Source organism: Rhizobium sp. IBUN, from assembly GCF_000510625.1.
In the GTDB taxonomy this organism is placed as follows: domain Bacteria; phylum Pseudomonadota; class Alphaproteobacteria; order Rhizobiales; family Rhizobiaceae; genus Rhizobium; species Rhizobium altiplani.
Window position 1 is genome coordinate 1 of record NZ_AZNV01000046.1, and the last position, 41,041, is coordinate 41,041.

Genomic DNA, 41,041 nt, shown 5'->3' on the forward strand with positions numbered 1-41,041 from the left:
AACACGACGGTCGTCAACACCAAGAACTCGCTCATCATGACCCATGGCGTACACCTCGCCGTCCAGGGCATGGACGACATCGCTGTCATCGCCAGCGAGGACGCCGTTTATGTCGGACGGCTGCAGGACAGCCAGGACGTCGGGAACCTCGTGAAGATGCTCGCCGCCGCCCCCANGACATCGCAACTGACCGAGACGCACCCGACTTCTTACCGGCCTTGGGGCGGCTACACATCGGTGCTGAACGGCGACCGCTTCCAGGTGAAGCGCATTTTCGTCACGCCGGGCAAGAAGCTGTCGCTGCAGAAGCATCATCACCGCTCCGAGCACTGGATCGTCGTCAAGGGCACGGCAGAAGTGACAATCGGCGAAAACGTGCAGATGCTCAGGGAAAACGANTCCGTCTACATCCCGCTCGGCGAAGTCCACCGTCTCGCCAATCCCGGCAAGATCATGCTCGAACTGATCGAAGTGCAGACCGGATCCTATCTCGGAGAGGACGATATCATCCGCATCGTCGACGAGTTCGGTCGCAGCTGATCGATAAAAGGACCATCGCAGTCTGAAAAAGAGGGCCAACGATAGAATGGACAATGGTCTGAGAGACAAACGAATTTTAGCCAAGGTGCGGATTCCGATTTTCCAAGGATTTGTTCGCCGGCTGCAACGTGAAAATCGCTTCTTCGAGGAAAACTCTGATCTCCGAGGTGACTGCAGTGATCGGAGATGCATGGTTGAAACACGCCCGTTGCGGCGCCTCAAAATCGGCCGGGTCGATGCCTGACGACAAGCACCTTAATCGTTTTTTCCGGCGGGAACTCGGCCTATATGCTGTCACACATCAAGATGCAGTGGTGGGCACTGCGCAGTGAAGTCGAAAGAAGCGAGTCGACTGGACACCGATATGCAGGTTTGGATCTGCTTAGAGGCATTGCCGCACTTGTCGTGGTTCTGAAACACTTCAAGACGCGCCTCGATCTCCCCTATCTGGCACCAAACGGATATCTCGCGGTCGACTTCTTCTTCGTCCTCAGTGGCTTTGTCATTGCGAGCGCCTATCAGGGACAGCTGAAAGATGGAACTCTATCGGCAACCGCATTTTTCCGAAAGCGATTGATCAGGCTGTTACCACTCGTCGTCATTGGCGCAATCGTTGCGGTGGCGTTGGAACTTGGTCGCCTGAACCTTGATCAAATGCAGCATTTGAAAGACGTTGCGATCGCATTCGTTTTTGGAATAGCGCTTCTTCCAATCCTGCAGACATCGGGGCTTCACACACCAACGCTCGAACAGTCGGTATTTCCGCTCAATACGCCGACATGGTCTCTGTTTTTCGAGATTTTCGCAAACATCGCTTTTGCTGTGTGCGCCCGGTTCAGACTGTTCTCGTGGACGCTCCTTGTTGTAATTTTTGCAAGTGGAGTATGGCTGCTCTTTGCGATCAAGAGTGCCGGAAGCGCAAACTTCGGGTTCAACCCGGCCGGATTCTGGCTCGGATTTCCTCGTGTGATCTGGTCGTTCTCGGTCGGCCTTTTGATTTACAAATATCGTTTCCATGCGCCGAAAGGAACATTCGTTCCAGCCTCCGTACTCTTGATTGCTGTTCTCATACTCCCAGACACGGGATTGCCAAAGGCGCTGACAGATACGATCGCCGTGATGATCATTATGCCCGTGGTCGTCTTTGCGTGCCTGAATGCGGATCTTGGGAGGACTGCGCGCAGGTGGGCGGTTTGGGGCGGGAACCTCTCCTACCCCCTTTATGCGCTTCATTATCCGCTTGTTCACGTTCTAAGTTTTGCCGCCAAAGGTTTGCATTTGTCTTGGGCACAGCAAGGTGGCGTAGTCATCGCTGGAACGGCCGTTATCACTGGCTTTTCTGCAGTCATATATGCGGTGGTGGACGTTCCGGCCCGTAGGAGACTGTCATTGCTCGCCAGGCGGGCTTAAAGGACGATGGCGCCTCGAAGCGATGCGGGTGAGGGCCACCGAAGTCATTGGTGCTATGATTGTGCGTGCTAGTTCCACGCCGAGCGGATGATCTGAGACAAATCATACTGCGGCGTCCAGCCGAGAATCTCTCACGTGCGCGAGTCGACCTCGCGACAGCCGACATATTCCACAGGAAACGGCCGCTCGGAGACGCGCTCGATGGTGCCCAGGTTGGAGCAACCGACTCTCCGCCGCGCAATAGATACTGGACGGCGCAGACATGGGCATCGGCGAGGTCGAGGATGTAATCGCGGACGCAGGTGCAATCACGCGCCTCGTAGTCGGTTCCGAACACCTTGAAGCCTTCGCGGCGGCCAACCATGGCACGCGCTCTTTTAGCATCATGACGACCTAAATAAGGAAACAAACGGAGAGCGTACAGGCAGGAACCGCAACGCCATCAGCTGGAATATGCCAAGAGGTCGCATGCGCATCTGGATCGACTCTGTTGCGTGATATCGATCGGCGGAGGGCGGCTGCTGTTCCAGCGTTCCAAACATTGCTGCCGAGTTCCATATGATTTAATTGATCACCATCGACCAGATGTAGAGGGTTACCATTCTCCTCCTAGGCACCCAGCAAGCGGTCTTGAGCAGCCCGTCTGGCGTGTCGCGGTGCACTGACGCGATCAAAGATCTGAAGGAGAAAGATCTTCAACGCTGTGATCTCGATTTCGATCGCGGCAGCCTGGGTCGGGTCCGCGGATGCCCATTGCCGGATTGTGGAGATCGACCTGCTGATTGTGCCCGGTTGGGTGAGGCATGCTGCATCAAACCGGCCACTATCCGTCACGTACCAAACAAATAGGCGAATGGCGACATAACCAGAATTGTAATACCCTTCGGCACACATTCTGGTGTGCTCCGCGTTAAGTGCTCGGCGCGTTTCGGAATTGAGCCGAGCGACATCCAAACCGAGCTCGTGAAGCTTGTCAGCGACACCGGATGCATTCAGGTCTGGTCGCAGTCGCGCAAATATCGGTCTCATCTCCATGACGGCACAATACCGGGATGTTGGCTAGTCGGGAACCGTGACTCTTTCATCCCTTTGGCTTATGCGGCATTGCAGCATGCGCGCTCAGTCGTGTCCGAAGCGATGGCGTATGAGTGAAAAACAAGCGGTTCAACTGCCCTGTCTTGCCTTCGTAATCGCGATCCTTCAACCAATGCCGATCGGCAGCAACTTCCCCTCTCTCTACTGCATTCGGGTCGACGCATGTTCGATCTCGACGACAATACCTTGCCTTAGGGCTTCATCTCTTATCTCCTCGATTGCTTGCTCGACTCGATAGACGACAATGTCGAATACAGGACCTTCCAGCGTGGCAATTTCCCTCGCAACGCGGAGAGCGAAGAGCAATTGAGCGATGCTGGCTTCGTCCATGGGCGCTCCTAACTGACGAAGAAACTTAGCGCCATTCAATCCGTGCTGCAATGCACAATATTGCTGGTATTCCTGGTGGACGCCAGCTGCTAGAGGTGCATCACCATCGCCTGGGCACGAGCCCAGCGCGCAGTCACCGACCCTGGTGTTGTTTACTCAATATTCGCCAAAGCGTGGAAACAGACTCAGGAGCTGTAGGTTCTCCTGTCGAAGGCGCGCGATAACTAAATGAATGGTCGACACTCATAGTGTTTTCTTTCATGGATCGCAACTTCGCGGCCGGAGAACAGACATCAACGTATCCCCACACGTCTTGTCAGAGAAAAGCAATTCGCGTATAACGGGTATCGTCGCTGCAGCTAGGCCGACCCGACCAAGACCGCTGGAGTGGCCGCTCCTCTGACTGTTAATCTTTGCGCTTTAGGGCCCGGATTCGCCGGATGCGATGGCCCGTTTGGATCACGGTTGGGAAGGAAGTCATTGAGGCGTTTGCGAGTATCCGCCGAAACCTAAAGACCGGGAGCCATGAAATGCGTATTGAACCGCAGGTGCGAATTTATACCTGCTTCTTCCTCTTTTCGGCATCAACCGGTGCCTTGCTCTCCCGCCTTCCCGATCTCCAGGATGCTCTCCAGGTCAACAAGTCGGAACTGGGGCTTACGCTTATCGGAGCTGCCATCGGTGCACTGATATCCCTAACATTCTTTTCGCCCCTGGTTACTCGATTGGGGGCCCGTACTACAGCGTTCATAACCGTGCTTGGGACGTCCGCGCTGATTGCCTCTGTCCCATGGATGACTAGCGCCGAAGTCGTTTTTGGGGTTTTGTTTTTCGAAGGATTGCTCGCAGGAGCCCTTGAAATAAATCTCAACGTCGAAATTGATCGTATCGAAGCGCAGCTCGGTCGCGGAGTTATGAACCGTGCCCATGGTTTTTGGAGTCTCGGATTTTTTGTCACCGCGCTCATTTCATCGCCGGTGCGGCAGGCCGACGTCTCGATGCAACTCCACCTGGCACTAACATTTGTTGCCGTAGTGTTCGTGGGCACTATCGCGATAAGTGGAATGCGTAGCGCACCGGCGCGGAACTCAAGCGAGCATGCGAACGCAGGCCATGTCGCACTGCCGACGCTCGGTCTCCTTCCGCTCTGCATCATTGGCATTGCTGCTTTTCTGGTGGAGGGTGCAGGCATAGATTGGTCAGCGATTTATATGCGCGATGTTTTCCGGGTTGAGCCATTTGTGGGTGGCCTCGGATTGACATCGTTCACACTGTTCATGGCGCTTACACGACTATTTGCGGATCGCTTTGTCGATCAATATGGCTCCCGGGCGGTCGCGGTTACTTTGCTGCTGATCTCAACGGCTGGGCTCACGGCGGTTTGGCTTGCTCCCCATCCCCAAGTCGCCCTGGTTGGCTTTGCATTAATGGGTAGCGGCTGCAGCGCCGTCTATCCGCTTGCCGTTTCGGCGGCCGCTCAGCGGACCGACCGGCCTGCGCATATGAATGTTGCAGCCCTAGGTCAGATGTCCTTCATCGTGTTTTTCCTCGCACCACCATTGCTCGGCTTTGTCGCTGAAAACGCAGGTATTCGAACCTCATACCTAGTCTGTATTCCGGTTATTGTCGCTGCACTCTTCTGCGTCAAGTCGCTCTCAACAAGACGAAGTGCCTTCGCATAGCGGCATGAGTCGAGGGCCCGACACGCGAGAGGATGATATTGAACTTGCAAGCGTCTTCAGCGCGACAGCCAAGCAATTTCTAGCCCTGTTTTGGCGGCGGGAACCCTGAAAATGCAGGACTTGGTCAAAAAGCCTTGGAATCAAGCCTTCCCTTTGTTGTCCGTGCACTGTTGGATTTCTTTGGGAAGCCTGTCGACTAAGCCGACGAGGTACGGCACGCTCACCGGTTGGTTCGAGCGAAGCCTTGTGATGCCATTCGGATCGACGAGAATAGCTTCGAATTCGTCGGGGGAAGGCCCTTCAAGATCATCGCGCACATCATCCGCCCCGATGTCCGCGCCGATGTCGAGACTGGCAAAAACCCCTCCGCCAGCAACGCGAAGGATAGTGACCGCTTGCTTTTCGAGTGCGCCTTGCTGGTTGACCAGGAGTTGCTCCTGCATCTCGGGGCGATCATCGGCCGCACCTTCGAATAGCACGAGGACCCATGACAGGTTGCGAAACTCCAAAAGACTGGGGCACGGATCGTCGGTCGCAAGTGACGCGCCTATGATCTCCTTGAAGAGTGATTTCAGCATGTGACCGGCCACTTCCATGAATTGGAAAGCTGCAGGATGGCTTTTCGCTAGTGAGAGACGCGGTCGGGCTTTCCCTTCCGCTTCGTCGAAGCAAACTCTTCCAGTTGTCGTTCGCTCATCGATTCGGCCATTTCCCGAGACGGGCCCTTGAGCCTGCTTTTCGGGGTTTGACCGCGCTTTGCCGAAAGGGCGGCGCCGGCCGCCTTCTGTTGCGCTTTGGATTTTGCGGGCATTTTGTTTTTCCTCATTGTGTAGACAAGGACTAACTAGACTGAAAAGCAAATGTTCCCCGATCAAGGGAGGTAAGCAAAAGTCCTTGCGTCAAGGACCGGAACGCTCCAATCGCCGTCGCGTGCAATGACACATAAAGTTCGCAGCCGTCATGCGCCATGCCTCTCCTCTGTCGAACCTCGCAGCGGCAGTCACTGCTGATGCTATTCGGCATTTTTAGCATCTGGCCCTGCTCGAAACGACGTTCCAGAATCAGGCAGGAGCGCCACCCTAAAGGGCCGAGCCAGGTGTCTGCTGGAAATCCCTTATTGCAACTGCGCATCAGGAACATTCGCGAGCGCGGCGGAGTTGGGTGGAGATCCACATTCAATCGGATCGATGACATGACCTATTCGACGCCTTCCTCATCACTAGTGCTTCCAAGCCAGCCCCTGCGCTCTCTTCCCCTTCATTTCTCTGCTGCCTGCCTTACGGGAGCACTTGCAACCGATATCGCCTATTGGCAAACCGCCGAGATGGTGTGGGCCAATTTTTCTGCTTGGCTGCTGACCGCTGGACTAGTCCTCGGCTTCATCGCCGCCATCGCCGTCCTCATTGATCTTACCACCGGACGCCTGCACCTTGACGGGGTCGGGTGGCTTTACATTCTCGGCAATCTCGCCGTTTTCGTCGTCGCGCTGTTCAATGCCTTCATCCATAGCCGCGATGCCTGGACTTCAGTCGTCCCGATCGGCCTGACTTTATCTGCCGTTGCCGTGATCCTCATGGTGATCAACGCAGTTATGGGTCGCCTCCTTCAGCGCCAGCGCTCCAAGGTTTATGTATCATGAACAGCCTTCGTCTCATCGGCAACCACGTCGCCATCGGCCTTGCGCTGCTATGCGGCTTCACCCTGACTGCCTGTAGCGATAACGAACCAGATCCCGGCAGCGAGATCGGCGCTAATCCCAAGCTACCCGGACAATCGCAATTTCTCATTCCGCCCATGCATGTCGCCTCCATTGTCGGCTGGAAGGACGGCACGACTCCGATCGTGCCGAAGGAGCTACAGATTAAGGCCTTTGCCACCGGCCTGAAGCATCCGCGATCCATCTACACCATGCCGAATGGCGATATCCTGGCTGTCCAGTCCGTCGCGCCACCCGAAGCCTCGGTCAAGCGTCCCAAGGACCTCGATGCCGATGGAGACGGCGTGGCCGAGGTCAAGGAGACCTTCCTCGAACATCTCAACTCACCCTTCGGAGTGGCGCTCGTCGACAATGACCTTTATGTCGCCGATACCGACGCGATCGTGCGCTATCCCTACCAGCCGGGGCAAACCAGGATCACCAATCCAGGCACCGTGCTGAGCGAGCTGCCGGGCGGACCGATCGATCATCACTGGACAAAGAGCCTCGTCGCCAGCGACGACGGTCGGCTGCTCTATGTCGGCGTCGGCTCCAACAGTAACATCACCGAGAACGGTATCGAGGCGGAGAAGAACCGCGCAGCGATCTGGGAGGTGGACCGGCAGACTGGAAGGCACCGCATCTTTGCCGATGGGCTTCGCAATCCAAACGGCTTGAGCTTCGAACCAAAGACACATGCGCTTTGGACGGTCGTCAACGAACGCGACGAACTCGGTCCGAACCTCGTTCCGGACTACATGACCTCGGTCAAGGACGGCGGTTTTTACGGATGGCCTTACAGCTATTTCGGCCAAAATGTCGATCCCCGCGTCATGCCGCAGCGGCCCGACCTCGTCGCGCGGGCAATCGTGCCTGACTATTCGCTCAGCTCGCATGTCGCCCCACTCGGCCTCGTCTTCTATAATGCAAGAGAACTGCCGGCGGCATACCAGGGCGGTGCCTTTGTCGGCGAGCATGGGAGCTGGAACCGCCATGAGTTCAACGGCTACAAAGTCGTTTTCATTCTCTTTAAGGACGGCCGCCCGAGCGGCAATCCGCAGGACGTGGTCACCGGATTTCTGCAGAACAAGGACGAGACCCATGGTCGCCCCGTCGGGCTTGCGGTCGACAAGGCGGGCGGCCTACTAATTGCCGACGACGTTGGCAACACGATCTGGCGCGTGACGGCCGCACCGGCAACCCAATGACCGAACCGCTAACGCCCCAATTTCATTCATCGGACAGACCGATAGGTCGCTGATTGTCCATGCGTAACCTTGCACGGCCGATGATTTGCCGGCGGCTTTGGTCGCCATATGCTCGGCGATTAAGGCGATGGTGGCGGAAAGCGTGGAGGAATCCATGAGACTGGAAAACGCTCTGCGTCGCGTAAGGTCGCAACGAGCGTTGGTGGTTCTGCATTACGCGCCCATCGTTGACACTGTGGAGGGTGAGCCGCGGGAGATCTATCCCTTCCTTGGATCCTCCCGGCTTGCGGAAACCATCGACCGCTTTCCCGTAACGCGGTTGTCCACGGTCACGCTCACCGAGGCACATATCACGGGAAGACACCGGGTGGGGCGCCGGTTTACAATGTTGCGGCCCATGTGGAAAAGCCGACGGGAAAACCTTATGCCTTGCTTGATCTTTGAGCCGGGCCTTTCGTACGAGCTTGCTAAGTGATTTGGAGATTGTCCAGCTTGCGATTGTAACAGCCTTTTCAATCCCGGCTCATTGGCGCGTTTTACGGCTTCCGCCGGGCTTCAGCCAGATGAGGTCAAGACGGCTGCGTCATCTTAAGTAACCATTTCCGAAGATGGCGAACTCTCAGCATATAAACTTTGACCAGACGCTTTCTCTGCTGTCCGTCAACGATCCCCTTGGCATATCGAAATTGACCGAAGAGTTTTGCGTTGAACCTGGCCAATTGCCCCGCGCCGTCCCACGCTTCGCGTTTGGCACCTGCGCGGACCGTCCAACACCTGGCAGGATATCTGGGGCGCTGTTTTCAACGACCGGCTGTCCAACAGCGGGAGACTGACACTGGGGTTAGTCGTACGGCGCCTCCTGTATGCCGATCTCATCATCAAGCTTTCTGAAAAAACTGAAGCGGCCGCATGGGGCGGCCGCTTACAGCTTGAGTTCGCCTAAAGGCTGGAACGATATCGTTGCCGTTCAGCGGCGATCTGCTCCGCAGTATAGGGATCGGCGGTTTCGTCGAAACGGGTCCAGCCCTGCTCAACATAACTCGCGCGGCGTGCTCCGATATCTACGGGACGCCACCGGTCAAGGATAGCCTGGGCCTCGGCGACACGTCCGTCCTCCACCCTCGCTGCGACGACCGATCCTCCCCGGCGGACGCCTTCCGCGTAAAGTTGGGCGTCTTCCTCAGGAACGCCTTCCTTGACCATGGCACCGACGATACCGCCGACCGCACCGCCGGCAACGGCGCCGGCCGCAACTCCGGCCGCGGTCGCAACCAGCCAACCGGCAGCAACTACCGGGCCTACCCCCGGAATTGCAAGCATGCCAAGACCGGTGAGGAGACCGCCGGCACCGCCGGCCAGTGCGCCAAGACCGGCACCTGTCCCCGCGCCTTCTGCGGCGCGATTGCCCTGGGCTTCGACATCGACACCATTCGCCTCGTTGGTGGCAATGCTGATGTCATCGGACGGGATGCCCGCGTCTTCCAACGCTTTAACGGCCGCGCGCGCGTCACCGTAGTTATCATATAATCCAGTAATCGTTCTCATACGACTGCTTCCTTGTTATTCGTGGTTACTTGGCCATGGTGACGTTGCCCTGAAAGTCCAGGGCGACATTCGCTTGTTTGCCGTCCTTGGTGGCGCTGGCCCGCCACACCCCCTGATCGTCAAGCTTGAGGCCGGTGACGCCGGTGTAGCCAGCTTCCTCGATCCTGGCCTTTGCCTGGCCTTCGGTGAAACTGTTCTTGCCTGCCACCGGAGCTCCCGGATTTTGCTCGGTTTTGACCGCGGGTGTTGTCTGGGACGTCTTCGGCGTTTCGCTTTGGGCAAGCGCGACCGACGCCGTCATCACCATGCCGATAGAAAGGATCATGAGTTTTTTCATTGATGTTTCCTCTGGTTGAGAACAGAAGAACAAACAGAAACTCTGCTTGTTCCATGGACACGTTGAGACTGAAATCAATCGACCCTCGATCGATCGTTCGTGCCGGCAGGAATCGAATCCGGGGAGTCGACAGAAGTTTTCCTTAAGCCAGAGCTTCACAGGGCGGCACCCGCAGGAACTCAAAGCCTTGCCCGGCGTTGATTCCGTGGAGGTAAGAACCATGGCAGCAGAGCGTTCGGACTTTATGAGTGAAGGCGATGGCGGGTTGGATCTTTTACGAGCGATGAAAATCGCGTTCTCGGCTCATGCAGGCCAAACCGATAAGGAAGGAAACCCATACTTTTCGCATTGCAAGCGGGTAGCGGCCGCGGTCAAGGAAGACGACCAGCGTATCGTCGCCTATCTGCACGACGTGGTGGAAAAGGGGCCCGGCTGGACATTTGAGCGCCTGAGCAACGAAGGATTCAATCCTTCCGTTTTAGCGGCTGTGCAAGCTTTGACCCGACGAGAGGATGAAAGTGATTCCGAGTTTGTCGCTCGGTCAGCCGATGACGAACTTGCTCGCCCGGTAAAGGTGGCCGACCTTAAAGACAATCTAAAGCAAGCTCGTAACGCCGGCTTGGATCAGTCGAAGTATGAGAAAGGTCTCGAGATCATTGAGGAGTTATATGGCGCAACCGCTCGCAGCGGAAAATAGTACCCCAGGAGGAGCAGACGACAAGTACTCATGAACCGACGCCAGGTGGTGATCCTTTCGTGATTGCTTTGCTACGCGAAAGCGAACTGCGTTCTGCCTCTCCCTTTGATCGACGAGACGTAAACGAATACGCAACGTGACTCTGGTCGACAACCTTGATCACTGCGTGGGAGGTTTTGTTGGAGGAATGCGCACATCTCGATTGAATTTTGCTCAGGTCCGGCCTGCCCACTTCTGTCTAGCGATAATTGTTGCTGCCTGCACTGGATGCTCATCATCAGACAACGACAGGGAAGTTTCAGAAGAAGCATCATCGACGGCACAAACCTCCGTGATGGTTCTCGATGCCTGGCTTCAAGGGTCTGCTCCCTCAGGCTACACATTGCGCACGCTGCGCTCGGGCGCCGAAAATCTTTCTGCCACGAAAGAAAAGATTGAGCCCGCCATTTCACAGGACGGGAACGAAACTCGGCTGGAGAAAATGATCGAACATGTTTCTGCTACAATGGCCCGAGCGGAGACCCAACTGAGGGCTTCGAACCGGCCAGAAGTGGTTCATGAGTGGCAGAACCTGCGCGCCGCCGGCGTCGATCTTTCGGTTTACAGATTGGTTCAATTGCAACTGCGGCGCAGGCCGGCGCCCGATTCAAATATCAACTTGTATGGTCAGTCCTTCTGGCCACAATCTGCATCGTTTTTCTTGTCGAGATGGCGGGACGGTTCGCCGCCGTAAGCCGACACACGATCGCTGACGGAATTCGAGAGCGATTTGGCTTCAACGCTTTCCTAATATCGTTAGTTGCAAACATCCTGCTCAATTTCATGGTGATAGCGGCTGAGATTGGCGGTGTCGCAATTGCGCTCGAACTCGCAACGGACATCAGCTATCGATGGTGGGCATTACCCGTCTCGCTCGCGGCCTGGCTGTTTCTTTGGAAAGGCACGTTTGGCTTGATTGAGAAGGGAGTTGCTCTCCTTGGCCTCGTCACCCTGTGTTTCGTTGTTGCTGCATTCATGGCGAAGCCAGATTGGTGGCAAATTGCTTCTGGCGCACTGCCCTCATTGCCTCGGCATGACGCGGGAAACTACTGGTTCATCGCCGTCAGCATTTTTGGAGCATCGATATCGCCTTATCTCTTTATGTTCTACTCTTCGGGAGCAGTCGAAGACCAATGGGACGAGAGTTTTCTTGGAACCAATCGGGCCATTGCCGGGCTGGGGATGAGCTTTGGTGGCATGATTTCCATCGCGGTGTTGATCGTCGCCGGGATCGTGCTTTCCGCCCGGGGGATAAGCCAGGTCGACGACTATCATCAATTGCCGCTTCTGATGTTGCCTATCTTTGGTTTTTGGGGGTTTCTACTATTCATTGCCTCGCTCGGCATAGCATGCTTTGGGGCCACACTCGAAATCGGGTTGCAACAGGCCTATCTCGTGGCGCAGGGTTTTGGCTGGAACTGGGGCGAAAATAAAAAGCCCCGCGAAGATCCGGCCTTTAGCACTGTTTATACCCTATCGCTGCCCCTCGCGGCACTTCCGATGGCTCTCGGCGCCGATCCGCTTCAGATCACGATTTTGGCAATGGCGCTCACTGCTGCAAGTCTTCCGCTGACAGTCGTCCCATTCCTCTTTCTGTTGAATGACGAGCGCTACGTCGGACAGCATAAGAACGGCAAGTTTTCGAATGCCGCGGTGATAATCATCATCGCTTTGGCCTTCGTGCTTGCCGTGGTCGCCCTTCCCTTGCAGATTTTCGGAGGTTCGTGATGGACATCGTGCGGGATATTTTGGACGAGCAGCTGATTGATCGCAATGGGGTCAAGATGGGGAAGGTCGATGGGATCCTGGCCGAACTGCGGCCAGGGAAGCCTCCGAGGATTGTCGCGATTGAGATTGGAGCCATCGTACTTGCAAGGAGAGTCGGCTTGCGGCCCGGCCAGTGGCTGGCATCTCTCCTTGGCCAACCGCATAGGATACCATGGCACGAAGTACGCGACGTCGGCCTCAACATTCAGTGCCACTTCGATGTCCGCGAGACTTCGATCCTCGATTGGCAGACCTGGCTGCGAGACCATTTCATCACGCGAATTCCTGGAGCTTGACGATGGCAATCATGAGCCTTGAACTTCTGGTGGGGCGACGCGTGTTTTCGAAGCAAGGAGAATCCATCGGCCATATAGAGGAGATCGGCGCCGAAATGGATGGCGAGGATCTCGTCATCACCGAGTTTCGGGTTGGTATATTTGCTGCATTTGAACGGCTTTCGACCTCGGCTGTCGGAATTTCGTTTCTGGACCTGTTTGGCTTGCGACGGCGTGCCGCAATGTATCGCATTGCCTGGGACGAACTTGACCTTTCCAATCCGACGCGGCCAAGGCTTCTGTGCCAAATCGAGGAACTCCGTGACGTCCGGACGCGTAGCGCTCTCTGAGTGTCAAGCGGTGCTTAGCCGATCATTGACCCAACCAGGTCGGAGCTCTATCGAAAGATAGAGCGACTAGACACTGATCCCCTATCTCTCAGAATCTCCACCAGCGTATTCAATGCATAGATGCAACGAGACTGTCACGATCTTAACTCGGTCCGGATTGTAGATCTCAACCTCAAGCGGCTCCCCTGTGGCAGTGGGAATCCCGTCGATCGCCATCTCTGCAACGAGACGCTTTGCTTCATCGAGCGCCGCTGGTAAGTCGGGGAACTCATAGCCATCTTCGTCTTGCCAGGGAGTGTCTGTCGGGCCGGTCCGGAAGTAGAATCTTGTCACGATGAATCTCCGTTTGCGAGGTGAACTCACCGACGGTTGCAAGGTTCCGTAGCGCAATCGCGATGGCCTCGCGAAGGTCGAACTTGCGAAGCTTCATGTTCCGGATGATTTTTTTCCAAGCTGATCGAGAGTTGGCGAGTCCGTCGCGGCGACGCAGCCACAGTTCACATCAGTCGGACTCCGCAGGTTGTTGAGTGCCAAGCGTTGAACACAGATGGAACGATACGGCAATAGCTGCATTTTGGTGGCGACATCTCGTGTGCGTCGTCGGCCAAGATCGCCGGAATTGGAGAAAGGAAACATCGATGGAGGTAACAGCCAGTTTTCTTTCACCAAGCGATTGGATCCCGAACAATCAGGCTTTGCCAGTGCTGTTCTATAAATCGGCCGTCATCAGCGAAGAGGCATCGGCCAAACGTTTTGAGAGTCTTTTTCAAGAACACGGTTGGTCGGGGCTCTGGCGTGACGGGATTTTTGGCTATCAGCACTATCACGTCCACGCCCACGAAGTTTTAGGTGTTGCTGACGGCCACGCCTCCATCATGATCGGGGGCCCTCACGGTATCGATTTTGCGGTCACGGCTGGAGATTGCCTGATTTTACCTGCCGGTACGGGGCATTGCCTTGTCGCCGCGAGCCCATCGTTTCTGGTTGTCGGTGCTTACCCGCCAGGCCAGAGCGCCGATATCAAGACATCGGCGGCCACCGGCATGGAAATGGACGTGATCAGAAAGCTATCTTTGCCTACCCTTGATCCGGTTACGGGAACGCGCGATCCTCTCTTGTCCCATTGGCGATCGGAGAAGACGCAATAAAGCGGAAATAAGTGAGCTGACGCTCGACCGGAGAAAATTAGACGTCACTTCCTGAAACAGGCAAATCAGGAATATGTCAAAGTTAAATGACATTTATTTTAGCATAAACTAAAACACCCCTCCAAACGGAGGAGAGTAATGTCGACGCACGTCAAAGAGGGTGATCTCAATACCAGGAAATCCTTGAGGATTTGGTCAGTAAGCGATTATTGCCGCCAGCACCAGATAGGTGAAGCCGACGAACGGCGGATGCGCCAGCTCTTTGGTCATTTTGCGTCTGCAAGCGAACTGCTTTACAACGTCAATAGAAATCCGCGCTGGCGCGTTTGATTTGTGATGAAAAATTCAAACGTGAGCGGCGTCGCGTGATCTCCGATTGCGTGTCGCCGTCGCCTTGTTGCGAACTGAAATGCTGCATGGGAACAAGAGAAGGTTCATCTGACACGCCGGATTGCCTCCCCTTGCCTTGTGGCGACTCACGTGCGGCACCACGGGACAATGTCGCGTCATCATCATAGTTGGCCATTCGCTACCAAAGCGAGATTTCGCTCTCAAGCTGACCGACCGTTTCGCTGCTTCCCAACACAAGAACTGATTGTGAGGCTCTGGAACTTCCGGCATTGCTGGCGGTTTGGACCCAACCTTGAAGCGGAGGTGCGATGAGGATCGCAAGCAATCTCGAAGAGAACGCGGCTGAGCCGGGAATTTTTACCTGGTCTCTTGATGGAGATACCGTCTACGGCGATACCGCCATAGCATCTCTGTTTGGCCTCGATCCGGCCGAGACGATCTGTGGATTGCCGATCGCATCGTATCTCGAGCGAATCCATACCGACGATCGCGAGCGTGTTGCAGTTTTAATTTCGCAAGCTGTCAGAAGCGGGCTGCCCTATCATGCAGAATATCGCGTTCTTGATGCTTTCGACGAAATACGATGGGTGATGGCGATGGGCAGGTGCTTCCGGAACCGGCAAGGCGAACCAACCCACTACGCCGGGATCGTCTATCCACTTGAACTTTTATGAAGGTCAACACAATTACGCTCAGCGCGGAGCGCCAGCAGCCTATGTCGTCAGGTGTTTAAGGGCGCACAGACAGTTGGCTCATGGTCGTATCGTGGCAGCGGGAACGCAAATCCAGGATCGCATCTTCCAATGAGTCTGAAGCGCAAAAAAGGAGCCCGGATCGCTCCGGGCCCTCCAGTTCGTCTACCAGGTCTGGCTACCGTACCAGTCGTCGATATCCTGACGAGCCCGGTCCCGCGCTAGCCCATAGCGTTCCTGAATTTTTCCTTCCAACTGGTCGCGTTGCCCATCGATTTGGTCAAGATCGTCATCAGTGAGTTTTCCCCACTGTTCCTTGACCTTACCTCTGACCTGCTTCCAGTTCCCTTCAACGCGGTTCCAATCCATGTATTCCTCCTAGGTTCGGACTGGAATCAAAACGAAGCAGGCGACCGAGTGTTCCGTTTAGCAGGAGGATTTCCGGCAATCAGCACGCGCGCTCTGAGCTTGAAAGCTGACCCGCGATCGACTGTCGAGTGCCGCATAACCCTTGGAAAGATCCGGCGATCCAGACAGAGAACGCCGAAGTGTTGGTGAGACATGTCCGTCGAACGAATGCGACCGCTGCGAAAACTCCAATACGCAGCAGTAGCTTCGCGATTCCCGGATCGAAAATCATAAAGGAGGTTAGGCTGCGTGCTTATAAGCGTGTACCTTGGCGTCAGCCACCGAGTGTATCGGTACTGCGCTTCCGGCCATGTCTCGGATGCGGACGAAGCTGCAAAATGATGGCGTGCCGCTTACTGCCTCGCAAGCATCGGCAAAATCAAGCCCCACTGCGTCTCTTGAGGTGGTCCGAACGGTTCGAAACCCAGTTTCTTGTAAACGGCAATCGCCCGTTCATTGGCCGGGTGAGGATCGGTCGCGACAACGGGTACGCCCGCATCGAAGAGAGTCCTCATTCTCGCCCCAATGAACGCTGATCCGAGCCCAACACCGATCATTTCGGGGTTTCCTATGTATTGATCGATGCCCCGCGATCCCTTGGGAAGCTTGGCAAAATGGTGATCTTGCCAGCCGTGGACGGTATAGTCCTGCATAAACGCAAAGGGGCGATCAGCTATTGAAACAATCCAACGGGCTACCCGAGGATCAGCCAAGTCTGTCGCATCGTAGGGCTCATCTGCGTCCCACCATTCGCGGACATGCGGGTTCGATTGCCATGCTCTAAGCAACGGGAGATCATCCAACGTCGCTTTGCGAAAACTGTATTGGTTGGCCGCTGTCATTAAACAAGCTTAGCACGTCGCTGGCCGGTGGAAATCGACTCTTTTGCAACGATCAAGCGACCGCGCGCGAAGTCTGATCGCGGAGGCGAACCAGAAATTGAACGAGGCCCCAGGCGTGGAACAAGCTGCGAAAGGGGAGCGTCCGCATGCGCTATCCTTGCCGCGCCGAGGTAGCCTGAGAGTCGGTCTCGCCCTAAAAGCCGCGAGGCATCTCCCGGGTAAAGGCGGGTGCTGAGCGGGATATTCTGGGCCTTGAGGTCCGGAGCGTCGTGACGAGACTTACCAGAGCCGTACGGCGGCCCGAACACAACCTGCCACAATCGCTGCGCGGTTGACCAGCAAGATCCATACGATCGTTGCCCCGTCGGAGCCTGGCGCCATCCGATTTGTTTTAGCCCACACCACACCCTTGCCGACAAAAAACCGAGTTGAGCGGTTTCAACCGGATCAAGCATTGTCGGTCCAAGCGACGCGCTACCACCAGCGTCTTGCCAACTAGCTCGCTTTCGCCACGCTCGCGGCCATACGGTCCTGGCTGAACGTTTTCGAGTCCACGACACATTACCCGCTATCAATGGAGCGTTGCTGCGTCTTTGCCACCGGATGCAAGGCTCTCGAGGAGAGCCACCAGCTTAGCGAACTCGTTCAGGACGATTTGAAATTCGCCGTCATCCATCTCTGCTATGTCAGCTATCATCAGTGAAACACATTTAATCAGCCCATCGAGGCGTAAATATCGGTCTAACGCCAACTCGCCGAGTTTTCTTGACCGGTAGAACCGCAGCTCATCAACGATACGGCCGACAAGATTGCGTTTGTCGACCCTATCTAAATCAGGAAGCTCAAATTGGGCCAGCTTGATGTCTGTTATGAGGTTTGTCACACGATTCCCCTAAGCCGCGGATGACGACAGGAGCCGGCGGGGAACTGCCCCCCGCCGGCATGCGTCCAGCATCTTCTTACGATTACTGGATGACCTGGATCACCTTCCGCGAGGATGGCTCGACGATTACCCGCTGCTGATTGACGATCGCATAGGCATACTTTGGATCATCAGGAATCGGCGTTACAACGACGGTCTCGGGGAGCGGTTGGCCAACAACCACCTTTTCCTTGACGACGACTTTGGTCGTCGGAGCCGGAACTTGCTGCACATAGGTAACGACTTTCTGGGGCGGCGGATCGATAAGGCTGCCTGCCACGCCACCGACGATGCCTCCAACGGCTGCACCGACCGGCCCACCGACAATTGCCCCAGTTGCTGCTCCGCCTGCAGCTCCCGTCACCGTCGATGATTGCGCGTAGGCAAAAGTGGATGCGAGAGCGACCGCAGTGGCAGTTCCTATCAATTTGGTACGCATTCATTTTCCTCCATTGGAAGCGGTATTGTCCGCTCCCTGAACGAACCACCAAGCGCAGCAACGGTTCCCGGCTCGGGACTTCAGTCTGACGGCCCTCAGACCAAGGTCCAAGGTCACTGCCCTTATCGGATCTCCAATTGAACCACCGCCCGAGCGTGGAGCCAGGATAAGCAGAAGTTGCTGCCTTCTCGCTGTCAGCCAAATGAAGTGAGCCCGGGGCAGCCAGGCGAAATCAAATTCCACCGGAGTGAGGAATTCACAGGTTTTCGGGAACTTCAACGTTCACATGAAGTTGAGAGATCGGTTCCGTTGCACCGAAGGGATCTGAGCGACGGGAACTAATCGCATCTCCAGTTTAGGGAAAGCAACCGATGGCGAAGAAAACCCCGAAGGCCCAAATCAATCTTGTCTCGATTCACGACCAAAAGCCTCATCGAGGAGATGGTGGCGAGCTCCATCAATTTGCCGAAGACGGCGCCGAAGTCCTGACCACGTCACAAGGCGCGCCGGTTGCTGACGACCAGAATTCACTGAGGGTAGGCGCCCGCGGGCCCCTCATCGTTGATGACTTTCACTTCCGAGAGAAGATTTTCCATTTCGACCACGAACGCATTCCGGAGCGGGTTGTCCATGCTCGCGGTTACGGTGCACATGGTTTCTTTGAGACCTACGAATCTTTGGCAGCCTATACGAGAGCCGATATTTTTCAGCGCGCCGGGGAAAGGACACCGGCATTCGTTCGCTTCTCCACGGTTGCAGGCAGCAAAGGTTCCTTCGATCTTGCCCGTGACGTCCGCGGCTTTGCTGTGAAAATGTACACACAGGAAGGAAATTGGGACCTCGTTGGAAACAACATTCCTGTTTTCTTCATCCAGGACGCCATCAGATTCCCGGACATTATCCACGCAGTCAAACCGGAACCGGACCGAGCCTTTCCGCAGGCGCAGTCGGCCCATGATACTTTTTGGGACTTCATCAGCCTTACCCCTGAGAGCATGCACATGATCATGTGGGTAATGTCGGATCGCGCCATTCCACGCTCATTTCGCTTTATGGAAGGGTTCGGAGTTCACACGTTCAGGCTCGTGAATGCGAAAGACGAATCGACATTCGTGAAATTCCACTGGAAGCCGAAGCTTGGCCTTCAATCTGTGGTCTGGAACGAAGCGGTCAAGATCAACGGTGCCGACCCGGATTTTCACCGCCGCGACCTTTGGCAGTCCATAAAGTCGGGCAATTTTCCGGAATGGGAACTATGTGTGCAGCTATTCGATCAGGATTTCGCCGACAGCTTCGATTTCGACGTCCTCGACCCGACGAAGATCATTCCCGAAGAGATCGTGCCGGTAAAGCCGATCGGACGGCTGGTATTGGACCGGATGCCTGACAACTTCTTTGCCGAAACTGAGCAAGTTGCATTCATGACCCAAAATGTCCCGCCCGGAATCGACTTCAGCAACGATCCGCTGTTGCAAGGGAGGAATTTTTCTTATCTTGACACGCAGCTCAAGCGCCTCGGCGGTCCAAACTTCACGCATCTACCCATCAACGCACCCAAGTGTCCGTTCCAGCATTTCCAACAGGACGGCCACATGGCGATGCGCAATCCGGTCGGCCGCATCAACTATCAACCCAACTCTTTCGGTGAAGGGCCACGAGAGTCCCCCGTGCTGGGTTACCGGCACTTTGCCTCGTCCGAGGAGGGCGGAAAGGTGCGGCTTCGTCCGGAAAGCTTTGCCGATCATTATAGTCAAGCCCGACAGTTCTACATCAGCCAGACCCAGCCCGAGCAGCGCCACATAGCGGCTGCTTTGACATTTGAACTGAGCAAGGTGGAGACACCGGTCATCCGGGAGCGCATGGTTGCTCATCTGCTTAATATCGACGAGAGCCTTGCCAAGACCGTCGCCGATAAGCTTGGCTTCCAGACCATGCCTAAAGCCGCGGATGCGGCAATGCCGACACGTCAGGATCTTGCGCCTTCACCTTCCCTTAGTATCGTGGAGAAGGGCCCGAAGCGGTTCGAGGGCCGAAAGCTTGGCATCCTCGTGACGGATGGCGTAGACGCCAATCTGCTGAAGGGATTGACCGATACTGTCGGAAAGGAAAAAGCGGTCGTCGAGTTTGTTGCTCCCAAGGTGGGCGGGGTTACCGCTTCGGACGGGAAATGGATCCAGGCACATCACATGATCGATGGAGGCCCGTCGGTGCTGTTTGACGCCGTGGTATTGCTTACTTCCTCCGCAGCGATCGAAGACCTCATCAAGGAGGCGACGGCGCGCGACTTTGTGGCCGATGCCTTCCAGCACTGCAAGTTCATCGGATACGACCAGTCCGCCGTACCCTTGCTCGAAAAAGCGGGCATTGCTGGAATGGAAGACGAGGGCATTGTTTTACTATCTGGAAAAGACAGCCTGCCGTCCTTCGTCTCAAAGCTTGGCACGCTTCGTGTTTGGGCCCGTGAGCCCTCTGTGAAACTCGGCAAGCCGTCAGTCCCGGCCAAATAGGCGTTTGACGCAGGCGCGGCAATCTTTGCCGCGCCTACCTGGTGGAAGTCGTTACGGAGCGTTACTCGCTGGCTTTTCCGCTTGCTTCTTCACTGAACGGCGCTCTGAACAAGGCGATTTGCCTTAAAAGACGTACAGGTGCGTTGTCCATGGCTGCAAAACCTCCTCTGCAGCCTCGCTGACAGGCGGATACACCCTGTGGCCAAAATCGCCTTCCATCGACATTGCCCGCCCTGAGGCATTGGCTCTCAACTGCAGGGTTCGCGCACCTAGCTTCCAGTCGAGGAACACCGCCTGTTCAACCCCAGAAACGACCGAGCCCGCGTAACCGGCTGCATCCGGTAGCAAGGGAATAACGTGGTTGCGACGAACCTTGATCAGTCGTTTGAGAAAAGATGTCCACGCTGACCCCTCGTCGTCAGCGTCCCAATCGAGTTTCGAGTCCAGAAAGGTCGAGAGATCGTTCGGATCAGGCAGATCCTTCGCGTCACAACCTTCGGGCAGACCACCAAAATTTTCTGCTTCTATCGACCTGCCGGCGGCGATCGCTCTCGCCAGCTCACCTTTATAGTCGGCGAAGAAGAGAAACTTGCGCAGAGTCAGATGGTCGTCGCCCATGAAAAGAAGCGGGATTTGCGGTGACAGCATAAGGATCTCTGTCAAAACCCTGTGACTGCGTTGATCAATCATGGTGTGAAGACGATTGCCAAGCGCACGGTTTCCCACCTGATCGTGGTTTTGAAGAAAATGCACGAAGGCGGTAGGAGGCAACGAAGCCGAGTGGGCTCGATCGCGGGACTGGAAACTATTGCCGTCGCACAGATATCCCTTTTCGAGCGTCTGCTTCATCTTCTGCCACGGCTTGTCGCCGAATGGCGCATAATGGCCACTCGCCTCGCCCGTGACCGCCACGTGCATGGCATGATGGAAGTCGTCGTTCCAGTCGGCAACAAAGAAGGGACCGCCATCTCGGGCGATAAGATTGGTGGCATTGGCAGGGTTTTCCGTGATCAAGTGCACGTGGCGATCCAGAAAACGCTCGCGAACCCTTTCAGAAATCTCTTTCAGTATATGAGGGTCGCTCTGATCCTCGATTTGGTCTACGGCATCGAACCTCAATCCGTCGAACCGGAATTGATCAAGCCAATAGATCACGTTGTCGATGAAAAAGCGCCTTACAGGCTCCCTTTCGAAAGCAATCTTCGGGCCCCATGGGGTTGGATCGTCTTTACGAAAGAACTCTGCTGCATAAAGTGGCAGAAAATTCCCCTCTGGTCCGAAGTGGTTGTAGACGACATCAAGAAAGACCATGAGGCCATATCGATGGGCTTCGTCCACAAAGCTTTTGACGTCGTTTGGCGAACCATAGGAATTGTGAGGAGCATAGGGATAGACGCCGTCGTAGCCCCACCCTCTTGTGCCTGGAAGTTGCGCGAGTGGCATGATCTGGACTGCCGAAACACCTAATTCCGCAAGCCGATGCAGGTGCTTTTCTGCAGCCGCGAACGTTCCTTCGGCTGTAAATGTGCCAACATGAATCTCGTAGATTATGGCCTCCTCCCAGGGACGGCCCTTCCATGGTACTTTCCAATTGAAGTCGGATCCCCAGAGGCGAGATGGTCCGAGCACCCCGGCGGGCTGCCTCCGTGAGGCCGGGTCCGGCACACGTGTGCCGTCCGCAAGGACGAACCAATAGTCCGCATCGTCCGTCAAGGTTTCCGTAATGGAAAACCAGCCGTCATCAGCACGGTCCATTGGAACCTGCCGACTATCTGTCGCGACAGAGACGCGCGCCTGCGTTGGCGCCCAAAGCGTGAAGATTGTTGATCCGTCGGGGTTGGAAGCTGGCCCCCAGGAAAATTCCCGGTCTTTCATCGCAGCAACCCCTGTCCGCCGTCGACAAAGAGCGGACTTCCAGTGATGTGCCGAGATGCTGTACTTACCAAAAAAAGGATGGAATCGGCCACATCGCCAGCCCGCCCCGGCTCCCCTCCCGAGATCGGAACGGTACCTTCTGGCCAGATCACCGGTACCTCGGACTCCTCCCTATGTCGAACCTCGGTCGAATCTGCGATGTTGGTCTCGATCGCGCCAGGACATACGACATTGATGCGAATTGCATGCCGGGCGAGCTCGAGGGCAAGCTGCTTCGCCATGGCGACTTGGGCGGCTTTGGTCGCGCTATAAGCGGTTGCACCGGGTGTCGTGAATGTGCGCACCCCGTTGATGGAAGAAACGATCACGATCGCTCCTCCGCCTGACTGCTTCAATAACGGAACCATCTCGTTCAGGGTCAAGTAGGTCCCACGCAGGTTGACATTTACGGTTGTATCCCATTCCTCGGGCGTGAGGTCATCGATCGGTGCCCATACGCCATTGATACCAGCATTTGCGATGACCGCATCGAGGCGTCCGAAACCTTCCATTATTTCACTTGCCGCGCGCTCCATATCCTGTTCCGAGGCGACGTCGCCTGCCATTGCTAATGCCGTCGTCCCGGTTTTTTCAAGGCGCTTCTTGAGTGCATCGAGCGCACTCGGATCCAGATCGAAAAGGAAAAGATCGTAGCCGGCCTGCGCCAGTTTCTCTGCCGTCGCCAGCCCGATCCCCGATCCCGCTCCTGTGACAAGTGCAACGGGTTTAGCCATCTATTGTCCCTCGTCGCGCTCCGCGAGATCACTCGGCGACGCTCGGGACGCGGCAGCGACAGGTTCGAAAGTGGTGGCGTCGGTTCCGAAGGCCGTAAGCTGTACGAGCACCTCCTTGGCGCGTCGCACGGCGCTGTCTCCCCCGAGACTGCGGTCATCGGTTGCCATCCTGACGGAAACAAGTTCGCCTCCCTCGCCGACAAATTCGACCGTGAGCTTTCCATCGACAACAGAGCCGACATGGGTTTCGAGAAGCTGCATGACGTCCTCCTGCTTTGGCGAGAAGGAATGTTTGGGACGAGGCGTTGTTCCCCTTCGATGCCAAACAGATACTGACATCATAAGGGCATGCGCCCTTACCCGCGCGATCAATGTCGGCATAGCATCGTGAATACTGAGAGAAGGTGCGGTGCTTCTTAAACCCAGGGCAAGAATTTTGCGACAGAGGTTCTCAGTGTACGGACGCCGAAGTAGGGGCGTTGATCAGGACCGCCTCAGGGCCTGGATATCGAGAAATCAGAAGGGTAGCCAGTTCATCCTGGGTGTTATGGCCCTGGTGAAAGAGATCTATGGCCGCTCCGCAAAGTACCTCGGAAGCTCTTTCATCCGGTTTGGCGTCAAAATGCTTGTACCAGGTCTGAACTGAGCGTGAGAGCATCGCCATATCCGCATCCCGAAGCCATCGCATGAAGGTCAAATTCATTCTCCCGTTGCTTGGTCGGGAGCCATCGTAACTTCGATATATTAGAGGTCAATCATGAAGTCGCGTACGGTAACGGACGGTAACAGTGGCCCTCCGATATGACCGGCGTCGGCCCCGAGCGTGCGGTATCGCACCAATTCGGTTTTCCTGGAACCAAACACTAATTTGAGGTTTTCCTTCGAGTATCCGTTGCGGGGAAGAGATAATGACCGCACCCATTTCTCCCGGCTCGATGAGTGAGGAAGTTGCCGCGCTCATTCCGGCACTACGAGCGTTTGCCCGTACTTTCTATCGGCATCCCAACGACGCAGATGACCTTGTACAGGAAACACTTGTTAAGGCTCTGTCGAACCTTGATCATTTCAAGGAGGGGACGCGACTGAAATCGTGGCTCTTCACGATTATGCGCAACAGTTTTTGCACACGGTATCGGATTGCGAAACGAGAGACCGTTGGGATAGCGGACGGTTTGTCGCTAAGGCGAGCCGTCGCGCCCGAACAGGAGTGGAGGGTTCGCGGTCATGAGCTTGAGGTGGCATGTGCAAGCCTGCCGCCCAAGTACCGCAGCACTTTTGAGTTCATTTTCATTGATGGGCGCAGCTACGAGGAGGCGGCTGATCACTTCCATTGCCCGATCGGCACTATCAAGAGCCGTGTCAATCGAGCGCGTCGGCATCTCATGATCGAGCTTGAAGTACCGGGCTAAACCCCTCTGATCTGTAGTCGCCGTCCTCACACTTGTGATGGATCAAAGCCGTCGGTTGCAGATTTCCAAACCGAAATCTTTTTAGCCGCGATTGGCACCCTTCCATTGCCAGCAATATCCAGGGAACCAAGTCGGGTCCCGTCGGTTCAAGACTGAGAATGGAGGAAATCATGAAATCGAGAACCGCGAGAGACGCGAAGGGTGCCTTCGCTCCATCGCAAGCAAAGCGCGAAAGCGACGGAGTTGAAAGTGCCAAGCCCACAGTGGTTACCGGATCGGAGGATGCCACTGTGAACAAGGTCCCTGGTGGCAAAAAGATCAAGGACTGGAACATCAACTACGACATTTCTGAAGTGAAGCAAGACAACGATCAAGGTTAGCAAAAGGCGCAGTTACGGAGAACGAGCTATGTCGAACGTCGTCAAAACGGGCCAGGACGAATTCAATAACGCAACCAGTCGAACGACCTTTGGTCGCTCGACGGAGAGTAAGGCACAGATCCGTGATGCTGCGGCAGTCGAGACGTACTCACCGGACGAGCCCTTGAATGTCTATCGGCTTGAACCGATCGCCGCACCAGATGATCCGCGGTGGGACAATGCCACTAACCACGGTATTGTCATCGTTGCCGCCCGAACCGCTGGCGATGCGCGTATTGTGGCAGCGAGCCGGGAACTTGATTTCATGGAGGTTGACGCCGCTCCCGCTGAGGATGTCACCACGTCGAACGCAAGCGCCTTTCGAGACGACAAGCTCTATACGGTTATCGAACTCGAGCGGGGACGTTCGGACCTGAAACGTGGTGTACTAGGCGGAAACGTTTCGGTGAACACAATCATATCGACTCAGACCTGAACTTCCGTCTGCTGTCGGAGGCCCTTATCCTTCGGTCCTGCGCTGAATGGCTGCTGCCACAAGCGGCAGGGCAGCGGTGAATGCTGAACCGAGCGGTATCGTGCGAACAAGGCTTGCCAGGACATAGGTACCGGCCATTGCTCCCGCCAGTTTCAGCCATGGGTAATCACCGAGTTGCGCATGGGCGCTCGCATCCGCCCATTCGGCACGTGAACGGATTACAGTCTCAGCTTGCTGTGTAACAACCGAAAGCCTCGCACGAAGATGCTCAACTTCATCCTTTACTGCTAAAAAATCCGCGTGAACGTCCTCAAGCGTTCGCCGCGAAAGCGCATCAGGTACCACTCGATCCTCCGCGAAAGCATCGGCCTCCAGCAAAGCCAAGTGCTCCTGTAATTCATCGTCGGTGTCGAACTCGACCGGGCGTCCAGTAGTGTCGGCATTCATCCTACTCTCTCCAAATTTCCCGCGCGTCATCGCGAAGCCGGAGACTTGTCCTCCCTGTCTCACACGACGAGACACGGCGGCGGATTTCCGCCACCGAGCGAGGCTCATTCCAACGAATTCCTCATCGCTTCATCACACGCATTGCGATTGAGACGACAAAAAGCACCAGAAAGATGAAGAACAGAATCTGAGCGATCGATGCGGAAGCTCCAGCGATACCGCCGAAACCAAGTACACCGGCAATCAATGCGACCACCAAAAATACAAGAGCGTAGTAAAGCATTTCAACCTCCGTCATTTTGACGAGAGGAAAACGGAGCGAGAGGCAATTGGTTCCGAGGCCGGGCAGTAGTGGCTCAGACAGCTGCCAGCGCGCGGTTCCTGGTGAACGCGAAGTCCCCATCATTGGGCTTCGGCGGCTCAGCGGCGGCCAGATATGCATTTACTGGAACAGTCAAAACGAACCAGACACCTGCTCCGAGGACGAACAATTCTCCAGATTGATCGCCTGCGCGAGCAATCATTGGCAGGCAGACAGAAATCAGGAGCACAAGCATCCGCACAGACCACTCGGTTTCTCGCTTCCTGATTGCAAGGGCCGCCCTTGCGCGATAGGCGCGTGCATCGTACTCACCGCGCTTCGGTCCTGCCAGAAGTGTCCATGCGGGGCGCAATGAAAGAAGCATCAAGGTACTTGCCGCAATCAACCATCCGGTTCCTGAGAGGAACCAGCAACTCGCGGCAATCAGGCACGAAATCACGATGAGCTCCCAAGCAGGACCGAGCTCGTCCGGGGAGCGCCGGCTTTTCTCATGCCAGATCTGGAGTGCCCGCGACGCCCCCTGAAGCATCGGCTGGTCAACGAAACGATTGATAAATTCCATATTGCGCCCTTTGGTCCACGAAATACCAACAACAGGCAATTTCGGCATGAGCGTGGCGTCGCTGTCAAAACGGTCAGGCGACAACTGACAGTAATCCACTGTTGCCGGCCCGCAGGTGAGGAATGGACGTCGTGAATCTCGGCGAGATGGCGCCGTTTCGTCTCTATCATCGAGCGAGCAACCGTTGCTAGTTATCGACAAATTGGGACCGGCGTGCCGTCGCCTTCGCGGCGTTGGACGGTGCACGTTTGGGACATGGGCTGGCGGACCCGCTGCGATCGTATTGAGCTGGCAACGATTTTTTTTGGACGGATCTGGAACAGGCCGCTCGCCGCGCGCGTTTCGCGAGACATCGAAATCGCCACGAAGTTACAGGAAAAACAGCGCCAAATGCACGAGTATCGATCGGCAGACAATGCCCCCACTCCGGATCGCTTCCGGGCTGTCTTCCCTTCTCTAAGCCGTTTGGCAGGTCAAAAGCCTGTACGAAGTATCGTCCGCCGCGGACGCAACGCCTGGCGCGCTGGGGTTGCTGATGAGGCTACATTTCTGATCGACGGCGACGCATATTTTTCTGCTCTCGACGACGCGCTTGGGCGAGCGCAGCGCGAGATCTGGATCATTGGTTGGGATTTTAACCCGGATATTCGCCTGCGACCCCATTCCGGTACTGAAACACTTGGCGAACGTCTCTTGTCGCTGGTGGATAACCTTCCGCAACTAAGGGTCAGAATTCTGGTTTGGGGGATGGGGCCAATCTATTCGGGCAAGTCACTGCGGCTGTTTGGACAGAGCCCAATATCCAGACATCCGCAGATCTCATTGACTTTCGATTTTAAACATCCACTGCGTGCTTGCCACCACCAGAAGCTCGTTTCAATTGACGGAAGTGTCGCCTTCATGGGTGGCATCGACCTGACAGCCAGACGGTGGGACGAATCCGACCACCGGAGTGCAAATCCTCTAAGACTCTCGCCTGACGGTACTCCCTACCCGCCTGTTCACGATGTTCAATGCCTGGTTTCGGGTGAGGTAGCGGGAATGATCCGTGATGTGGCCAGACGACGTTGGAAGAGGGCAACCAGCGAGAATGTGTCTTCCGAGATCGATGCGACGATCATCCGACCAGCTTTGGTGGCCGACATGGTTCAAGCTCCCGCGGCCATCGCCCTGACCGAACCTGGCCTCATTGGCAAGCGTGGACGCTATGAGGCACGTCGGCTCACGCGCGATGCCATTGGCGCAGCCAAGAGATATATCTATGTCGAAACTCAATATCTTGCGTCCGCCGGCGTCGGCCGGGCGCTTGCAAGGCGATTGAAGGAGCCGAACGGGCCTGAGATCGCGGTCATCGTCACAAAGACCTCGCACGGTTGGATAGAGAAGTTCGCCATGGGCAGCAACCGCGACCGCCTGATACGACGTCTGAAGCGCGCCGATCGGTTCGATCGACTGAAGGTGATGTATGCCGTCACGTCTGACGACAATGGCGGCGAGAAGGAAATCACTGTTCATTCGAAGCTCATTATCATCGACGATCGCTTCGTACGCGTGGGATCCTCCAACCTCAACAATCGTTCAGAAGGCCTGGATACGGAGTGCGATCTCGCACTCGAAGCCGATTGCGCTGCCCACCAGGAGGCCATTACGTCACTTCGCCACCGCCTCATCGCCGAGCACCTGAGCGCGACCGCTGCCGAGGTCCGTGAGGTAGAGAAGTCGCGATCAATGCTTGGAGCTATTGCTGCGCTGAACACCCGGGAGCGTGGCTTGAGAGAGTACGAGGTTGATCCTGATTGCAGCGAGACGGGCCTCTTGCCGGGGTCCGCATTTGTCGATCCCCGGCGACCTTATTGGCCACTACAGAAGTTGCGCTTGAGGCTCGGACGGTTTCTCGCGACCCTTGTCTAGCCGCTTCTTTTTCGCGTTGCGGGTTATCAACTCGCTGATCGCGAAGACGGGCAATCCCAACAGCAACGGCACCAGGAAATAAATCACGCGGAATGCCACGAGCCCCCCGATCGACGCAGCGCCTGGAAGCACGGTCGTGACTGTGGCCTCCAGCACACCGAGGCCGCCCGGCACGTGAGCGACAAGAATGGCCACGTTGGCGAGGACGAACGCCGTTGCGCTTTGGACGAAGCTCACCGGCGCCTCGCTTGCCAGGACCTGATGCAGACAGGCGGCAACGAAGGTGAAGTTAAGCGTGCCAATCGCGATCTGTCCAATTGCAAGTCTGATGTTCGGCATTGTGAAACGCCATTTCCAGAGCCGCAATGGCGAGCGCACTATGGCGGAAAGAACGACGTAGGCTACCGGCAATGACAGTACGCCGAGACCGATCCAGAAGGGATTGCTGCTGCTCACACCCAACAGTTTGCTGACATCTGTTGGATTTACGAGACAGACTATGCCTCCGAGTGCAGACAGCCCGAGCATGACCGTTACCCCGCAAAACAAGACGACTTTGGCGACCTCCTCGGCGTTCAGCCCCCATCGTGTGTAGTAGCGATATCGAACGGCGCCGCTGCTTAGGGCGGCCACTCCAAGATTATGGCCGATCGCAAGTGCGGTGAAGGAGGCAATCGCTGCTTTCGGATAGGCCAGCGGCCGGCCAACATATCGCAAGGCCATCCAATCGAAGCCCGTTAGGCAAAGATAGGAAAGAGCACAAAATGCGACGCCTGAAACCAGACGCCAGCGGGGAATCTGGTTAATCGATTCCAGGATCTCGTCAAAGCTATACCGGCTAAAGACCTTGTAGAGCAGGTAAGCCGCAAGCAGCAGGCCGAAAACGAGGAAAATATTGAAAAGGATGCGCCTTGCCGACATGAAGGATCCGTCCGTTTGATGTCTTTGTCTTTGGGAACGAAATTGGGCGAGACGGGTTCCCGCTGAATGGCTACACCACCACCCTCCTGCCCCCCACGCGACCAACGCGAGATCAAGATTCTCACCTACAACGTTCACAGCTGTATCGGGACGGACCGCAGGATTGACCTGAACCGGATTGCGGATGTCATTGCGCAATCTCAAGCAGACATCATTGCGCTCCAGGAGCTGGACGTCGGCCGAAAAAGAACCGGCGGTGTCGACCAGGCGGCGACTATTGCAACGCTGCTAAAGATGAACGCCCACTTTCACCCGGCACTGCATGTCGAGGAAGAACGCTATGGCGACGCCATTCTGACAGCACTGCCCACGCGTCTGATAAGGGCTGCAGCCCTTCCCTCGATCGGCGAAACGCGCGGCGCAATCTGGGTGCAGGTCGATGTTCACGGGGAACCGCTCAACGTACTCAATACGCATCTCGGGCTTCGCAACCGCGACCGTATCCGGCAGGTCGCGGCATTGCTCGGCGACGAGTGGATTGGACATGCTGAGTTTCGTTCCTCGCCGTCAATCGTCTGCGGAGATCTGAATGCCACGCCCTCGACTTCCGCCTACAAACGGCTGTTAACGCACCTTCGCGACGCGCAATTATTGACAGGCACAAAGCCTAGACCGACATTCCCGTCGCGCTATCCCCTGTTGCGTATCGACCATGTCTTGGTATCGCAGGAAATCCGGGTAAGGTCGTCGTCAATTGTATCCGATCTGCTTGCACGTCGAGCCTCGGATCACCTGCCGCTGTTGGTAGGTTTTGGCATCGAATGAGGCTGCCAGGCTTGGGATCGAATAGCGAGTGGATCTCGCCTGCGGTCCTGTTGGAAGGACGCTACTTGTTTGAGGCTCACCGAACCTAGAGCAGGTTCGCAGCCCCTTTCTGGCGTACTTCGTCTTCAGGCTGTTGAAGGCATCTTGCCTAAACTGTTCAGCGGTTCTTCGGAAGAAAATACACGCTCCGCGGTGATATCTCCGTCTCTTATCGACACTTTGTATTGCCCATTACGGCGGTCGATCACGGTGTCGAATAATGGCCATAGAGGGCCGAGAATACGGCGTAGAATTGTAATAGAGATGCGAAAGCGGATCCAAGGCTGGATACACACAATCGGCTGAAAATGGAGAAGTATCGCTCGCCTTGGCTTCCCTTTCACTCTTTGCCCAGCTCTGTGATCCCGGTTCGTCACTACCGGGACTTGTTTTTCTCAGCGTTGGAACCATAGATGTATACCTGAAACGAAAAAAGACGCCCAAGAGCGCCTTTTTCCGTGTCTGGGAAGTCGAGGATTCGTAATGCCCGAAGGCAAACTGCCAATCGTTTCTCGACTTTTCGGGGCTGATTATATGTAGAAATGCTGGGAGCGTCAACTTGCCGATTGAGGATACCGATCTCGCTGAGATCAGCAAACTTCTATCCCCGGAGCGCCTTGGCAAGCTCCACCAGCTCACCGGCAATTCGAAAGCCGCAATAGAGTTTCACCAGAAAACTCTCCGCCTTGGCGCTGATCTGATGAACATCATCGCCGCTATCGAGATCGCATTGAGAAACTCGATCTGCGACAATCTTGGACAGCACTTCGGCCAGGCGGGCTGGCTCTTGAGCCCTCCCCCACCCTTCGAATGGAGGGAGAGTGAGCAGAAAAAGATCACGGCGGCCCTCGATAGCGCCCGTCGCGCTGAATACTCGAAGCTCTCACAGGCCGACAAGCACGCGCTCGATGCTTTGGCGTTTCCAAAGGGCAGACCTGCGAACCTCCCGCACAATCTACGATCAAAGAAGCGTAGAGCGCATATTCAAGTCACCGACGGAAAGATCATCGCGGAGCTGACATTCTACATCTGGAAGCGTCTATGCGGGCCGGACTACGAGCATTCGCTTTGGCGGCCGACATTGAAGAAGACGTTCCCGAATAAGCGCGTCAAACGCTCAGATGTGGCCGACAATCTTGAGATCGTCTATCAGTCACGCAACCGGCTCGCTCACCATGAACCCGTCCTGCACAACCGGTTCACCGAAACGATTGGCGCGATTAAATACATCGCACAGCATCTGGAGACCCGCACCCCGAGCGACCAGACACCGCTTTTCCGTTTGATTGCTGACGACGTGGCCGCTGCCGAGGCAAGCCCCGCGACCTTACATGCCGAGCTGGATGCCTACAGGACGCCTTAGTTTTAGATGGCCATTACCTGTGAACGGACCACCCAGGAGCCGCCGTGTCGATCAGTGAAGGCCTCATCTGACTTGACGGCGTCGACGCCGACGGCGACACTTTAATCTCTCCCCTGGGAGTCTCGCCTTGGACCGACTGGATATTCCGCTTAGAACGCGAACGATAGCCAAACGGGGCCGTGGATCGCCGCCGCTTTAAATCTGGTACGTAGTGACGAAGGCGAGGCTCGGCGGCGGCGGCTTCTGGGGAATGTTTTGACATTGCGGTCTGCGTTGACTGCGAGCGATTCAACGTTCTCGGAACCCCGAGCGCAATCGTGCCGGTCGTTTGGGCGAAAGCGGTTATGCTCGCAAGCTGACGAGCGCGGTGATTGAACGCGGTGCAGTTGTAAATCCGGTGGAAGCACCTGCCGTGGCGAAGAACCAAACCCGGTGGAGGCCGCAGGTAATGGCGGATCACGATGATGCCGCGATCCAAGCTCTTGTCAAGGCAGCCGTTTCATCTCGCGGCGCGCTAGATCCCACAAGCTAGTTGCGTTAATGCCGACTATATAAGGCTGCTGTCAGGACCTATCGCTCTGATCGGTTTAACGCTTACAGGATATGGAAGCGGCTTATGTCCAACGTGTCGAGCGACACCTGAATCGGCGAGCCGTCATCTTTATGGACTTCCAGTTCGTGTAGCTTGCCGTCCACCACATGTAGAAGGACATTCACTGCAGGGCGATAGTCCACATCCGCGTCGAAGTAGTATCCCTCCGTGGGGACGCGCTCCTGCACCTCGGCAAGTAGACCGCGCACCCTGAATTGGAGGCTTCCTTCGGCGTCGATCCGAGATACTCTCGCTGTTTCCAGCTGACCGCGTAACACTTCTACGCCAGGAAACTGCTTTGTGAGTAATAAGTCCATCAGGGAACGCTCGCCGGGGGTCAAATCACGCCAGGCCCGAGACAATTGCTTCCTCCTCCACCCTTCAGCGATCCGAAAAAAACTTGAGCCAGGGTCAATCGCATCGCTACGTGCAGCTACCGCGCCGAAGGCTCAAAAAGCACTGTTAAAGCGCTCATGGCGTCATAAGGTATGTCATTGCGCACAATTGCAGAGCGCAGGCAGCAGGCAGGGGTCCAATTTTCCTAAGCAAATCATCCCCGATGACCTGTATCAGCCACGTGGAAAGCAGATCATATCCATCAGCTGATTTCAACTGAAAGGCGATTACTTGAAATGACCTCATCTCCGCTAAGGCAGTCGCGGTGACACGGAAATCTAATTGTGAAACTATGCCAGAAACCATTTGGGGGGCGCGATGTCAGAGACGCAAGCTAAAATCCTAGTAGCGATGTGGGGGTTGTATCTTGTGGGCTCCCTGTGGGCATTGGTTCTCGCACCCAGCTACGACAAGCTCTCCAAGCGGTGGCTACTTTATCGAGCGGCAATTCTCGCCAGTGTAGTCGCAATGCTCCCTTCCCTCGGAGCCGGAGCAGCCGCTGCGGGCGTGTGGATAGGAATCCTGCAGATGGACAAATGCGCTACATTCAATACGTCAGACTGCCACCGAGCATAGGTGGGACATGCTCTTTATCGTTCTGGCATCACCAATGGTTGGGGCGCTCGGCCTGATCATTGCCATCCTGTGGTTTGGGTCAAAGGCAGGGCGGCGCTTCAAGAACTTAATTGTTGTCTCGGTGTGTCAAACCGCTTTATAAGCTTTGCATGGTCCAACGAGCCGGCAGCGCCGATCTTCCTCTTCATGGTGGCCGCGTCCCACGATGGCTGGGTGAGCGCATGACACGGCTCGGTGCGGTCATCACCGAGGCAATCGTCATTCACTACGGTCGCGACGAATTGCTCAGCCGCATGGCACACCCGTTCTGGTTCCAGTCTTTCGGTGCAGTCATGGGCATGGATTGGCATTCGTCCGGCATCACGACAAGTGTCATCGGAGCGTTGAAGCGGGGCCTTAATCCGATGGCCGGCGAACTCGGCATTCATGTCTGCGGCGGCCGCGGCAGGCATTCTAGGCAGACGCCTGACGAGCTGATGGCCATCGGCAATCGCGTGGGAATTGATGGCGCCGCTCTTGCGCGCACCAGCAGGCTGGTCGCCAAAGTTGATAGCGCCGCGGTCCAGGATGGTTTCGATCTTTACCTGCACGGCTTCATTGTCACTGATGACGGTAAGTGGGTCGTGGTCCAGCAAGGCATGAACGGCGGCGAAAGGCAGGCACGACGGTATCACTGGCATTCGGAGGGTCTCAGAAGCTTTGTGGATTCTCCGCATTCAGCGATCGAAGGACGCGGACAGGGGAATATTGTCAATCTCGCTGACCATCGAGCGGAAAGCTCGAGAAGAGGTCAGCTTGATTTGCTGGGCGCGTTGGGGCCAGACAAAATCCTGCGGGAGGTCATCGCGCTTGAACCGGCGCGGGAAATGAAAAATGCCGCCCAGCCACTGCTGCCCCACCTGATCATGCCATCCCATCACGACGTGCGTGAGAAGGACGTCGACATGAAACGCCTGCATGGGGCACTGGCTGCAGCGGCCGACCGCGGCCCAAAGGATTTTGAAAATCTACTTCTAATTCCGGGAATCGGTGCACGGACAGTGAATGCCCTAGCAATGGTGGCCGAGGTTGTTCACGGCGCGCCATGTCGTTTCTCGGACCCCGCCCGCTTCTCGCTCGCCCATGGCGGAAAGGACCGCCATCCTTTCCCTGTGCCGATCAAAGTTTATGACGAAACAATCAAGGTAATGAGGTCGGCCGTCGGCCGGGCGAAACTTGGTCGAGAAGAGGAATTACAGGCTTTGCGGCGACTCGACGATCAGTCGCGGCAACTGGAACGCTATGTTACGGGCCCAGATCTGAAGGAGATCGTCGCCGGCGAATTCTTGCGGTCGCACGAACGGGGCGGCCGTAGTGTATTCGGATGGGAGCAGCCGGCACGGGAAGAGACAGAGCGCTTGGGCCGCAAGCCCTGATGATGGGGGTATCTCCCCTGTTTCGAGAAGCGACGAAAACCTGGCCTCACGCACCCTGAACCGATACCGTCAACCTTCCTTGGACCTAGCAGCTCACTGTCCGTCTTGCTCAAATGCAGATTCTCGGAGGGTCAGTTAAGGTATGGGCGGGCGCCCTTCCTGTTGGAAAACTGGTACACGAGCAGCATGCCCTGCTCCAATAGAAGTTCGGCAGCTTGGAAATCCCGTAGAGCAAGATCGCCGCACATCCCGCGGATTGTTGAGGCCAGGCATGTGGAATTGGTCACGAATCGGGCATCGCCCAAGGTTTCAGCTTCGTCTGCGCTCGCTTCCAAAGCGTCGGCGACCGTCTCCAGCAAGTTGGTTCTTTCAACGAGGGTCATCTCGTCCAGTCTCTTGGAAATCGCATTCATGACAGCCTCCTCGCACGAACAGCTTTAAGTTCGCGGCGGTTTTTCACGGTGAAGTCATCTGATCGCTAGAAAGGTGGGGGCCCCGCTTCGGCAATGCAAATCATAGCTGACAAGCGCTGGTCGCACGGGTCTGCGACGGCCGGCCAGCCCTGCCCCGTTCCCCCAGCTTCGTCCTAAGTTGAAGAACTCGATGGACGCGCGCGCTCGTCCGCGTTCCATCCGGATCGCAACGCTTCGCAGAGACGAGGACGGAACCTATGCCCTCGGGATCGGTTAGGTCCAACACCATGAGGATTAACAATTGAGAGGAACCCGAGATGAAAAACCTTATCCTAGCCATCGCAGCCGTGGCTTTTACAATTCCTACGAGCGGCTGGTCAGCAACGATGCATAAGACGCAGCCCGCGCAAAAAGTAGTCATCGTGAAAGAACCGCGCCAGAGACTGGGCACGCTGTCGTGCGAGGTCGCCGGAGGGGTGGGAATGGTTATCGGATCGAACCGGGCGATCAACTGCCGATTTCGCCAGCAAGGCGGCTGGGTTGAGCATTATGCCGGATCGATGGGCAAGCTTGGTCTCGATATCGGCGTAAGCGGCAAGTCCTATTTGAGTTGGGTTGTCGTCAATACAAAGCCGACGCGTGTCGGTGAAGGCGATCTCGCCGGTACGTATGTCGGTGCGTCCGCGAACGCGGCAATCGGTGTTGGCCTTGGTGCCAATGCTCTTGTCGGGGGCAATGCCGAAAACTTTGCGCTTCAGCCTGTCAGCGCACAGAGCGGAACCGGGCTGAACGTTGCGGCTGGTGTCTCGCGATTGCAGCTGTCTCCAGTTCGTTGATCGGAATGGGTGCGGAAAGCCAGAGTCATCCTCCGAACCGACATGTGTCACAACCTGGCGACGCCCGGCGCCGCCAGGCCATGGCATCGGAGCTTCCAGCATAGGGCGCTTAACGAAAGCGGGAATTCGCGGATACGCCGCAAGCGGATTAATGGTTCGCCAAAGGGGCGATCACCTAAGTGAGCGGACCGGGCTGCGCGACTTGCCAACATGCAATCAACGGCGAGCGTAGACACAAGCATGACAAGCTTTTCAAAATTAAACCTCAGGAACTCCGGGTTTGAAGTGACGTTGTTGCTTGAGGTCAAGGAGTTCACGAATGTCAAACATATCTTCGGCCGATCTTGAAGCAAGAAAAGGCAGTCCAAGCCCACGCCTTGATGAAGGCGAGTTCAGGCGTCGCTTCCTCAATCAGTTCCAGGATCCGGCTTACGAGCCTCTCACACCGGAACTCACAAAGATCAGTGCTGCGGCTTGGGACGCTTACAAAAATTCACGCAAGAGTCCGAGAACCCGCAAGGCCGGCGCCGAGTTTGCGGATCGGACTATGATCTCGCCGCCGATTGGCTTGATGCCCGCCAAGCCATTCACGAAGCCAAGCGCCGGCACGATGATCAGAACGGGCCAGATCGACTGCTCCTCATCAACGGCTCATCCCGTAGCGAGCATACTTGTCCTGGCGAAGTCTCCAAGAGTTTTCGCATGATCCAGACGGCGCAGTCGGTGCTGGAGCAAAACCCGATGGCGAGCATCAATGTTTTGGACCTTAGTCGCCTTGCATCCGAGTATGGTCGTCAGATCCATCCCTGCAAAGCTTGCTTCTCGACGTCTGCCGCATTTTGTCATTGGCCGTGCTCCTGTTATCCGAACTATTCGCTCGGACAGGTTCATGACTGGATGAACGAGATCTATCCACTGTGGGTCGAGGCCCATGGGGTCAGGATCGTGACGCCTGTCAATTGGTATCAGACCTCATCCCCTCTCAAGCTGATGATCGACCGACTTGTCTGCGCAGACGGAGGCAACCCGGATCCCACGACGACCCATGGAAAACATGCAAAGGAGGCCAAGGAGATCGAGATGAAGGGTTGGCACTACCCTCGCCATCTCGAAGGGCGCATTTTCTCTGTGATCGTCCACGGAGACACCGAGGGCGCAGAAGGTGTCCGCCGCAGTGTTTCCGACTGGTTGAAATCGATGGCGCTTGTTCCAGCCGGCCCCCTTGCTGAGGTCGACCGCTACATCGGCTACTGGGAGCCCTATGCAACAAGTCACGTCGCCTACGAAAACGACCAGGCGTTCCAAGAGGAGGTTCGCAATGCCGCACGGACTCTTTCGGAAGCCGTTGTTGCGAAGAGGCAAGGCCAGCAGATCGCCGCCGGCTCGCGGTTGAAGCAGGCGCGGGAGAAATAGGACGTGAACTCTTACGCCGTGACGCTGCTTCTGTTTGGTGCCGTCGTGCTTTTGACCGCGTGGCTTCCACTCGTTCTCCGGCGCATTCCGCTGTCCTTGCCCATCTGCTGCATTGGCATCGGAATTTTGTTTGCATGGTCCCCCATTTCTCCACTTCCGCGTATGAACCCCCTGGAGAACGCGGTATGGACCGAGCATTTCACGGAATTGGTCGTGATCGTCGCGTTGATGGGCGCCGGATTGAAGATCGACCGACCGCTTGGATGGCGGCGGTGGATGACTACATGGCGTCTGCTCGGACTGGCGATGCCCTTGTCGATAGGCGCCATTGCGTTCCTCGGCTGGAGCATTCTGGGCCTTGGCCTGGCATCCGCCCTCCTTTTGGGGGCGGCGCTTGCGCCGACCGATCCGGTACTTGCGGCTGATGTGCAGGTTGGTCCTCCGAAGACCGGAGAAAATGATGACATCCGTTTCGCACTGACCTCCGAAGCCGGACTGAATGATGGACTGAGTTTTCCGTTTGTCATGGCCGCGATCGCCATCGCGGCAAGTGGCGGTGACTGGGGCTGGACAGCTCGGTGGTTCGTGGTGGACGTCGTATGGCGGCTTGCCGCCGGCGTGGCCGTTGGCTGGGCCGTCGGTCGCCTCCTCGGCTTCCTCACTTTCAGGGCCCCTGAAGCTGGCCGGCTCGCCAAAACCGGCGACGGGTTGGCTGCGCTCGGCTTTACCTGTGTGTCGTACGCTGCAACGGAACTCGTTCACGGCTACGGATTTGTGGCCGTCTTCATAACCGCACTTACCTTTCGTTCAATCGAGCGCGGCAGCGACTATCATGAGGAATTGCACGATTTTGGAGAGCAGATAGAACGGCTTTTAATGATGTTGCTGCTCGTTTGCTTCGGGTCGGCGGTGGCGGAGGGAAAGCTGATCTCCTTCGTAGATTGGCGGGTGGTGGTGGTCGCGGGTCTGGTCCTGGCCGTGGTGCGTCCTCTATGCGGCTGGATTTCCATGCTTGGCTGCCCACACCCCACGGCTGAGAAGTTGATCATCGCTGTCTTCGGCATCCGTGGTCTTGGTTCGATCTACTATCTCGCCTACGCCTCCGGAAAGATGCAGTTCCAGGCTATCGAGACCGTCTGGTCGACTGTCTTCCTGATCATTCTCGTATCGATTGTACTTCACGGGGTATCGGTAACGCCGGTAATGAAATGGATCGACCGGCGCCGCGGCGTGGACCCGGCCCGGCGCATCGGTGGAATGCCCGCAATGGGGCGCAATTCACTCGAGCGAGGACAAGGATCGGGCGGCGTATGAACTCGTGACTCAATCCCCTCTCACTTCGGGCCGCACTCGCGATTGCCCCGTGAGGGCAGATTAGCCGAGGCGTGCAAACTCTGCACAGTGCGTACTGCGTGTCAGGAGGGGCCAGGATTGGTTTGCGTTCGGCATCGTCCCAATGGTCTAAACACTTGACTACTATGGCCGTTTTACAACAGGCCGGCTTCAACCACCGTCACATAAGAGAAATCTCATATATCGCGCATTGCCTTCCTACCGCCGGCCCTTCTAGGCTTGACCTCATTCGGGTAGGGGGGGAAGATGCGGCGGATTGAGCTGGCGAAACCGGTGTTGATATCGAGAGTGACCGACATGATTGATCGCATCCTGCAATGCTGGTGCGAAGAGAACGATTATCCAAGGGGAAGTGTTGAAGCGGGCCGAAAGGCAAAAAGCCTGCTCCAGTGGATCGAACTTGGGGTAACCGATGAAGCTGAATTGTCAGACCTGATCCGCAACGACATCGTCATCAACAGCAGATAGTGCACCTACTGCGGTTACGGCAGCATTCTGTTCGCGCAGAACTCTCGGACTGACCTTCAGCGCGGAGGCATGACCTGAGGCAATTGCTTAATGCAGGGTATCCGGTGTGCGGCGGTGCAGATCAGAACAAAACTGTTTCAAAGCTTGTATGCCACGCGCCCGCCCTTGGGCACGACCTGGACCGGTTCGGCAATCGGACCGCCACGCAGCGGAAAGATGCCAAGTTTCGAAACGATGACCGAATATCCAGTGTATTGCCGGATTGTATCCCCGTGGGCAAAGCGCAATTCGGCTGCCAGCCCAAGCTTTTCCCCATCCGACAGCAATACCCAGACCGTCGCGCCGTTATCGTCACCGGCCATTTGTCTGCGGCTCCCATCGGGGCCAATACAGTAAAGGCCGTATCCGTTCGCAACCCAATCCTCGTCACCATCCCCGTCGACGTCAATCCTGTCGATAAACCTGTCGGAGAGATCCGTTTTAGAGCCGTCGCTACGCGCGTTGCAAGCATCCTGCCACCGCGCCAGACTGGCAAGCATTGCTGGCGGAAAGATGTTGCTCCATTTGCTGACGAATTGACTGGAATCGATCTTTTGTAGCCTTGCTCCTTTGACCGCATGTGGCGCGGTAGTGACGGGGCGGTCTTGGTTTGTCTTGGTCAGGAATGCCTGAAGTCGCGAACGCAGTTCCGCGTCGTCCCCGTTTGTCGGTTGGCGGAAAAACAACAGGAGAGATCGAGACACTCCCGCCGGCAGGTAAATTGTGCTGATGCGTTCGGGAACCTTCGGAAAGGTCGCACAAGAATCGCCATCCTCGAAGACGTAAAGAACCTGCGTCTCCAACTTGTTCTCTGTATTTGTCCTGGTGCCGTAAGCCGCCCATCCTTTGCCGGACTCGATCGTTTCCAGTAGCAACCTTCGTGCCTTTTCCGGCACATCAGCAATTGCTGGCTGCGTATCAGTCTGAGACTGGCCGGCGTAAATCGCCCCGTCGCCTGAGGGGGAAATATGGAGCGGGGATATCACGAAATTCTCAAATGCCTCCGATGCAATCTGTAGGCATTTGGGCGGGGGACCCTCGTCTGCCAATGCACTGCTGCCCGCCGCGCTGATGCAAATTGCCAAGCTGGCGAGGGTTTGGCTAATTTTCATTCTCCGCATCTCAATCCCACCTCGACCGCGCGTCCTCGAACCGTTGTAGCTTTCAAAAGACGGATAGTTCAAGGTTTCGCGTTCCCGCAGTGCGAAACGTACGGAGAAGGCAGAAGATTTGAAGGGCATATAAAGGAACGGACCAGATACCGACAATGGCAGTCAAGGTCGACTACTCGTTCGGTCGTCTAAACCTCCAGATAATCTCGCGCCTCTGTGAAAGAGGCGACAATACCGAAACCGAAGTCAAGGGCATTCGCGACCCCCAAAGACCAAACCGTTCTCATCTCGCTGTATATTTCAAAATCCAACCACGGAATATCGTGGCGATTAACCCATCATTTTCAACAGCTCGGTGTTGGAGGTTGGCTTGGAGATAAAATCTCCGCCGCTTTCCATGTCGCGATGAGATAGCCTTACGGCGTCCGAGGTCACGATAATTCTGGTTGCGGGCCATCGGGCACGCACGGCCTTCACAAGACCTAGGCCGTCCATGCTGCCCGGCATGTCGATATCAGTAAAAAGCGTGTCGATCTGATTGATTTTGAAGAGGACCATGCCGATTCCGATGAAGCCGCCCCTTTGTTCCGAGATGATTGCGCCCCCGGATTCCGGGATGATCTCGCCCCCTTGAGGCTGGGGTCCTGCTGGCTGTGATTGTTGTCAGTTGATCGTCGTTAGGAGTCAAGATTTCCGGCGCTGATTTCGCCGCAAGCTCTCCCCGGATAGATCGATGCGATGGGCGTTATGAACGAGTCGATCGAGGATGGCATCAGCATAGGTTGGATTGCCGATGATCTCGTGCCAGGCTGATACCGGAAGCTGACTGGTAATGATTGTCGAGCG

The 41,041-nt window shown here is 56.2% G+C and carries 46 protein-coding genes and 3 pseudogenes; 25 read left to right on the plus strand and 24 right to left on the minus strand.

Going from position 1 to position 41,041, the window contains the following annotated elements; genetic code table 11:
• Positions 1-540 (plus strand): cupin domain-containing protein (locus tag RHIBUN_RS0127780; protein ID WP_025662087.1); only part of this gene is annotated, 540 nt, incomplete at its 5' end.
• Between the two features lie 288 nt (positions 541-828).
• Positions 829-1,950 (plus strand): acyltransferase, encoded by a 1,122-nt coding sequence (locus tag RHIBUN_RS0127790; RefSeq protein ID WP_025662088.1) that lies wholly within the window; start codon positions 829-831, stop codon positions 1,948-1,950.
• Between the two features lie 68 nt (positions 1,951-2,018).
• Here the strand turns inward: RHIBUN_RS0127790 and RHIBUN_RS35835 are convergent.
• Positions 2,019-2,311: pseudogene (locus tag RHIBUN_RS35835) on the minus strand (UDP-glucose 4-epimerase GalE); the annotation flags it as partial.
• An 875-nt stretch (positions 2,312-3,186) separates the two neighbouring features.
• Entirely contained in the window at positions 3,187-3,375 is a 189-nt protein-coding gene (locus tag RHIBUN_RS0127805) for a hypothetical protein (RefSeq protein WP_025662090.1), read from the minus strand.
• Between the two features lie 530 nt (positions 3,376-3,905).
• On the opposite strand from RHIBUN_RS0127805, the gene RHIBUN_RS0127810 reads away from it, so the two are divergent.
• Positions 3,906-5,057: an MFS transporter gene (locus tag RHIBUN_RS0127810; protein WP_025662091.1), complete on the plus strand. Its 1,152-nt coding sequence runs from the start codon at positions 3,906-3,908 to the stop codon at positions 5,055-5,057.
• Positions 5,058-5,197: 140 nt separating this feature from the next.
• On the opposite strand, the gene RHIBUN_RS0127815 is transcribed toward RHIBUN_RS0127810, so the two are convergent.
• Both RHIBUN_RS0127815 and RHIBUN_RS0127820 read right to left on the minus strand, forming a co-directional pair.
• Positions 5,198-5,653, minus strand: coding sequence for a DUF4174 domain-containing protein (locus tag RHIBUN_RS0127815; protein WP_348626004.1), 456 nt, complete (start codon positions 5,651-5,653; stop codon positions 5,198-5,200).
• A 29-nt stretch (positions 5,654-5,682) separates the two neighbouring features.
• Positions 5,683-5,868 carry a DUF3008 family protein gene (locus RHIBUN_RS0127820; RefSeq protein WP_025662093.1) on the minus strand — a complete coding sequence of 62 codons (186 nt, stop codon included), beginning with the start codon at positions 5,866-5,868 and terminating at the stop codon, positions 5,683-5,685.
• A gap of 381 nt (positions 5,869-6,249) precedes the next feature.
• Here RHIBUN_RS0127820 and RHIBUN_RS0127825 point away from each other — a divergent pair, with 381 nt between their 5' ends.
• The 3 genes and pseudogenes from RHIBUN_RS0127825 to RHIBUN_RS37625 all read left to right on the plus strand — a co-directional run.
• A complete protein-coding gene (locus RHIBUN_RS0127825; protein ID WP_025662094.1) occupies positions 6,250-6,696 on the plus strand; it encodes a DUF2231 domain-containing protein in 447 nt (148 codons plus the stop codon).
• Complete coding sequence (locus RHIBUN_RS0127830) at positions 6,693-7,961, plus strand: sorbosone dehydrogenase family protein (protein ID WP_025662095.1); 1,269 nt, start codon at positions 6,693-6,695, stop codon at positions 7,959-7,961. Before RHIBUN_RS0127825 ends, RHIBUN_RS0127830 begins: the two co-directional genes overlap by 4 nt.
• A 78-nt stretch (positions 7,962-8,039) precedes the next feature.
• Positions 8,040-8,405, plus strand: a pseudogene (locus tag RHIBUN_RS37625) (metallophosphoesterase); the annotation flags it as partial.
• Positions 8,406-8,900: 495 nt separating this feature from the next.
• Here RHIBUN_RS37625 and RHIBUN_RS0127840 read toward each other — a convergent pair.
• The gene (locus RHIBUN_RS0127840; RefSeq protein WP_025662097.1) at positions 8,901-9,506 is read right to left on the minus strand and encodes a general stress protein; all 606 of its coding nucleotides are present in this window, start codon (positions 9,504-9,506) and stop codon (positions 8,901-8,903) included.
• 25 nt (positions 9,507-9,531) lie between these two features.
• Positions 9,532-9,843, minus strand: coding sequence for a PepSY domain-containing protein (locus RHIBUN_RS0127845; RefSeq protein WP_025662098.1), 312 nt, complete (start codon positions 9,841-9,843; stop codon positions 9,532-9,534).
• 220 nt (positions 9,844-10,063) lie between these two features.
• Here RHIBUN_RS0127845 and RHIBUN_RS0127850 point away from each other — a divergent pair, with 220 nt between their 5' ends.
• The 4 genes from RHIBUN_RS0127850 to RHIBUN_RS0127865 all read left to right on the plus strand — a co-directional run bounded on the left by RHIBUN_RS0127850 (position 10,064) and on the right by RHIBUN_RS0127865 (position 12,971).
• Positions 10,064-10,540, plus strand: coding sequence for an HD domain-containing protein (locus RHIBUN_RS0127850; RefSeq protein ID WP_051420114.1), 477 nt, complete (start codon positions 10,064-10,066; stop codon positions 10,538-10,540).
• Between the two features lie 561 nt (positions 10,541-11,101).
• Positions 11,102-12,307, plus strand: a complete 1,206-nt coding sequence (locus RHIBUN_RS0127855) for a divalent metal cation transporter (protein WP_025662100.1) — start codon at positions 11,102-11,104, stop codon at positions 12,305-12,307.
• Entirely contained in the window at positions 12,307-12,642 is a 336-nt protein-coding gene (locus RHIBUN_RS0127860) for a hypothetical protein (protein WP_025662101.1), read from the plus strand. The genes RHIBUN_RS0127855 and RHIBUN_RS0127860 overlap by 1 nt, the downstream gene beginning before the upstream one ends.
• A gap of 2 nt (positions 12,643-12,644) precedes the next feature.
• Positions 12,645-12,971: a hypothetical protein gene (locus RHIBUN_RS0127865; RefSeq protein ID WP_025662102.1), complete on the plus strand. Its 327-nt coding sequence runs from the start codon at positions 12,645-12,647 to the stop codon at positions 12,969-12,971.
• Positions 12,972-13,052: 81 nt separating this feature from the next.
• Here RHIBUN_RS0127865 and RHIBUN_RS0127870 read toward each other — a convergent pair whose 3' ends face one another.
• On the minus strand, positions 13,053-13,304 hold the full coding sequence (locus tag RHIBUN_RS0127870) for a hypothetical protein (RefSeq protein ID WP_025662103.1): 252 nt from the start codon (positions 13,302-13,304) through the stop codon (positions 13,053-13,055).
• Between the two features lie 305 nt (positions 13,305-13,609).
• Between RHIBUN_RS0127870 and RHIBUN_RS0127875 the strand changes: the two genes are divergently transcribed.
• The 3 genes from RHIBUN_RS0127875 to RHIBUN_RS0127885 all read left to right on the plus strand — a co-directional run bounded on the left by RHIBUN_RS0127875 (position 13,610) and on the right by RHIBUN_RS0127885 (position 15,144).
• On the plus strand, positions 13,610-14,119 hold the full coding sequence (locus RHIBUN_RS0127875; RefSeq protein WP_025662104.1) for a cupin domain-containing protein: 510 nt from the start codon (positions 13,610-13,612) through the stop codon (positions 14,117-14,119).
• Between the two features lie 138 nt (positions 14,120-14,257).
• A complete protein-coding gene (locus RHIBUN_RS0127880) occupies positions 14,258-14,449 on the plus strand; it encodes a hypothetical protein (RefSeq protein WP_025662105.1) in 192 nt (63 codons plus the stop codon).
• A 329-nt stretch (positions 14,450-14,778) separates the two neighbouring features.
• On the plus strand, positions 14,779-15,144 hold the full coding sequence (locus RHIBUN_RS0127885; RefSeq protein WP_025662106.1) for a PAS domain-containing protein: 366 nt from the start codon (positions 14,779-14,781) through the stop codon (positions 15,142-15,144).
• Positions 15,145-15,327: 183 nt separating this feature from the next.
• On the opposite strand, the gene RHIBUN_RS0127890 is transcribed toward RHIBUN_RS0127885, so the two are convergent.
• The 4 genes from RHIBUN_RS0127890 to RHIBUN_RS0127905 all read right to left on the minus strand — a co-directional run bounded on the left by RHIBUN_RS0127890 (position 15,328) and on the right by RHIBUN_RS0127905 (position 17,773).
• Positions 15,328-15,531 (minus strand): CsbD family protein, encoded by a 204-nt coding sequence (locus RHIBUN_RS0127890; protein WP_025662107.1) that lies wholly within the window; start codon positions 15,529-15,531, stop codon positions 15,328-15,330.
• A 392-nt stretch (positions 15,532-15,923) separates the two neighbouring features.
• A complete protein-coding gene (locus RHIBUN_RS0127895) occupies positions 15,924-16,412 on the minus strand; it encodes a GNAT family N-acetyltransferase (protein ID WP_025662108.1) in 489 nt (162 codons plus the stop codon).
• A 571-nt stretch (positions 16,413-16,983) separates the two neighbouring features.
• On the minus strand, positions 16,984-17,295 hold the full coding sequence (locus RHIBUN_RS0127900; protein ID WP_025662109.1) for a hypothetical protein: 312 nt from the start codon (positions 17,293-17,295) through the stop codon (positions 16,984-16,986).
• Between the two features lie 82 nt (positions 17,296-17,377).
• Positions 17,378-17,773 carry a DUF1236 domain-containing protein gene (locus tag RHIBUN_RS0127905; RefSeq protein ID WP_025662110.1) on the minus strand — a complete coding sequence of 132 codons (396 nt, stop codon included), beginning with the start codon at positions 17,771-17,773 and terminating at the stop codon, positions 17,378-17,380.
• A gap of 371 nt (positions 17,774-18,144) precedes the next feature.
• Between RHIBUN_RS0127905 and catE the strand changes: the two genes are divergently transcribed.
• Complete coding sequence (gene catE, locus RHIBUN_RS0127910; RefSeq protein ID WP_025662111.1) at positions 18,145-20,280, plus strand: catalase C; 2,136 nt, start codon at positions 18,145-18,147, stop codon at positions 20,278-20,280.
• Between the two features lie 123 nt (positions 20,281-20,403).
• Here the strand turns inward: catE and treZ are convergent, their stop codons facing one another.
• From treZ to RHIBUN_RS0127925, 3 genes are read right to left on the minus strand one after another with little or no spacing between them, the layout of a single operon-like run.
• Positions 20,404-22,155, minus strand: a complete 1,752-nt coding sequence (treZ, locus tag RHIBUN_RS0127915) for a malto-oligosyltrehalose trehalohydrolase (protein ID WP_025662112.1) — start codon at positions 22,153-22,155, stop codon at positions 20,404-20,406.
• Positions 22,152-22,928, minus strand: coding sequence for an SDR family NAD(P)-dependent oxidoreductase (locus RHIBUN_RS0127920; protein WP_025662113.1), 777 nt, complete (start codon positions 22,926-22,928; stop codon positions 22,152-22,154). The genes treZ and RHIBUN_RS0127920 overlap by 4 nt, the downstream gene beginning before the upstream one ends.
• Positions 22,929-23,189 carry a hypothetical protein gene (locus tag RHIBUN_RS0127925; RefSeq protein ID WP_025662114.1) on the minus strand — a complete coding sequence of 87 codons (261 nt, stop codon included), beginning with the start codon at positions 23,187-23,189 and terminating at the stop codon, positions 22,929-22,931.
• 647 nt (positions 23,190-23,836) lie between these two features.
• On the opposite strand from RHIBUN_RS0127925, the gene RHIBUN_RS0127935 reads away from it, so the two are divergent.
• The 3 genes from RHIBUN_RS0127935 (at position 23,837) to RHIBUN_RS0127945 (ending at position 25,192) form a co-directional block, all read left to right on the plus strand.
• Positions 23,837-24,337, plus strand: a complete 501-nt coding sequence (locus RHIBUN_RS0127935; RefSeq protein WP_025662116.1) for a sigma-70 family RNA polymerase sigma factor — start codon at positions 23,837-23,839, stop codon at positions 24,335-24,337.
• Between the two features lie 170 nt (positions 24,338-24,507).
• Positions 24,508-24,717 (plus strand): hypothetical protein, encoded by a 210-nt coding sequence (locus tag RHIBUN_RS0127940; RefSeq protein WP_025662117.1) that lies wholly within the window; start codon positions 24,508-24,510, stop codon positions 24,715-24,717.
• Between the two features lie 28 nt (positions 24,718-24,745).
• Positions 24,746-25,192, plus strand: coding sequence for a hypothetical protein (locus RHIBUN_RS0127945; RefSeq protein WP_025662118.1), 447 nt, complete (start codon positions 24,746-24,748; stop codon positions 25,190-25,192).
• 24 nt (positions 25,193-25,216) lie between these two features.
• Here RHIBUN_RS0127945 and RHIBUN_RS0127950 read toward each other — a convergent pair whose 3' ends face one another.
• The 4 genes from RHIBUN_RS0127950 to RHIBUN_RS37955 all read right to left on the minus strand — a co-directional run bounded on the left by RHIBUN_RS0127950 (position 25,217) and on the right by RHIBUN_RS37955 (position 27,668).
• Positions 25,217-25,639: a hypothetical protein gene (locus tag RHIBUN_RS0127950; protein WP_245271739.1), complete on the minus strand. Its 423-nt coding sequence runs from the start codon at positions 25,637-25,639 to the stop codon at positions 25,217-25,219.
• Between the two features lie 121 nt (positions 25,640-25,760).
• On the minus strand, positions 25,761-25,922 hold the full coding sequence (locus RHIBUN_RS35840) for a DUF1328 domain-containing protein (protein WP_018859876.1): 162 nt from the start codon (positions 25,920-25,922) through the stop codon (positions 25,761-25,763).
• A gap of 73 nt (positions 25,923-25,995) precedes the next feature.
• Positions 25,996-26,607, minus strand: a complete 612-nt coding sequence (locus RHIBUN_RS0127960) for a hypothetical protein (protein ID WP_245271740.1) — start codon at positions 26,605-26,607, stop codon at positions 25,996-25,998.
• Between the two features lie 926 nt (positions 26,608-27,533).
• Entirely contained in the window at positions 27,534-27,668 is a 135-nt protein-coding gene (locus tag RHIBUN_RS37955) for a hypothetical protein (protein WP_280949587.1), read from the minus strand.
• Between RHIBUN_RS37955 and RHIBUN_RS37635 the strand changes: the two genes are divergently transcribed.
• On the plus strand, positions 27,667-28,434 hold the full coding sequence (locus RHIBUN_RS37635) for a phospholipase D-like domain-containing protein (protein WP_245271741.1): 768 nt from the start codon (positions 27,667-27,669) through the stop codon (positions 28,432-28,434). The genes RHIBUN_RS37955 and RHIBUN_RS37635 overlap by 2 nt on opposite strands.
• Here the strand turns inward: RHIBUN_RS37635 and RHIBUN_RS0127970 are convergent.
• Positions 28,384-29,355 (minus strand): lysylphosphatidylglycerol synthase domain-containing protein, encoded by a 972-nt coding sequence (locus RHIBUN_RS0127970; RefSeq protein WP_025662122.1) that lies wholly within the window; start codon positions 29,353-29,355, stop codon positions 28,384-28,386. The genes RHIBUN_RS37635 and RHIBUN_RS0127970 overlap by 51 nt on opposite strands.
• 66 nt (positions 29,356-29,421) lie before the next feature.
• Between RHIBUN_RS0127970 and RHIBUN_RS0127975 the strand changes: the two genes are divergently transcribed.
• Positions 29,422-30,180, plus strand: coding sequence for an endonuclease/exonuclease/phosphatase family protein (locus tag RHIBUN_RS0127975; protein WP_025662123.1), 759 nt, complete (start codon positions 29,422-29,424; stop codon positions 30,178-30,180).
• 598 nt (positions 30,181-30,778) lie between these two features.
• The gene (locus RHIBUN_RS0127980; RefSeq protein ID WP_025662124.1) at positions 30,779-31,582 is read left to right on the plus strand and encodes a hypothetical protein; all 804 of its coding nucleotides are present in this window, start codon (positions 30,779-30,781) and stop codon (positions 31,580-31,582) included.
• Between the two features lie 594 nt (positions 31,583-32,176).
• Here the strand turns inward: RHIBUN_RS0127980 and RHIBUN_RS0127990 are convergent.
• Positions 32,177-32,536, minus strand: a complete 360-nt coding sequence (locus tag RHIBUN_RS0127990; protein ID WP_025662126.1) for a hypothetical protein — start codon at positions 32,534-32,536, stop codon at positions 32,177-32,179.
• Positions 32,537-33,295: 759 nt separating this feature from the next.
• Here RHIBUN_RS0127990 and RHIBUN_RS0128000 point away from each other — a divergent pair.
• Positions 33,296-34,561 carry a DUF763 domain-containing protein gene (locus RHIBUN_RS0128000; RefSeq protein WP_025662128.1) on the plus strand — a complete coding sequence of 422 codons (1,266 nt, stop codon included), beginning with the start codon at positions 33,296-33,298 and terminating at the stop codon, positions 34,559-34,561.
• A gap of 131 nt (positions 34,562-34,692) precedes the next feature.
• Here RHIBUN_RS0128000 and RHIBUN_RS0128005 read toward each other — a convergent pair whose 3' ends face one another.
• Positions 34,693-34,974 (minus strand): hypothetical protein, encoded by a 282-nt coding sequence (locus RHIBUN_RS0128005; protein WP_025662129.1) that lies wholly within the window; start codon positions 34,972-34,974, stop codon positions 34,693-34,695.
• Positions 34,975-35,291: 317 nt separating this feature from the next.
• Between RHIBUN_RS0128005 and RHIBUN_RS0128015 the strand changes: the two genes are divergently transcribed.
• From RHIBUN_RS0128015 to RHIBUN_RS0128030, 4 genes and pseudogenes are all read left to right on the plus strand, one after another.
• Positions 35,292-35,810: a DUF992 domain-containing protein gene (locus tag RHIBUN_RS0128015; RefSeq protein ID WP_025662130.1), complete on the plus strand. Its 519-nt coding sequence runs from the start codon at positions 35,292-35,294 to the stop codon at positions 35,808-35,810.
• A 319-nt stretch (positions 35,811-36,129) separates the two neighbouring features.
• Positions 36,130-37,223, plus strand: a pseudogene (locus tag RHIBUN_RS34155) (flavodoxin family protein).
• 3 nt (positions 37,224-37,226) lie between these two features.
• The gene (locus RHIBUN_RS0128025) at positions 37,227-38,537 is read left to right on the plus strand and encodes a cation:proton antiporter (protein WP_025662131.1); all 1,311 of its coding nucleotides are present in this window, start codon (positions 37,227-37,229) and stop codon (positions 38,535-38,537) included.
• 285 nt (positions 38,538-38,822) lie between these two features.
• Entirely contained in the window at positions 38,823-39,044 is a 222-nt protein-coding gene (locus RHIBUN_RS0128030) for a hypothetical protein (protein WP_025662132.1), read from the plus strand.
• A gap of 137 nt (positions 39,045-39,181) precedes the next feature.
• Here RHIBUN_RS0128030 and RHIBUN_RS0128035 read toward each other — a convergent pair whose 3' ends face one another.
• From RHIBUN_RS0128035 to RHIBUN_RS35845, 3 genes are all read right to left on the minus strand, one after another.
• Complete coding sequence (locus RHIBUN_RS0128035; RefSeq protein ID WP_245271742.1) at positions 39,182-40,267, minus strand: hypothetical protein; 1,086 nt, start codon at positions 40,265-40,267, stop codon at positions 39,182-39,184.
• 258 nt (positions 40,268-40,525) lie between these two features.
• Positions 40,526-40,753 (minus strand): response regulator, encoded by a 228-nt coding sequence (locus tag RHIBUN_RS0128040; protein ID WP_025662134.1) that lies wholly within the window; start codon positions 40,751-40,753, stop codon positions 40,526-40,528.
• 126 nt (positions 40,754-40,879) lie between these two features.
• On the minus strand, positions 40,880-41,041 hold a 162-nt coding region (locus tag RHIBUN_RS35845), incomplete at its 5' end, for an ATP-binding protein (RefSeq protein WP_198021187.1).

Excerpts from the sequence above, each read along its gene's own strand:
- RHIBUN_RS0127865 (WP_025662102.1), top strand. The coding sequence starts at position 12,645 with ATGGCAATCATGAGCCTTGAACTTCTGGTGGGGCGACGCGTGTTTTCG.
- RHIBUN_RS0127815 (WP_348626004.1), bottom strand. The coding sequence starts at position 5,653 with ATGGAAGTGGCCGGTCACATGCTGAAATCACTCTTCAAGGAGATCATA.
- RHIBUN_RS0127945 (WP_025662118.1), top strand. The coding sequence starts at position 24,746 with ATGTCGAACGTCGTCAAAACGGGCCAGGACGAATTCAATAACGCAACC.
- RHIBUN_RS0127885 (WP_025662106.1), top strand. The coding sequence starts at position 14,779 with ATGAGGATCGCAAGCAATCTCGAAGAGAACGCGGCTGAGCCGGGAATT.
- RHIBUN_RS0127950 (WP_245271739.1), bottom strand. The coding sequence starts at position 25,639 with ATGAATGCCGACACTACTGGACGCCCGGTCGAGTTCGACACCGACGAT.
- RHIBUN_RS0128005 (WP_025662129.1), bottom strand. The coding sequence starts at position 34,974 with ATGAATGCGATTTCCAAGAGACTGGACGAGATGACCCTCGTTGAAAGA.
- RHIBUN_RS0127860 (WP_025662101.1), top strand. The coding sequence starts at position 12,307 with ATGGACATCGTGCGGGATATTTTGGACGAGCAGCTGATTGATCGCAAT.
- RHIBUN_RS0127880 (WP_025662105.1), top strand. The coding sequence starts at position 14,258 with ATGTCGACGCACGTCAAAGAGGGTGATCTCAATACCAGGAAATCCTTG.
- RHIBUN_RS37635 (WP_245271741.1), top strand. The coding sequence starts at position 27,667 with ATGGTTCAAGCTCCCGCGGCCATCGCCCTGACCGAACCTGGCCTCATT.
- RHIBUN_RS0128015 (WP_025662130.1), top strand. The coding sequence starts at position 35,292 with ATGAAAAACCTTATCCTAGCCATCGCAGCCGTGGCTTTTACAATTCCT.
- RHIBUN_RS0127905 (WP_025662110.1), bottom strand. The coding sequence starts at position 17,773 with ATGCGTACCAAATTGATAGGAACTGCCACTGCGGTCGCTCTCGCATCC.
- treZ (WP_025662112.1), bottom strand. The coding sequence starts at position 22,155 with ATGAAAGACCGGGAATTTTCCTGGGGGCCAGCTTCCAACCCCGACGGA.
- RHIBUN_RS0127890 (WP_025662107.1), bottom strand. The coding sequence starts at position 15,531 with ATGGATTGGAACCGCGTTGAAGGGAACTGGAAGCAGGTCAGAGGTAAG.
- RHIBUN_RS0127925 (WP_025662114.1), bottom strand. The coding sequence starts at position 23,189 with ATGCAGCTTCTCGAAACCCATGTCGGCTCTGTTGTCGATGGAAAGCTC.
- RHIBUN_RS0127845 (WP_025662098.1), bottom strand. The coding sequence starts at position 9,843 with ATGAAAAAACTCATGATCCTTTCTATCGGCATGGTGATGACGGCGTCG.
- RHIBUN_RS0127820 (WP_025662093.1), bottom strand. The coding sequence starts at position 5,868 with ATGCCCGCAAAATCCAAAGCGCAACAGAAGGCGGCCGGCGCCGCCCTT.
- RHIBUN_RS37955 (WP_280949587.1), bottom strand. The coding sequence starts at position 27,668 with ATGTCGGCCACCAAAGCTGGTCGGATGATCGTCGCATCGATCTCGGAA.
- RHIBUN_RS0128000 (WP_025662128.1), top strand. The coding sequence starts at position 33,296 with ATGGTCCAACGAGCCGGCAGCGCCGATCTTCCTCTTCATGGTGGCCGC.
- RHIBUN_RS0127875 (WP_025662104.1), top strand. The coding sequence starts at position 13,610 with ATGGAGGTAACAGCCAGTTTTCTTTCACCAAGCGATTGGATCCCGAAC.
- RHIBUN_RS0127970 (WP_025662122.1), bottom strand. The coding sequence starts at position 29,355 with ATGTCGGCAAGGCGCATCCTTTTCAATATTTTCCTCGTTTTCGGCCTG.
- RHIBUN_RS0127840 (WP_025662097.1), bottom strand. The coding sequence starts at position 9,506 with ATGAGAACGATTACTGGATTATATGATAACTACGGTGACGCGCGCGCG.
- RHIBUN_RS0127850 (WP_051420114.1), top strand. The coding sequence starts at position 10,064 with ATGGCAGCAGAGCGTTCGGACTTTATGAGTGAAGGCGATGGCGGGTTG.
- RHIBUN_RS0127920 (WP_025662113.1), bottom strand. The coding sequence starts at position 22,928 with ATGGCTAAACCCGTTGCACTTGTCACAGGAGCGGGATCGGGGATCGGG.
- RHIBUN_RS35840 (WP_018859876.1), bottom strand. The coding sequence starts at position 25,922 with ATGCTTTACTACGCTCTTGTATTTTTGGTGGTCGCATTGATTGCCGGT.
- RHIBUN_RS0127830 (WP_025662095.1), top strand. The coding sequence starts at position 6,693 with ATGAACAGCCTTCGTCTCATCGGCAACCACGTCGCCATCGGCCTTGCG.
- RHIBUN_RS0128040 (WP_025662134.1), bottom strand. The coding sequence starts at position 40,753 with ATGGTCCTCTTCAAAATCAATCAGATCGACACGCTTTTTACTGATATC.
- RHIBUN_RS0127895 (WP_025662108.1), bottom strand. The coding sequence starts at position 16,412 with ATGACAGCGGCCAACCAATACAGTTTTCGCAAAGCGACGTTGGATGAT.
- RHIBUN_RS0127975 (WP_025662123.1), top strand. The coding sequence starts at position 29,422 with ATGGCTACACCACCACCCTCCTGCCCCCCACGCGACCAACGCGAGATC.
- RHIBUN_RS0127810 (WP_025662091.1), top strand. The coding sequence starts at position 3,906 with ATGCGTATTGAACCGCAGGTGCGAATTTATACCTGCTTCTTCCTCTTT.
- RHIBUN_RS0127790 (WP_025662088.1), top strand. The coding sequence starts at position 829 with ATGCTGTCACACATCAAGATGCAGTGGTGGGCACTGCGCAGTGAAGTC.
- RHIBUN_RS0127825 (WP_025662094.1), top strand. The coding sequence starts at position 6,250 with ATGACCTATTCGACGCCTTCCTCATCACTAGTGCTTCCAAGCCAGCCC.
- RHIBUN_RS0127940 (WP_025662117.1), top strand. The coding sequence starts at position 24,508 with ATGAAATCGAGAACCGCGAGAGACGCGAAGGGTGCCTTCGCTCCATCG.
- RHIBUN_RS0127935 (WP_025662116.1), top strand. The coding sequence starts at position 23,837 with ATGACCGCACCCATTTCTCCCGGCTCGATGAGTGAGGAAGTTGCCGCG.
- RHIBUN_RS0127805 (WP_025662090.1), bottom strand. The coding sequence starts at position 3,375 with ATGGACGAAGCCAGCATCGCTCAATTGCTCTTCGCTCTCCGCGTTGCG.
- catE (WP_025662111.1), top strand. The coding sequence starts at position 18,145 with ATGGCGAAGAAAACCCCGAAGGCCCAAATCAATCTTGTCTCGATTCAC.
- RHIBUN_RS0128030 (WP_025662132.1), top strand. The coding sequence starts at position 38,823 with ATGCGGCGGATTGAGCTGGCGAAACCGGTGTTGATATCGAGAGTGACC.